The sequence below is a fragment of the Flavobacterium limnosediminis JC2902 genome (assembly GCF_000498535.1).
GTDB classification, from domain to species: Bacteria; Bacteroidota; Bacteroidia; order Flavobacteriales; family Flavobacteriaceae; genus Flavobacterium; species Flavobacterium limnosediminis.
In genome coordinates, this window is sequence record NZ_AVGG01000002.1 from 346,029 (window position 1) to 400,921 (window position 54,893).

A 54,893-nucleotide genomic window follows, 5' to 3' on the forward strand; every position below is an offset into this window, starting at 1 on the left:
CATGTTTGAACTTTTGAACAACTCAAAGGTAAGGCTTTGTTTTTCAATTACAAGTTTTACTCCCACATTACTCCCACATTTCTACTATTTCATTCCATTTCATTAGTTTTCATTCTATCATTAAAGGCAATAAAAAAACTTTAAACAATAGCATTTACAAGAGTTCAAGGTTCATTTATACGATTTTTAAAGACATTACAAAAAACACAAAACAGACAGGTTTCAAGTCCCGCCTTGAGTACAAAAGCTTCAAATTAACGTTTGAAGCTTTTTTTATTTCCAGCCATCATCAGTTTTGTTCCGAATAAAGTTTTACTCAGTTAAGCACAATCCATGCACCTGAAACCGCAAAACGAGACATATAAAATCGGGCGCTGCACAAAAAAACTAAACACACGGCGTTTCCCAAATAAAAACCCTTGAATATATCGAGACTTTTATATTTTTGCAGCCTTTAAAAACAAACACTCCAATGGGAACTTTCGCCATCAGCAAAAAAGAGAACGGACTAATTAAATTCGAATTCAATTCCCGAAAAGGAAAAACCCTTTTAACGAGTCAGAGCTACAAAAGCAAGGAAGAGTGCGAAAAGGATATTTTGTACCTAAAAGAACGTGTCGAGAACGTTTCGTTTTTAAAATTCAAAACACCCGCAGGTAAATTTTTCTTTAAATTGATTCATGACGGACACATTCACGGCATCAGCAGAAAATTCACCACCGAATTACTTTTAGCCAAAGGACTGGACGAGATGAAGAACAACTTTTCAGAATCAGAAATACTCGACTTCTCCGAGGATATCTTTTTCGATTAAGACATAAAAAAATCCCGAACAATCGGGATTTTTTATATTTAAGAAGCTGCCTGTAAACGTTGCAGTAAATTTTTACTCAGCGAATGTTCCGCATACTCTCTATCGATAAACAATGATGTTTCATCAGAACTTGGCAAATCGTACATCGCATCGGTTAAAATCGCTTCACAAAGCGATCGCAATCCTCGTGCCCCTAATTTGTATTCCAAGGCCTTATCAACTATAAAATCCAAAGCATCGTCCGAAATAGTAAATTCCACATCGTCCATTGCGAATAACTTCTTGTATTGCTTCACCAAAGCGTTTTTAGGTTCGGTTAAAATCGCACGCAAGGTTTCTTTATCCAAAGGATCCATGTGTGTCAATACCGGAAGACGTCCAATAATCTCAGGAATCAACCCGAAGTCCTTAATATCTTTCGGAATAATATACTGTAACAGATTGTCCTTGTCGATGGCATCGGAGTTTTTAGACGTACCGTATCCCACCGCCTGACGGTTCAATCGTTTGGAGATGATTCGCTCAACCCCATCAAAAGCCCCACCGGCAATAAACAGAATATTCTGCGTATTTACCTCAACGAATTTCTGATCCGGGTGCTTACGACCTCCTTTTGGCGGCACATTCACAACCGTCCCTTCCAATAACTTCAACAAAGCCTGCTGCACACCTTCTCCCGAAACATCTCGTGTAATAGAAGGATTATCACTCTTACGAGCAATTTTATCAATCTCATCGATAAAAACGATTCCTCTTTCGGCTTTAGCCACATCATAATCGGCGGCCTGCAATAATCGGGTTAAAATACTTTCTACATCTTCCCCTACATATCCTGCTTCAGTTAACACTGTCGCATCTACGATAGCCAAAGGAACGTTCAGCATTTTGGCAATTGTTTTGGCCACCAGAGTTTTTCCGGTTCCGGTTTGCCCTACCATTATGATATTACTTTTTTCGATTTCCACCTCATCGTCGAATTGCTTTTGCAGCAAACGCTTATAGTGGTTATACACCGCTACGGACATCACTTTTTTGGTCTGATCCTGTCCGATAACATACTGATCTAAAAAGGCGCGTATTTCCTTCGGCTTACTTAACACTAAATCAGCAAGCAATCCTGAACTTCCGTTTTGTTTTAATTCTTCCAATACGATGCCGTGTGCCTGCTCAATACACTTATCACAAATGTGCGCGTTGATGCCGGCAATCAGCAGATTGGTTTCTGGCTTTTTCCTTCCACAAAAAGAACACTCTAAAACTTCTTTAGCCATATTTTTATTTTTGTTGCAAAGTTACAAAGTATAAAGCTGACTTTACCACCTTTAACTTTTGACTCTCATTAATTTAACTTCTTCTCAATACTTCATCAATCATACCGTATTCTTTCGCCTCATCGGCTTTCATCCAGTAATCTCTTTCACTGTCCTTAAACACTTTATCGTACGGCTGTTTCGAATGTTTCGAAATGATCTCATACAATTCCTCTTTCAGCTTCAACATCTCTCTCAGATTGATTTCCATATCCGTTGCAACACCCTGAGCCCCTCCTGAAGGCTGATGAATCATCACACGGGAATGCGGTAACGCCGAACGTTTTCCTTCAGCCCCAGCGCACAATAAAACCGCACCCATCGAAGCCGCCATTCCTGTACAGATGGTCGCCACATCCGGTTTCACAAACTGCATGGTATCGTAAATTCCCAAACCGGCATACACGCTTCCGCCCGGGGAATTGATATAAATGCTGATATCTTTTGAAGCATCCACACTTTCAAGGAATAACAACTGTGCCTGAATAATATTAGCCACATAATCATCCACACCGGTTCCCATAAAAATGATCCTGTCCATCATCAAACGTGAGAACACATCCATGGAGGCCACATTTAACTGACGTTCTTCAATAATATACGGAGTCATGCTTCCTACGATTTTATCGTAATACATACTGTTTACTCCGTGATGCTTCGTGGCATATTTTTTAAATTCTTTTCCGTAGTTCATAGGGGTATATTTAGTTTGTAAGATTAAAAAAAGCGTCAAACAAAATGTCTGACGCTCAAATATACTTATTTTTTTAAGAAAAATTATTCTCCGTACATTTCTTTAATAAAGTCTTGATAAGAAACTTCTTTTGCCTTAGCCGAAACTTTTTCTTTAAACAGATTCACCATCTTCTCACTCATGATTTGTTCCGAAAGACGTTTAACCTCTTCTTGGTTTGACAATACTCTTGCCACGATACCATCAACATCAGCATCTGTAGGGTTCATTTGACCGAACTGTGCCATTTGTTTTTTGATCAGTTCCGCAGTATATCCTTTTAATTCTTCAAAAGTTGTCTGCAAATTGTTTTCCACAATCACTTTTCCTTCGATTAACTGATAACGCAATCCGTTTTCTGATTTTGCGTATTCTTCTTCAGCCTGCTCCGGAGTTAATGGGTTTTCGCCAACCGTTTGAATCCATTTTTTAAGGAACGTTGCCGGTAATTCGAATTTTGTGCTTTCGATTAAGAACTCGGTAACATCGTTTAAGAATTTCTGATCGGCTTGTGTAGCGAATTGCTGCTCTGCATCTTCTTTGATTTTCGCTTTCACTTCTTCAACAGAAGTTACATTTCCTTCTCCGAATAATTTATCGAACAACTCTTGATTTAATTCTGCTTTTTCAGAAGTGTTAATTTCTTCGATAGTGAAGTTTACTTCGATATCCAAACCGTGAACAGCATCATGATCTACTTTCAGATAGTCCATTAATTTGTGATCGTCATCAAAAAGACCTTTTGTTCCCAAAGTCACTACATCACCAACTTTTTTACCAATGAATTTCTTAACATCCGTTTTTCTTTTGAAAATATCAAGGTTGATAGTAACCGGGTTGTTGATTCCGTTTTCTTCATTAGAGAATGTTCCGCTGATATCGTCACCTTCTTCAACTTTCTCTTTAGAAATCATTTTCCCGTATTGTTTTTGAATACGCTCCACTTGCTCGTCCAACATTTTATCGTCGGCAACAATGGTATATTTCGTGATTTTATTTTTTGCAGCTAAATCCACTTTGAATTCCGGAGCCAAACCTAATTCGAATTCGAATTTATAGTTATCGGTATCCCAATTGAAATCTTCTGTCATTTTAGGAAGCGGATTCCCAAGAATATCCAATTTCTCTTCTACAAGATAGTTATTCAATGAATTTTGCAACAATTTGTTAACTTCATCCAAAAGAACCGCTTTACCGTATTGTTTCTGAATTAAACTCATTGGCACAGCTCCTTTTCTAAACCCAGGAATACTGGCATTTTTACGGTAACCTGCTAAAACTTTTTCAACCTGACCTGCATAATCTTCTTTAGTAACCTCAACAGTTACAATCGCATTTAATGCATCTACATTGCTTCTTGTAATATTCATTATTTTGATTTTTTACATACTAAAATTGGGTTGCAAAATTATATATTTTTTACAACCCAACCAAGTTTTTAACCTATTGTATTTCATTCGATTATAATTATTTGCTTTTCCGCAGTCCGAAGACACTCAAAAACCGACAAATATCTGCACTGTTTTCACAAAACATGGACCAGTTCTTAACAACCGGAAAAGCAATTCCTCCGAACTTAATCCTTCACAAACAGATTCAAAACCCACTGACTTACTGACAATACCACACTGAATACTAGCGCATTCAAAAACGTATCCACTGTAAATTCATCAATCAGGTAATCCGCCAGCAATACCATTCCGGCATTGATAATCAAAAGAAACAGACCCAATGTAAATAGTGTAATCGGCAAGGTAAAGAAAACCAAAACGGGTTTTAAAAACGTATTGAGCAATCCCAATACCACCGCAACTATCAATGCGGCTTTTATGGTCGCCAAGTGAATTCCCGGAAGAAAATACGACAAAACCACAATCAGAACAGTTGTCAGCAAAAGCCGGACAAGTAAATTTTTCATGATAACATTTTTTTTGCAAAAGTAAAAAAGCGCTGAAAAATCAGCGCTTTTTTTAAAACTATATTTTTTTTAGTTGGAACCCAATACGGTTACACCAGGGAAACCGCCCACTTCGTAAATTGGCAATTTCGCTTTATAATGCGAATTAATCACCTTGATGATTTCATTAGCAATCACCGCATATCCTCTTGGATTTGGATGCACTCCATCCAATGAGAACAATACTGTACTAAGATTAGAGGCACCTGCAAAATAATCCGCCGTGTAAATCTGACCGTCTTCCAATCGCAATCCGTTTACTAAGCGATTCATAATTGCATTCATATCCGCAACAGCTAAATTTTGGGCAGCCGCGATAGATTTAATTGTATTATTGTAAGACGCCGTAGCATTCGCAATGGCTGTTTTCTCCGTTGGAATTAAGATGTGTTTATCTTCTAACGGATAAGTGATACCGTATTTATCCAATGGAGCAGGAACCCCTACAGGAGCTGTTCCGATAGCCAATCTCGTAGTCAAAAGAACTAAATCCTGAGAAGTAGCCTGTCTTGCCTGACCGAATACCTGACCGTAAAATGCAGCTGTAGCCGCACCAAGTGTTGGTGTAAATGCCGCTGTTAATTGGGCTGATAAATTCGTTAACGATTCGTCTTTAATCAACAACGGATTACTGGCTGTTGTAGACAATAAGTTAATTCTGTTTCCGGCTCCAAAAACAGTTAAAGCCTGTTTTAACGGACCGTACAACTGGGCATTTAAAGCATTGATAGTCGCCTCACCCACAGCATCATTCCCTTGTCCAAGTACTGATTTAGTCAATGGATTATATGGAACTGTTGTAAAGAAAGGTATAGAAGTAACACTTGGAATTGTAGCAACAACTCCTTTAGCTCCATTTGATGTTAATCCTGTAATCGGGCCCAACACCGGGTGTGTACCTCCGTTAACAATTAGATTATAAGTTCCTGCAAAAACCTGAGGATCCGTAATATCATTTCCGCCATAAGTCGACGGATCAAAATTTCCGGTTTGGTCTACCCCGATCCCACCGGAAGTCGCATAAGACAACACATCGTTGGATCCAATCCAGTTGGTGAAGAACGTCGGATTTTTAGACATCGCATCCCCCAAAACAGTCGCATTGGCACTTGTAGCATGTCTTACAAAATAAGGATTTGCCGTCCCTAAAGCCACACCGCCAAGATTACCGTAACCCGGTGTTAGCAAATGAAATGATTTTGCCCCAGGAACTCCCATATTATTATAAGCAGTAGCCTGAAGATTTGAAACTTCAACAGTTGGCGTTCCAACTATAGGTTCAGGCCCTCCGGCAGCAAAATCGATAACCAATCGTGTTCCTCCTATCTGGACTCCGCCCAACATCAAACCTCCCAGATTATTAACATCATCAGCAAAGGAAGGTTGTGTAAACGCACCCCCTCCAACAATTGCAAATTTTTGCGCTAAAAGGTTAGGATAAGAATATGCCTGACCTCCGCGGAAAACCGTTCCATCCATGTAACCGGCAGTTAAGGAATTCCCGACTGCCACATACGAAGAGAAATCAGCCTCTCCGGCTGAGTAGGACGCATCATTAACTTCTGTCTCAAATTCAGGCTCACAAGAAGCAAGACCCAAAGCTGCTATTACAGCAATATATATATATTTATTTTTCATCTCGATTTTATTTTAAATTAGAAGCTATACGTTAAACCAACACCTGGAGAAAAAACAGTCGATTTGTAAGTACCTCCAAACGGAATTGTCTGACCATTTTCCTGATAATGATCGTAAGACGCGTCAACCTCATCAAAATGCAAGTATAAGAAAGATGCATCAACTCCTAATTTCTTATTGATCTGGTATGTTAAACCTCCCGTATACCCCATAGAATCGTTACGAGGTGTTTCCGGAGCAAAATAACCCGAAGAAATTGGGCTTTCGTCTTTATACCAACCTGCTCTGAATGTAAATTTATCAGTGGCTTTGTACTGGGTTCCTACACGGTATGTATTTGTATCGTGGTAGTTTCTCGGGTTTACCGAAGTTGGCACGCTGTTATCGAAATCAACATTCAAAGACTCATAAGCACGCCACATGGTTCTGTTGTAATCGAAAGCGATCATCCACTTATCGGTCACATTAAATGATAATCCTGCCGTTAATTCAGCCGGCAATGGCAAATCGGCATTGAAAGTGGTAGTTGAATATGTCCCTTGAGCAAAAGCCGGAACATCATTAAAAGTAGCATCACCACCTCGGGCTTCCATAATGATTTCGGAACGGTAGTTCACCCCTAAGCGAATTTCTTTACATGGATTAAACATGAATCCGGCCGTATATCCCCAAGCCGTGATTCCTTTGGCTTCCAAATTCACATCGGTTCGGTTTTCGGCCTCATTTGCCAAGCTTCTGTTTAAATTTCTGTCAAACGATACGGAACCAGTTACGTAAATCGGCCCACCACCAATAGCAAACTCATCGCTTACTTTCAATGAAATGGTTGGCTGAATGTAAATTGCCTGCAAATCAATATTATTCACAAGATGAGAGCCCTGCCAGTCGCGATCCCACTCCACTTCACTTCCATACGGGGTGTAGACTGCAATACCGGCTGACAACCAATTATTTATCTTATAAGAAGCGTACACATTAAAAGGCGTCCCCATGTTGTCAGTTGAATTCTGCCAGTTATACGTTTCATTCTGGAATTTTGTTTTTGCAAAAAGAGCGTTTGCTCCCACTGAAGCATTGAACTTATCTTCCAGGAAAGACATTCCAGCAGGATTGAAAAACATAACTTCAGCACTGTTTACAACGGCCACACCCGTGTGACCCATCGCAAGCTGTTTTTGCCCCTGTAAACTCACACGGTATCCACCTGCAAACGCAGATGTACCCGCCAGAGCCAATAATGTCATAGATAATAGTTTTCTCATAGTGTTAAAAAGTGTTAGTTTTTATCATTTTTTTTCAAATGATGAATCCAAATTTATAACAAAATATGGATTTTACAATTTTTTTAAGAAAAATGTTATGCACTCATACTACTTTAACAACCCTATTACCAAAAATCATTCGGATTTCAACAGAAAATCCAAAACCGCATCATAAAAATCCTTTGGATTCTCCGCATGCAGCCAGTGGCCGGCATTTTTAATCGTTACTATTTCTGCATCTGAAAAATGATGTCTTATGGTCTCAAAATCGGCATCTAAAATATAATCGGATTTATCTCCGCGAAGAAACAAAGTGGGTTTTTCATAATGATTTTCGAACGGCAAGGCATTACCGATGGTTTCAATCTTCCTATTGAAGACATCGAGATTAAACCTGAAACCCAACTGGCCCGGCGTAACCCAATACAGGCTTTTCAGGAGAAACTGGCGCGTTCCGGAGTCTTTTATAAATTGCGAAACCGTTTCTTCCACTTCTGCCCGGCTTGGCTGTGCTGAGAAATCCACGGCATTCAAACCAGCTAATATTGTCTGATGATGTGGCGCGTAGTATTTCGGACCAATATCGGCCACTATGAGTTTCTCGACTTTCTCAGGATAGCTTGTCGCGAAAAGCATCGCAATCTTCCCTCCCATCGAATGTCCCAAAAGACATATCTTGTCCAATTGATGCAGTTTGCAGTAGTCGCACACATCCTGCGCCATTATTTCATAGGTGAAATCTTCAGAATGCTGACTTTTCCCGTGGTTGCGCATATCAAGCATATGCACCTGAAATCCTTGTTGCGCAAACTGGCTACCCAAGGTTTTCCAGTTGTCGGACATTCCTAAAAAACCATGAATAATCAATAGTGGCTTTCCTTCGCCTTCAATTCGTGAGTGTAATTCCATTATTTTAAGCGTTGCAGATACATATTAACAACATTTTCCAATCCAAGATAAAGCGATTCCGAAATTAAGGCGTGCCCAATCGAAACTTCCAAAAGTCCCGGAATGTTCTCTTTAAAGAATTTAATATTATCCAGACTCAAATCGTGCCCGGCATTGATCCCTAAGCCCAATTCATTTGCTAGAACAGCGGATGCCGTGTACGGTTCAATTCCTTTCTTATTCCCCAAGCCGTACTGATGCGCGAAAGCCTCGGTATACAATTCGATGCGATCCGTTCCGGTTTCCTTCGCCCCTTCAATCATTTCCAAAACCGGATCGACAAAAATGGAAGTACGGATGCCGTTGCTTTTAAATTCGGTGATGACCTCTTTTAAATAAGCTTGGTTTTTTACCGTATCCCAACCCGCATTGGAAGTCAATGCCCCAATCGCATCGGGAACCAATGTTACCTGCGTAGGCTTGCATTCCAAAACCAGATCAATAAAATTATGCTGCGGATTTCCTTCAATATTATATTCCGTATAAACTACAGAAACCAAATCCCTGGCATCCTGATACCGAATATGTCTTTCGTCCGGTCGCGGATGTACGGTTATACCTTCAGCCCCGAAACGCTGAATATCGGTTGCAACCTGAAGTAGATTAGGCACATTGCCCCCGCGGGAATTTCGCAATGTGGCTATTTTATTTATGTTTACGGATAATTTTGTCATGCTAAAACGATTTTCCCACAAAAATACAAAGTAAAATTAAGGTAGAATGTCCTAATTTTTGATTATTTTGCAGTCGATTTCGATATTTACACTATGACTGAAATTAGCGAATACATCAACAAAGAGGTCGATCCGATCCATATTGAGGATTCGATCGAATCGGTTCAGGACTTATTCCTTGAATTTCCTTACAGCCATTTTCCGGTTTTGGAGGACGGTGTATATATTGGTTGCGCGAGTGCGGATGATGTGGAACTTCTGGATAGTGACCGAAAGATTGGCGAGTTCCGCTATACTTTTGAGCGCTTTTTCGCCAGAGACACGATGATTTGGCTGGATGTTTTGGAAATTTTCGCCAAGAACGAAACCAATGTGGTTCCCATTCTCGACAAGACCAACGCTTACATTGGCTACTATGAAATTGCCGATGTGATAAAATGCTTTCACGAAACCCCTTTTCTAAAAGAAGACGGCGGTATTCTTGTTGTGGAGAAAGGCATCAAGGATTACAGCATGGCTGAGATTGCGCAAATCGTGGAAAACAACAACGCCAGACTGCTGGGTCTTTTCATTTCTCATTCCGATTTGGAAAAAATACAGGTCACTTTAAAGTTAAGCCTTGGAGGAATGAACGAAATCATCCAGACGTTTCGACGTTACAATTATGAAATCATCAGCGAACATCAGGAAGACGCTTATCTGAACAACCTGAAGGACAGATCGGATTATCTTGACAAATATTTAAACATCTAATCAGCATACCATTCCATGAAGTTAGCGATTTACGGACAAACTTACCAGCAAAACACCAAAGACATCATCGACAGAATTTTGGCGGTTACCCAAAAAAACAACGCTGAAGTGGTTTTCGAAGCTAATTATCATGCCATCTTATCCGAGAACAACGTTTTCGAAAAAGAAATGCTGACTTTTTCAAGCCATACGGAACTTAACGACGGTTATGATTTTTTTATCAGCATCGGCGGTGACGGCACCATGCTTCGCGCGACTACTTTCGTAAAAAGCAAAAACATCCCCATTGTAGGAATTAATGCCGGACGTCTGGGTTTTCTGGCGAATGTTCAGCAGGAATCAATAGAAAAACTACTCCCCTTTTTATTTGAAGGCAACTACAAAGTTTCGGAAAGAACATTGCTGAGCCTGGAATGCTATCCCGATCCCTGCGACATTTATGATCTGAATTTTGCCCTAAACGAAATAACCGTTTCCCGTAAAAACACCACTTCGATGATTACCATCGAAACCTGTCTGAACGGTGAATACCTCACTTCCTTTTGGGCGGACGGACTGATTATTTCAACACCAACAGGTTCAACCGGATACAATTTAAGCTGCGGAGGCCCGGTCATCACACCCGAATCGAAATGCCTTGTAATTACCCCCATAGCGCCACACAATCTGAATGTTCGACCATTAGTAATTTGCGACGAAACCGAGATAAAACTCAAAGTTTCAGGCCGTGAACCTCAATTTCTGGTTTCATTGGATTCTGGAACAAAAGCGATTGACAACGAAAATGAAATTCACATAAAAAAAGCGCCATTTACCATCAATATGGTAGATTTTCCCGAAGAAGGTTTCTTAAAAACACTCCGAAACAAACTTCTTTGGGGAGAAGACAAACGCAATTAAGAGAATTTCAACCTGGCATTTATACTACAAAGCCCACAAATCCCGTTAGGTAAAGATTAATTTAAGTTTTATTACTTTTAACTTCGTGAAAATGCTGCAATAAGGATGGTTTAGAAATCAATATTGTTATATTTGCACACTATTTTAACAAAATGAAGAGAATCTTTACAGCAATATTCTTTCTTCTGCTCTGCACACAAACCAAGGCACAAATCAATGAATTGGGTGTCTTTCTGGGCGGAAGCAACTACATTGGAGATGTAGGTCCGACGACATATATTGCTCCAAAGGATTTCAGCTTCGGAATTTTGTACAAATGGAACCGAAGTGTGCGACATGCTTATCGCTTTTCGTACACTCAGGGAAAAATATCATCCAACGACTCGGATTCGGATGTACCGGCAAGAATGAAACGCGGCTACAGTTTTGAAAATGAGATTAAGGAACTTTCGGCGGGACTGGAATTTAATTTTTTCGATTTCGATTTACACGACAGCGGCTTTTTGATTACGCCTTACGTACATACGGGACTGACTGTTTTTCGCTATGATGAACTCTATGTGCTGAACGGGGAGACAAAAATCGACGAAAGCAAATATTCCTTTGCCATTCCGATGACTTTGGGGATAAAAACACGGATTACGGATAACTTTATAATAGGATTGGAAAGCAGCGTAAAATATAGTTTCACGGATAATTTGGATGGAAGCAATCCTGAAAATCCGGAATACACCGCTTTACAATTTGGAAATTTAAACAGCAATGACTGGTACGTTTTCACAGGAGTAACACTAACGTATACTTTTGGACAAAACCCTTGTTTTTGCGCAGAATAAGATGAGTTTACAGGAGAATATCAATAAGGACAATTTACCCAAACACCTGGCCATAATCATGGACGGCAACGGTCGTTGGGCAAAACAAAAAGGAATGCTTCGTGCTTTTGGTCACGAAAGCGGAACAAAATCGGTTCGCGTAGTGGTTGAAACCTGCGCAAAACTGGGCATAGAAAACCTGACCCTTTATGCCTTTTCGACTGAAAACTGGAACCGTCCGAAACTTGAGGTGGACACCCTGATGAAACTTTTGATTTCTTCCCTGAAAGGAGAATTGAAAACCCTTGTAAAAAACGACATCCGCTTAAATTCCATCGGAAATCTGGAAAACCTTCCTGCTTCGGTAAAAAAGGAATTACTCGAAGTAATCGAAAAAACAAAAAACAACAAAAGAATGACTTTAACGCTGGCGTTAAGCTACGGCTCCCGTGAGGAAATACTAACGGCTGTCCGAAAAATAAGCGATAAAGTTAAAAATAATATAATTTCAGCGACTGATATTGATGAATCGATTATTAATCAGCATCTTTACACGCATAATCTACCCGACGTGGATTTAGTAATCAGAACCAGTGGTGAGCACCGTATCAGCAACTTTTTGCTGTGGCAGATCGCTTACGCCGAGTTCTATTTTACTGATGTGTTATGGCCTGACTTTAGAGAAAAAGATTTATATGACGCGATTATCAGTTATCAAAAAAGAGAACGAAGATTTGGAAAAACAAGTGAACAAATTAAATAACTCAAAAATGTTTCAGAAAACTATAAAATTAGTTTTTTCAATTATATTTTTAGGAAGTATTTCCACCGTAAACGCCCAAGAAAGCAACATCCCGGAAGCAGGAAAAAAATACGTTCTTGCCAACGTTGATGTTACCGGTAAGATAACTTACAATCAGCAAACCGTTGTTACCTTTTCCGGTCTGGAAAAAGGACAAATAATCACCGTTCCCGGAGACGAAATCAGCAGTGCCATCAAGAAATTGTGGAAACTGGGGCTTTTCAATGACATTAACTTTTATGTGAATAAAATCCAAAACGACAGTATCTTCCTTGAACTGAACATCAATGAATTACCAAAACTTAACGAGGTTAAATTTAAAGGTGTAAAAAAAGGAAAAGTAGAGGAATTAACTAAAGACACCGATCTTAAAAAAGACAAGGTAGTTAACGAAAACCTACTGACAACGACTAAAAATTACATCGAAAACAAATACAAAAAAGACGGTTTTTACAACACGAAAGTTTCCATCAACACCATCCCTGATTCTACCGAAAACAGGGTAAACATGGTCGTTAATATTGATCGCGGAAAAAAAGTAAAAATCAGAACTATTGACTTCTCAGGAAACTCTCAGCTAAAAACAGGAGAACTTAAAAGCGCATTATCCAATACTAAAGAAAAGAGCCTGATCAATCCTTTCCGTATTTTCAAATCCTCCAAGTTCATCAAAGACAAATACAATGAAGACCTTATTGCGGTTGTGGACAAATACAAAGAAAACGGATATCGTGACGCAAGAATTACCAGTGAAACGGTTACTTACAACGACAAAAAAAACACCGTAGACATTAAAATCAACCTCGAAGAGGGTAAAAAATATTATTTCGGTGACATCCGCTATTTGGGGAATACCGTATACAACACCCAATACTTAGAACAAATCTTAGGCATCAAAAAGGGTGATGTGTATAACGGTAAATTGCTTCAGGAACGAATCGCCGACAAATCAAAACCTGATGGTAATGACCTTACCAATGAATACCAGAACAACGGTTATCTGTTCTCCAACATAAATGCAGTAGAGGTAAAAACAGCAAACGACACCATCGATTTCGAAATTCGTATTACAGAAGGACCAATCGCTTACTTCAACAAAGTAACCGTTACAGGAAACGACAAAACAAACGACCACGTAATTTACCGCGAACTACGCACCAAACCGGGCGACAAATGGAGCAAAGAGAACCTTATGCGAAGTCTTCGCGAATTAGGACAATTAGGCTACTTTGACCCCGAAGCTCTTAAACCGGATATCAAACCAAACGGTGCAGACGGAACTGTAGACATCAATTACAACGTGGTTGAAAAAGGATCCAGCCAGGTAGAATTACAAGGTGGGTATGGCGGAGGAGGTTTCATAGGAACGTTGGGACTTTCCTTTAACAACTTCTCTATAAGAAACATATTTAACAAAGAAGCCTACAATCCACTTCCAATGGGAGATGGCCAGAAAATGGCATTGCGCTTACAGGGGAGCAGCTATTTCCAGACATACAGTTTATCATTCACCGAACCGTGGTTTGGAGGTAAAAAACCAGTGAGTTTTTCAACCTCATTATCACATAGTAAACAATACTTATACAATTACTCTACCCGTGATGTAACCAGAGAACAAAGTTTTACAATTTCTTCCATTTCAGTAGGAATGGCAAAAAGGCTGAAAGTTCCGGATGATTATTTTATTTTATCGCAATCCGTAGCTTACCAGTACTATAATCTGAATAATTATTTCACCGGTCTTTTTACTTTTGGTAATGGTGATTCACGAAACTTGACTTATACTATCGGACTTACAAGAAGCAGTAAAGGACTTAACCCGATTTACCCAACCTATGGTTCAGAATTTTCCCTTACCGGCAAATTCACCCTTCCATATTCACTATTTAATGGTGTAGATTACGGAAATTTAGGTAATTTAGAGGAAAACAAAATGGTTAGCCAACCAGGCGACGGACTTCCTCCGGGAACCTATTTGGATGAAGATGGAAATCCGATTTATGAAAGTGATGGAATGACCCCTTCAACTGATTACACGCAAGCTGCAGCAGATCCGGCTAAAGTCGATCAGGTACGTTTTAACTGGCTGGAATATTATAAAATTAAATTTAAGGCAGATTGGTATACCAAAGTATATGATAAATTTGTTTTACGCACCTTAGGAGAATTCGGATTTCTTGGTGCATACAATCAGGAAAGAGGCTTAGTACCTTTCGAACGATTTTATCTGGGTGGTGATGGACTGGCAAACTTCTCTATGGACGGCCGCGAGGTAATTCAGTTGAGAGGTTATCCGAATCAGTCATTAGCCCCTATCATTGAAGAAGGCCCGAAAAAAGGACAACAGATTGGAGCGACGGTATACAATAAATTCTCATTGGAATTGCGTTATCCGATAACGTTGGCTCAGTCGGCCTCAATTTACGCCCTCACCTTTGCGGAAGCAGGTGCATCCTTCGATTCGTTTAAGAACTACAGTCCGTTCTCATTAAAACGATCCGCAGGATTTGGTTTAAGAGTATTTATGCCTGCCTTTGGTTTATTGGGTATTGATTTTGCTCACGGATTCGACGCCGTTCCGGGAGAAACCCAAAAAAGCGGATGGCAAACCCATTTCATCATTGGCCAACAATTCTAAAGTTTGGCATGATAGTTGGAATTAACTTAATCAACATTATGAGAAAACATTTTTTAATTGTACTTGTAAGCTTGGCTTTTTTAACTGCAAACGCCCAGGGAAAAGGTGTTAAGGTAGGGTATATTGATATGGATTATATTCTGGAGAAAGCCCCAGACTATGCCGAAGCAAAAAACCAACTGGAACAAAAAGCACAACTCTGGAAACAGGAGATTGAGGTTAAGAAGAACGAAATTAACAAACTAAAAGAAAGTTTAAAAACCGAAAAAGTACTTTTAACCAAAGAGCTTATTGCAGAAAGAGAAGATGCAATAGCGTTCCTTGAAAAAGAACTATTGGAATACCAACAAAAAAGATTCGGCCCTAACGGTGACTTAATGATTCAGAAAGCCACACTAATAAAGCCGATACAGGACCAGGTGTTCACAGCGGTTCAGGATATTGCCGCGGCACAGAAATATGATTTCATTTTCGACAAGTCATCCGACTTAACCATGCTTTTTGCAGCTCAGCGTTTCGATTTGAGCGACAGGGTGTTGCGGGTTTTAATGCGCGCTCAAAAGAAAGAGCAGATGACAAAGAAACAAATTAAAGAGCAGGAAAAACAGGACGCTTTAGACGCTATGGCTGCTGAGAATCCGGATCAGATAGAAAGACAGAAAAAAATAGACGCGAAAAAAGCCGAAAGAGAAAAGCTTATTGAAGAGAGAAAACAGGCCATTGAAGAAAAGAAAAAAGCGGCAGAAGAGCGAAGAAAGCAACTCTTAGAAGAACGAAAAAAGAAACAGGGAAAAACAACTGAAGAAAGTAAAACGGAAAAAACTTCCGATTTGTTTCCCGAAAAAAATACTGACGGCAAAACCGAAGACGGCAAAGCGACAGATGGTAAAACAGCAGAAGACAAACCTACAGAAAAAACAGCCGCCGAAATAAACGCCGATAAAAAAGCGGAAGCCGAAGCAAAGAAAAAAACAGCTGCCGAAGAACGTCAGAAACTATTGGAAGAAAGAAAAAAAATCCTGGAGGAAAAGCGTAAAAAAATTATCGAAGACAGGGAAAAAGCCAAAAAAGAAAAAGAAGAGGCTCTGAAAAAGAAAACAGAGGAAAATAAAACCGGAGAAAACAAAAATTAAAATCATTAACAACTATTTCAACCATGAAACAATTAAAAACTTTACTTATCGCTGCTGCACTTTTCATCGGTGCTAACCAAACCATTTCCGCTCAGGCAAAAGTAGCCCACATTGATGTTCAAGAACTAATGACTACCATGCCGGAAATGAAAACAGCTCAGGCTCAGGTTAAAAAAATAAGTGAGACTTATGACAACGAATACAAAACCATGGTAACTGAGTACCAAAACAAAATGAAAAAGTACGAATCCGAGGCTACAACTGTGACTGAGGTAGTTAACGAAACCCGTGCTAAAGAAATGCAGGACATGGGACAGCGTATCCAACAGTACAGAGACACGGCGCAAAAAGAATTGCAGCAAAAAGAAATGGATCTTGTAAAACCAATCATGGATAAAGCAAAAACTGCGATTCAAAAAGTAGCGAAAGCAAAAGGATACCAATACGTACTTGACGCTACCAGCGGAAGCGGAGTTATCGTTGCAGACGGTCCGAACTTATTAGCAGATGTTAAGAAAGAATTGGGTTTCTAATAAATTCCCTCTAAATACAAAAAACTGTCTCGTTCTGAAAAACGAGACAGTTTTTTTTTAAATTTGTTTTTATGAGCAGCAACAACCCCATAGGCATCTTCGACTCAGGCATAGGCGGAACTTCGATTTGGAAAGAAATTCATCAACTTTTACCGGGTGAAAACACCATTTACCTCGCTGACAGTAAAAATGCTCCTTACGGACAAAAATCTAAGGAGGAAATAATTGCCTTAAGTTGTAAAAACACGGAGCTACTATTAGCTCAAAACTGCAAGCTGATTGTGGTGGCCTGCAATACTGCCACAACAAATGCCATAAAAGAACTGCGTGCCAAATACGACGTGCCCTTCATCGGAATTGAACCGGCCATCAAACCGGCTGCAAACCAATCCAAAACCGCAACCATTGGCATATTAGCCACAAAAGGGACTCTCAACAGCGAACTCTTCAGCCGCGCCGTGCAAACACATCACTATGTCAAAATAATTGAACAGATCGGCCACGGACTTGTGCCACTAATCGAAGAAGGCAAAATAGTATCTGCTGAGATGACAGCACTATTAGAAGAATATCTCAAGCCTATGGTAGATGCGAATATCGATTACCTTGTTTTGGGCTGTACTCATTACCCTTATCTAATCCCACAAATCAAAAAAATTATTCCGGATCACATACAAATCATCGATTCTGGGCAAGCAGTAGCCAAACAAACCCAAAACGTCCTTAAAAAAAATAATCTGCTCAATAGTTCCGATGAAACTAAAAAGCAGATTTTCTATACAAACAGCGATTCCAAAGTCCTGAAAGATATTCTAGGATTCACTGAAAACGTTTATGAAAAGGAATTCTAATCCTCTTTAAACCAACTCGAATACATAACGTAATTATTCGATATACGCTCGATTTCGCCGGCAAAATCCGAAGCATTGATATCTTTAACCTTCTTAGCAGGAATCCCCGCATAAATAGCCCCGGATTCAACCACGGTATTTTGCGTAACCACCGAACCGGCTCCAATGATGGAATTACTGTTAATAATACAATTATCCATCACAATAGCCCCCATCCCGATTAAAACATTGTCGTGTACAGTACAACCGTGAACAATGGCATTGTGACCTATGGAAACGTTATTTCCGATAACCGTCGGATGTTTTTGATAGGTACAGTGGATTACCGCACCATCCTGAATATTTACTTTGTTTCCGATAGTAATGGAATGTACATCGCCACGAACCACGGCGTTAAACCAAACACTACAGGATGTTCCGAAAGTAACATCCCCCACAATAGTAGCATTTTCAGCTACATAACAATCCTCCGGAATCTGAGGATATTTCCCTTTTACTTCTTTAATTAGCGCCATAAATATCAAAAAAAAGTCCCGATAAATCGGGACATATTAAATCTTAATTAGTTAACTGCAGGACAGTTACAGTGGTAAGGCTCACGTTTACAGTTGAAGTTGATACCTAATGTAATTTGATGAAAACCACTATTATCGAATTTAACAGCCTGTGACAAATAAGTATAAGTATAAGCAAACATAAAGTTCTTATAGTTAAGACCTACAATAGGTGTCCAATATTGCAAACTTTGCTCGTCAACAGTACCACCACTATAATACTGGGTTGCATCAAAACTTCTTCTGTAAGACAGTCCACCCCAAATTTTACCGAAATCTTCCATGTTCTTGTAAAGTTTCAGGTTGATATCAATCGTTTTCTCTTTGGTTTGTTCAACCGATTGGAACATCACAGAAGGTTCCCATAAAATCCCTTCATCATTACCAAATGTATATCCGGCAGAAAAAATGTATTTTCTCAAATTGTCTATCTCAATATCAGTATAGATTTCACGTTTCGTTTCAATTGCGTTTTTCACCGTGAAATGGGTGTAAAAATCAACAAAATGATATGACATCCCCAAATCAACATTGAAATAACCGTATTGTGGCTTCCCGTCTCCAACAGCAGGGTCAAAACCTTCGAATTCTGTTTGATCCAATACACTTTGAATAAGCCCTATGTTTGCTCCGAAAGACAACATGTTCAAATCATCATTACCTTGTGAAAAACGGATATGGTGCGCGTAAGTCACTTTAATTCCTTTTTGTGAATGGTATCCATTGCGGTCATTGAATGCAATGGCTCCAACTGCAGAAGTCCCCTCATCACCTAAAGACGTATTAAAACTAAGGGTTTGCAGTGCCGGAGCATCCGTCTCACCAAACCATTGCTGACGCGCAGTCAATCTGACTTTTGCACAGTTTGCTGCTCCGGCCATAGACGGGTGAATTAAATAGTAGTTATCCGATAAATAATCAGAATAAACGGCAATACCTTCTTGTGAGAATGATAGTTGGGTCAAAAAGAAAGCTAGAATTAAAAGTCGCTTTTTCAGTATGTTCATATTTCTTTATTATTGAAAATAAGGGTCGTTTTTATTAAAAAATAGCGGTATTTTTCAAAGCCTCCAAATATATAAATTTTTAGATAAGAAAAACAACCAAAATTTTAATTTACACAATTTTAATGTAAAAAAATAAGCACCGATGTGTTAATTTTTTCATTAAAAAGCCAAATATACTTATTCGTAGCATATAACTTCGTTAAATTTGCAGAAAATCACAAATCGCATGCAAAAAGTAACCATAAGAGAAACTCAGAATCCGAGCATATTAAAGTTTGAATTCCAGGATTTCATCACCAAAAATCAGAATTTTGAGTTTAAAAACATAGATGAAACTGCCGCATCTCCACTGGCAAAACAATTGTTCTTCCTTCCTTTCGTTAAAACTGTCTACATTTCCGGAAATTTTATCGCCATCGAGAAATTTTCCATTGTGGAATGGTCCGAAGTAAAAGAACTGGTAGCCGAACAGATAGAGACTTTCGTGGATAAAGGCGGTAAAATCCTGAACATAGAAGAATCGGAAAACAAAAAAGTTCCGGTAACCGTTTACAGCGAAACCACCCCGAACCCGTCGGTTATGAAATTTGTGGCCAGCAAAATGTTAACCAAGACAGCGGTGGAGTGCAAAAATATTGATGAAACAGCAGCATCGCCTTTAGCCAAGGAATTGTTCAAATTCCCATTCGTTAAAGAAGTGTTTATCGACGAAAATTACGTTTCCATTTCTAAATACGAAATTGCAGATTGGATGGAAATCACACAGGAAATCCGCTCCTTCATCAAAATCTATATCGAAGAAGGAAAAACGGTTATCGACGAAACACAAATCGTAAAAACGGCCAACCACGAAAAACAACAGGAAGCCTATTTCGACAAACTGGACGCTACTTCACAGCAAATCATTAATATATTGGAAGAATATGTAAAACCGGCGGTACAGTCAGACGGCGGAAACATCGCTTTCCAGTCGTATGACGAAAAAGAAAAACGCGTAAAAGTAATTCTTCAGGGAGCCTGCAGCGGTTGTCCGTCTTCCACTTTCACCTTGAAAAGCGGAATCGAAAACATGCTGAAAGAGATGTTACACGATCAGGAAATCAAAGTAGAAGCCGTTAACGGATAATTCTGCCTTTTGCTCTAAAACTTCGCATCTAAATTGTTTTTAAAAAAAATACCTTCTAATTTTAATAGGTAAAACACTTAAAAACAACACATTATGGGAGTACTGAAAGTAATCGAGATTTTATCCAGTTCGGATGTGAGCTGGGAAGAAGCAACCCGAAAAGGAGTGGCCGAGGCAGCAAAAACACTAAAACACATTCGTTCGGCTTACGTTCAGGAGCAAAGCGCTGTGGTAAATGACGAAGGCAAGGTCACCCTCTACAGAGTCAATCTGAAACTGTCTTTTGAAATCAAATAATTTTAAGAAATCACCGTATCTTTAAGCGTTCAATTTTGGACGCTTTTTTTATCTAGTATCATGAACGAATTACAGCACGAAACCAGTCCGTATTTATTACAACACGCCAACAATCCCATCCACTGGAAAGCGTGGAGTGACCATTCCTTAGCTACGGCCAAAAACGAAAACAAACTCATTATTGTAAGTATCGGATATTCCGCCTGCCACTGGTGCCACGTTATGGAACACGAAAGTTTCGAAGACGAGACGGTTGCACAAGTCATGAATTCCGATTTCATCTCCATAAAAGTTGACCGAGAAGAACGTCCCGATGTTGATGCCGTATACATGAAAGCCGTTCAGCTGATGACAAAACAAGGCGGCTGGCCCTTAAATGTGGTTTGTCTTCCCGACGGGCGTCCAGTATGGGGTGGAACTTATTTCAAAAAAGACAATTGGATGGATACACTGCAACAACTTCAAACACTGTATTCCGAAAATCCGGAAAAGATGGTCGACTATGCCGAAAAATTACATCAGGGTATTCAACTATTGGGACTCGTGGAAAAAAATCCGACAGAAGAAAAAATCGATCCAAACAATATAAAGGCGCTGGTTGAAAAATGGTCCAAAAGTTTCGATTGGGAATTTGGCGGTTATGCCAGAGCGCCTAAATTCATGATGCCCAACAACTATTTATTTTTACAACGATACGGCTATCAGAGCAAATCAAAAGACCTATTGGATTTTGTGGATTTAACGCTTACGCGGATGGCTTACGGCGGTTTGTTCGACACCGTTGACGGAGGTTTTTCAAGATATTCGGTAGACATGCGCTGGCACGTGCCGCATTTCGAGAAGATGTTGTACGATAACGGGCAATTGATTTCACTATATTCCGAAGCTTATAAAAGAACACAAAATCCCCTGTACAAAGAAGTGATTGAAAAAACACTCACATTCATTGAACGCGAACTGCTGAATTCCGACAACGCTTTTTATTCGGCACTGGACGCGGACAGCATCAACGAAATCGGCGAATTGGAAGAAGGCGCTTTTTATGTATGGAAAAAAGAGGAACTACAAAAACTCCTGAAAGACGATTTCGAGATTTTTTCCGAGCTTTTCAATGTCACTGATTTCGGTTTTTGGGAACACGACAATTATGTTTTAATTCAAAGCCAGACAGTTGAAAATATCGCATCACAATTCGGCCTGACCGAAAACGATTTGCTTAAAAAAAAGAAAAACTGGGAGCGACTGCTTTTCACCGAAAGGAAAAAACGTCCGAAACCGCGGTTGGATGACAAATCACTGACTTCCTGGAACACCATTATGCTGAAAGGCTACACCGATGCTTATAAAGCATTGGGTAACGAACATTATTTGGCTGTAGCCGAGAAAAATGCAGCGTTTATTATTCAGAAACAGTGGACTGCCGATGGATTTCTTTGGCATTCCTATAAAAACGGAAAAAGCACCATCCCTGGTTTTCTAGAAGATTACGCTTTCGTAATTGATGCTTTTATCGGATTGTACCAGGTCACTTTCGAAGAAAAATACCTGATGCAGGCAAAACAACTGACGGATTATTGTCTGGAACATTTCTACGACGAAACCCAACAGTTTTTCGCTTTTACCGCCCGCACCGAAAAACAACTGATTGCGTCTCATTTTGAAACCGAAGACAATGTTATTCCGGCCTCCAATTCGGTAATGGCAAACAATTTATATACTTTATCGCTGTTGTATCACAATCCGTTTTATGAAAAAATTGCGTTACAGATGTTGCACCATATGATTCCACACATGGATTATGCTTCTGCCTATTCGAATTGGATGAACCTGTGGCTGAATCAGTCTGAAGACAATAAGGAACTGGCCATTTGCGGTAAAGCGGCATTGGAAAGCCTGAAAAAAATCAATTTTGAATATTTGCCAAACGTAATAATCGCCGGAACCACAAAGCCATCCGACTTGCCTTTTTTAGCCAACCGGTTTGACGAAGAAAATCTTCTGTTCTATATTTGCCAAAATAAAAACTGCCTGTTACCCAACACTTCTTTAGAGGCAACGGTATCCGGATTAAAAATCAGCTAAAAGCCATGAGAGTAGAACAAATGAACAACTTTTTCGTGCATTATTTTAATGTATTAATCGATTTTTCACCAAGAGTAATTTCAGCGGTACTGGTGTTGCTTGCTGGTATCTGGGGAATTAAGATTTTCCGAAAAGTGGCGGAACGAATCATGATCAAACGTGAATTGGAGCCTACAGTAATCCAATTCATCTCCGACATTTTAATATGGGGTGGCCGAATATTGCTTTTCGTAACGGTTATTTCACGCCTCGGAATCGAAACCACGTCGTTCGTAGCCATCTTTGGAGCCATTGGTTTGGCAGTGGGGATGTCGCTACAAGGATCTTTGTCCAATTTTGCAGGCGGAATGCTGATTATCATGTTCAAACCCTTTAAAGTGGGCGACACTATCGAAGCGCAGGGAGAAACCGGAAAAGTAATGGAAATTCAGATTTTCACCACGAAAGTCCTGACCGCACAAAACCACATAATTTATATTCCGAACGGTGTTTTATCCAATGGAAAAATCAAAAACCTTTCACAAAAAAGCACACGCCGCAGTGACCTGATCGTTCGTACAAGTTATGATTCGGATATTAAAACTGTGAAAAGTGAACTGGAATCCATCGTGAAAAATCATCCGAAAGTATTAAAATCGCCCGCTCCGGAAGTTACCGTAAACGAATTGACCGATGCTACCGTGAATTTCGCTGTTCGTATATGGGTAAAAAATGCCGATTTACAAATGGTAAATTCAGACATTTTACAACTGAGTAAAACCGTAGTTAGGATTTAGCTTTGGTAGTCATCACAAAGTCTTTCAGATAAAAAGGTTCGAAATAAGCGACATCCACAAAGTCGCTTTTTTTGTACTTTTCAAAAGACATCGCGCTCATTTCGTTTGAGGACGGATAAATGATTTCGTCGTGATAAATAAAACGTTCAGAACTCAGCACTTCTTTGCATTTTGACGCTCCGTCACCAACCAGATGAATTGTCCCCAAACTTTCGGAATAGCTGTTTTCATCGATAATCTCCGCCTTGGTTTCACGTACTTTCGTGTAGTCGTTATCAAAAAAAGCGGCAAAAACCTCCATGCGACGCGCATCAATCATCGGAACAATCCTTCCGCTTTCGATGGTGATTTTACGAGCTAAAGCTTCTAAGGTGTCAGTGGCAATCAACGGAATATTCAGAGAATAACACAATCCCTTCGCTGCGGAAACTCCGATACGCAATCCGGTATAGGAACCGGGGCCCTGACTCACGGCAATCGCTTTTAAATCCTGAAACGTTATTCCGGCCTGACGCAAAGCTTCTTCGAAAAAAAGATGCAGTTTTTCCGCGTGGGAATACCCTTCATCCGCTACTTCCAGACAAACGACAGTCTTCCCTTCGCTGGCAATGGTTACCGAACAGTTTTTTGTTGCCGTTTCAATATTTAAAATGTAAGCCATGAATTTGAAATTATTGGCAAAGATACATATTAGAATTAAAAAAGGCTTTCAGTTAAACCGAAAGCCATCTCTTTATGCTTTTTTATCCTTATCCTTATCCTTTTCCTCTTCAGCCTCTTTTTTCTTAATGGTGACTTTATCGCCCGGGTTCAATTCTTTGGTCACGGTAGTATAAGGTCCGACGATGATCACGTCTCCCTTTTTCAGTCCGCTGATCACTTCGATATTGGTATCGTCCTGGATTCCGGTTTTTATAACTCGTAATTTTGCCTTATCCCCTTCTTTCACAAATACGCATTCGTATTTTTTATCGGTAGAACCTTTAATTTTCTCTTCCTGCTCTTTTTCCAGTTCTTCCACAATGTCTTTTTTGACAGCTGTTGTATCGGTTTTCATCACAACCGCACTGATCGGCACTGCTAGGATATTTTCTTTTCGGGTGGTAATGATATCAACCGTAGCGGTCATGCCCGGACGGAAAGGCGAAAAATTAGCCGGTTTCCCTTCGGTTAAATCTGCATACGATTCTTTTAAAATACGCACTTTCACTTTAAAATTGGTCACCTGATCCGCCGAGGTGGTTGCCACGGATGAGTTGGAAATACTGGTCACAATTCCTTTGAATTCTTTTTTCAGATAGGCATCCACTTCAATTTTAGCCTCATCACCAATGCTGATTTTCACGATGTCGTTTTCGTTCACATCGACTTCCACTTCCATATTGTTCAGGTTGGCTACGCGAAGCAATTCGGTTCCGGCCATTTGTTGGGTACCTAAAACACGTTCGCCTAATTCCACATCCAGTTTTGAAATGGTTCCGTCTGCCGGAGCGTAAATGGTAGTTCTTCCCAAGTTATCCTGCGCTTCGGTTACGGTAGCCGAGGCACTTTTCACATTATAATACGCCGATTGTTTGTTAGCCTGAGCCACTTCATACGCCGAAACCACTTTGTCCCATTCCGATTTTGAAATCACGCCTTTTTCGAACAATCGCTTGTTTCTGTCGTAATTTGATTTTGCTTCCTTCAACTGCGCATCGGCCTGATTTAAACCTGCTTTTGTTGTAGACAACGATGCTACGGTACGGTTCACACCCGACTCATAAATATCCGGATTGATTTTCACCAGCAAATCGCCTTTTTTAACGGTTTGACCTTCCTTAACCGGTAAGGAAATAATCTCGCCGGATACTTCCGAAGAGATCTTAACTTCCACTTCGGGTTGTATTTTTCCGGTAGCCGAAACCGTTTCCACAATTGTGATTGCATCTGTTTTGGCGATTTCGACTTCTTTTCCTTCGTCTTTACTTCCGATAACGCCTTTTTGTTTTAGTACAACTAATATCGCCACTAAAGCAACAACACCTCCTAATAATAAAAATTTCGTTCTTTTTGTCATGATCTATTTTGTTTGTACAATCGGGATTCCGAAGTAAAATTCTAATATTTTGGTTCTGAAAATATAATCGTATTTGGTTCGTAACACTTCTGATTGCGCGTTCACGTATAAGGTTTGTGCCTGATTAAAATCAAAAACATTCATCAGCCCTACTTCATAGCGTTCTTTGGCATAATTAAACGCCTGCTCTCTCGCCTCTAAAGTGGAAGCAGCCGCTTCATACGATTTCAAAGCCCCTTTTGTATCGGTATAGGCCGTATAAACCGTTCGTTCTAAATCCAAGCCGTTTTGTTCCAGATTAATTTTGGAACGCTCCAAAGCTACTTTTGAGCGAGCCACGTTATTTCTGGCAGACAATCCGTTTAAAATTGGGATATTAAGCGACAAGCCAATATTTTGCCCTTTATTTTCATCGAACTGATCTAAAACCGGTTTCGGACCTGCTATTATAGGCGTGTTATCCTCTTCTACCCCCACTAACCTGTCAGAATACGAAGCACGGGTTGCGAAACTGTAAAATCCTCTTAATGTAGGTTGATAGCCTCCACGTGCAATTTTCAGATCTTTTTCGGCAATATCAACGTTTGTTTCAGCCAACTTGATGTCGGTTCTTATTTCCTTCGCTTTATCAAAAATCGTTTTGGGTTCCTGCAATAATATACTGCTTTCCTGAACCGGTATTGATGTGTCTGCAATGTCAAATTCCTGAAAATTATCCAACTGAAGCAATTGTGCCAGACTCAGTTTTGAAATCAGTAAAGCATTTTCGGCAGCAATCATTCTTTGGGTTGTCGTGGCTACTGTTGCTTTCACATCCATCAGATCGCCTTTCGGCACTACACCGGCATCCACAAGATCCTGTGTGCGTTCCATTTGCTTGTTCTCATATTTCAACTGCTCCTGCTGTACTTTTAAATTTTCCTTGTTAAAAATAATCTGCAGATAGGCATTGACGACATTCAGTGAAACATCTTCTTGCATTTTGGTAAGCTGGTACTGTGTCGCAATAATGGAAAGATTGGCTTTTCGCAACTGATTTTGATTCTGCAGCCCTTTATAAATATCAATTCCTACATCAACCCCGACATTGGTGTACTGCGTGGTTTGGTTTCGCAACAAACCCGTGGTGATATCCTGATTTAAACCAACATTCCAGGAATGGGAGGCCTGACCAATCATCGAGGGCAGGAAATTACCGTAAGCATCTTTTTTGGAAATATCCGAAAGCTCCTTATCCAAGGTGGTATTCCTGATGGATATGTTTTTTTCCATTGCATAATTTACACATTCTTCCAACGTCCATTTTTTAGATTGGGCTTTGGACTGAAAGGAAATTAACAGCAATCCGAAAAACAATGTTTTAACTGTACTTGTTCTTTTCATATACTTATTTTGAAAAGAGAGCATAAAACTTTATCAGAAAGCACTCTCTTATTCATGAAAACATAAGACGCATTTCTTTACAAAAAGTTACAGCATGCAATGAATAAAAATTTTACTTTTACCGAGATTTATTAAAATTCTCATGAAGCTATTTTTCTCTTTTTTAGTTGTTTTTGCATTGTGTGCCCTTTTCATCGGCTGTTCTTCCACAAAAAAAATAGAAGCGATGAAACCGATGCCGAGCGACAACACGCCGACTGTTTACAAAACCACTACCTCCTTCATCAATATGCCTGTAGAAATCCCGCTTAAGGAAATTGAGATCCAACTCAACAAAGCCTTAACAGGATTAATCTACAACGACAGTATCCTAAACGACGATAAAACCGAAATGAAAATCTGGAAACAGGCCCCGATAAAACTAACCGAAAAAAACGGCAAAATACAATCAGTTATTCCGATGAAAATCTGGGCGAAGGTAAAATACGGAACGGATTATTTAGGATTGAATGATACCCGGGAAATCAACCTGAACGGAACGGTTACCCTTTTAAGCGACGCTAAACTTTCAAACTGGAAACTAACAACTTCTTCCGAGATAGAAGATTTTGAATGGAGCGAAAGCCCATCGATAGTCGTTGCAGGAAGAAATGTGCCGATTACCTATCTTGTGAATCCGACCCTACGCATTTTTAAATCGAAAATTGCCAGAAAAATCGACGACGCCATTAACAAATCGGTGGATTTTAAGCCGATGGTTTTATCGGTTCTTGAGAAATTGAGCACTCCGTTTCAAACCAGCGAGCAATACGAAACCTGGTTTAAACTGATACCGTCCGAATTGTACGTAACCGATGCCGTCTTATCAAAAAGCAAAATCACCATGGACATGGGATTGAAATGCAGCATGCAAACCATCGTGGGACAGCAACCGGCCAACACGTTTAAAAAGGAAACCATCGTTTTGAAACCTGTCAGCAAAATGCCGAACAAAATTGAGGCTACAGTCGCCGCCGTTTCCACTTACGAAAGTGCATCACGGATTTTAACGAAAAACTTCCAGGGGCAAACCTTCGCTTCCGGAAGCCGTAAAATAACGGTACAGAAAGTAGATTTATGGCACAAAGACGGGAAAATGATCATTGCCCTGGATATGACCGGAAGCGTAAACGGAACCATTTATTTGTCGGGCTACCCGAATTACAACGCCGTAACCAAAGAAATTTATTTTGACCAACTGGATTATGTTTTGAATACCAAAGGCGTACTGACCAAAACGGCGAATTGGCTTTTAAGCGGAATGATTCTGAACAAAATTCAGGAAAGTTGCCGTTATTCGATTAAAGGAAATTTAGACGAAGGAAAGAAAAACCTTTTACCTTACCTGAGTAATTATTCACCTATGAAAGGTGTTTTCGTAAACGGAACATTAAACGATTTTGAATTTGACAAAGTCGAACTGACCGACAAAGCAATTATTGCTTTCATTAAAACTTCGGGACAAATGAGTGTGAAGATTGACGGGATGGAATAACAGAGATCCGTATTCAGTCGCTATAATCAGTGATCAGATAACGAACAGCAGTGGCCAGTTACCAGTTGTGCACAAGGCATAATAAAAAAAGCAGCTTCAAATGAAGCTGCTTTTTTTATTACTTATTTTCCTGTTTTTTCTTTCCGTATTTTAAACGGTAAATTGCAAAACCTATAGCGCCAACCAATATATACGGAATGGCCATTAAGTAAACTATTCCGTCGTTAACCGCACCTGCCTGCACACCGGATTCTTCACTTTCCAAAGCGGCGCGACACATGGCACATTGCGCATTTGTTTCCAGAGAAAAGAAACAAGAAACAAGAAACAAGAAGAACAATACGGTCCTTCTATCAATTCCTTTTCCTTTTCCTTTTCCTATTCTTTGCTTATTGAACATAGTACGGAGAAATCATCAGATAAACAATTACACCCGTAACCGCTACATACAACCATAATGGAAATGTAATTTTAGCAATCTTTTTATGGCGTTCAAAACTTTTTGATATCGCTCTTACATACGTAATCAACACAAAAGGAATAATCACTATAGAAAGCAAAATATGCGTCACCAAAATGAAATAGTACACGTATCTAATCACTCCCTCTCCTCCGAATTTGGTGGAGTCGGATGTCATGTGATATGCCACATACATTCCCAAAAAAGCAACCGAACATGCTATTGCAGTTTTAATAAGATACTCATGAAGGCTGCGCTTGCCGTTTTTAATAGCCAAAACAGCCGCAACCAACAATACAGCTGTTATACCGTTAATCGTGGCGTAAATTGGCGGCAAAAACGATAACGGTTGTACGTCATAACCTAATTTCCTGAGATTAACTCCGAACAACAATGCCACTACCGAAGGGATTGCCACCGACAAAACCACGATCCATTTGTTGTATTTCTTTTCAATTGAATTACCTATTGCATTTTCCATTATTCTTCTAATAATTTTTTAATATCTTCTTTCAACATATCAATACCCGGTTGTTCCAGCCCGTCATAATACAAAATCGGATTATCGAACTCGTCTCTTCGACAACGTATATTTCCTTTTTTATCTATCAATGCAAACATTCCCGAATGCTCGAAACCACCGTTTACGTTTTTATTTTCGGCCGCATACAGGTTAAAACCGGTTTGTGCCAACTTATGAATATACTCCTTTTGTCCGGTCAGAAAATGCCAGTTGTAATGCTTTACACCCAAGTCCGCAGCATGCTTTTTTAAGTGTTCCGGGGTATCTGTGGCGGGATCGATGGTTATGGAAGCAATTCCGAAATCGGGTTTACCGTAGAACTCCTTTTGCAATTGCAGCATGTTCTGATTCATTTTCGGGCAGATGGTTGGGCAGGTCGAAAAGAAAAATTCCACCACATACACTTTTCCCAAATAATCTTTATCGGAAATCTTTTTATTGTTCTGATCCATTAATTCAAAAGCCGGAACCGGTCCGATGGTATGCAAATCTGATTTCTGAAATTTGGCCACAATTTTAGGCACTGCCCAAATCCCGAACAGCAAAACGATGAATGAAATACCTATGTATGATTTGTTTTTCATTTCTTACTATATTTTTCTTTTGTTATTTCTTTTAAGTGCCAAGCGGTATTCGGCTAAAATAATCTTTACGTCATCGGCCATTTCATTGTGTAGATCGGCCGCAGAAATTGTATTATAGCCTTCTTTATATTCGTGTTCCCCTTTTTTATTTTTACCTTTTCTTCCGCGAAGGTTTAAATCTTTGTCGACAATATAAACATTGGGAGTAGCCAGGTTTTCATTCAACTGTCCTACCAGTTTCAGTTTGGCATAATATGCTTTTATTTCTTCAGGTTTAGCAAAAACAAAATGCCAGTTGGACAAATCGGAGATTCTACCCAATTCAGCCATCATTTCTTTTGCCTGATTCTGATTACCGTCCGGAGCCACCATTACCACCTGAAAATCTTTAAACTCTCTGTTTTTATTGTAAATCTTCTGATCCAGATTGAAGGCATTCCCCTTCTCTTTCAGAATTTCCGAACCGGGAAAACCAAGAATAGTGATTTGATCCTTGAGCTGTACCGGTTTGCCGTCTAAAGAAGTCCATTGTGACAACTCCGGAACATTAGGAGTAAGCGTGGGTAATTTAGCGAAATTATTCACGCCGGATGAGAAGAAAAGATAGGCACAAATGGGCAAAGCGAACAAAACCGTGAGAACAATATATTTTTTCATGTTAGAATACTGATTACTTGGGTGCAAAAATAAAAAAAGGTACGCAATTGCGTACCCTTTTTATAAGTTAATATGTTCTTAAAAAATCCATTTATAATGAGATGTTTTAAACACATCAAAAACATAATTACCTTCTACTAGTAAGATGAACACTAAATAGAGAATTAGAAATACTAATGGCCCAACTATCGACCATCTTAAATTACTTTTTTCACCTTCAAGGTGCATGAAAGCCCACATGATGTAGTAAGCTTTAACAACTGTCAATATGATGAATATCCAGTTTAATAAATTCATTGACAAAAGATTTGTCATGTATAAGGAATGTGGTTTTTCAATACCTAAGTAAACCTCTACAATTGTTACAAGAGATAGAAGTCCGAAAACCATCCAGATTCTTTTCGTATTTGATTCGTGTGCGTGTCCCATGATACTTTCTTAATTATATAAATTACACTAAATAGAAGAATGTAAATACAAACACCCAAACTAAATCTACAAAGTGCCAGTACAATCCAACTTTTTCAACCATCTCATAGCTTCTTCTCTTCTCGTAAGTTCCAAGAATCACATTGAAGAAAATCAAAATATTGATCACTACCCCTGAGAATACGTGGAATCCGTGGAATCCAGTAATGAAGAAAAAGAAGTTAGCAAACAACTTGTGTCCGTATTCGTTATGTTTCAGGTTTGCCCCTTCCACAACCATTTTCGCTTCTTTTAAACGCTCTAAAGATTCTTCTCTGGACAAAACAGTTTTCTTTTTGTCTTTGGTTAAATATTCGGAACGGATTAATATATCCGGATTAGCTTTGAAACCTTCCACCACTTCTTCAACAGAATAAGTTGGAAGCGTCTCTCCACCTTCGAACCAGATTCCTAAATTGGCTTCTTTCTGAACTCTGTCTTTTGGCAAATGAGCCGCAAAATCAGCCAAAGCCACTCTTTCTCCGCTTTTGTTTACAAACTGAAGAATTGATCCACCTTTAGTTTCGATGGCTCCGTGAGAACCCTGAATGAAGTTTTTCCACTCCCATGCCTGAGAACCCAAGAAGATAAGACCTCCAACCACGGTTAAAAGCATGTAAACCGCAACTTTTGTTTTTTGCAATTTGTGTCCTGCATCTACAGCCAATACCATAGTCACAGAAGAGAAGATTAATATAAACGTCATTAAGGCCACATAGTACATTGGCGCTTCCACACCATGTAAGAACGGAAAGTGCGTAAACACTTCGTCGGCAATTGGCCAGGTTTCTATAAATTTAAATCTTGAAAAACCGTAAGCAGCAAGGAATCCGGAGAATGTTAAAGCATCTGATACGATAAAAAACCACATCATCATTTTGCCATAACTTGCTCCCATAGGCTCGTTTCCGCCTTCCCAAGTTTTTCCGTTAGTAGCTGTTGTAGTAACTGTCGCTCCCATTGTAAAGTTATTAGTTAAAAAGTTCCCAAATTTACATTTTTTTTCTATTTGTAGAAATAGAAAAATAAAAACAAGTACAACCACAAGAAATCAAGAAAGTGCCAAAACATCGCACCTAGCTCAATACCAAGGGTTTGAGTAGAATTGTATTTTTGTTTAAAATGATTATAAATTATAACCAAAAGCGCCATCAGGCCTCCGAAAAGGTGCGCTAAGTGTACGATCACCACAACATAAAGAAACGAAGTAGTAATTGTGCTTTCACTTCCCGTAAAAAAATAGCCCGAAGCCACAACCTGACTGAAACCTTCAAATTGCAGATAAACAAAAGCAAGTCCCAATACCAACGTAGCCAAAAGACACATTGTGGTAGCTTTCCTGTCGTCCTTCTGAATTGCTTTTTTGGCCAGATGAAAAGAAAGACTGCTTAACAACATCACAACCGTGCTGGCGATGAATGCAGAAGGCAATGTAAAATCGTTCAACCAGTCCGGTCGCGATTTACTGATTACATAAGCACTGGTTAATCCGGCAAAAACCATCACAATACTTATCATAGCGAACCAAAGCAGCATCTTATACGATTTTGCTTTTCTGTCATTGTGTTCCTGAATCGACATTTTCATTTCCATACTATCGTAAAAATTTATCTATAACATAAACCACTTGTAACAAAGAAATATAGGAAACACTCACCAACATAAGCTTTCTGGCGGCTTTCTCATCCATTTCCTTATATAATTTCACTGCAAAGTAGAGCATCCATACTCCCAGAAGCAATACTATTCCCGCAGCAATATAACTCAATTTCAATTCCCCTGTAAAACCGGACACCGGAAGCAATGACGCTATAATCAGCCAGACGGTATACAGAATGGTCTGTAAAGCGGTCTTCTTATCCTGTTTCCCCGTAGGCAACATAAAGAAACCGGCTTTTTCATAATCCTTGTACAAAAACCAGCCGATAGCCCAAAAATGAGGAAACTGCCAGAAAAACTGAATCAGAAACAAAGTTCCGGCTTCGATTCCGAAATTATTGGTTGCCGCAACCCAGCCCAACATAAAAGGAATGGCTCCGGGAAAAGCCCCAACAAACACAGAAAGTGGCGTTATGGTTTTTAAAGGTGTATAAACACTGGTGTAAAGAAAAATCGAGATTGCACCAAACATGGCCGTTTTCGGGTTGATGCTGTACAAAATCGCCAATCCGGCAATCGTTAAGACAGATCCAAGTATAAACGCATTTTGTTTGGAAGTCCTTCCCGAAGGCAATGGTCGGTTTTTAGTTCTGTCCATCAACGCGTCCAGATCTTTTTCGATGATCTGATTGAACACATTGGAAGCGCCCACCATACAATAACCTCCAATTCCAAGCAGAATGAAAGTCAGCCAGGAAAACGGAAAATCGTCAGAAACCCCTAGAAGGTATCCCACAATAGATGAAAAAACCACACTGACAGCCAATCCGGCTTTTGTGATTTCTTTAAAATCAGTAAGCAATGAGGTTAGTGTTAACGGTTTTCTCGAAGTATCCAATGCAGTTTTCATTTAAGCCCCTTAAAAGGTGCGCAAATATACTTCAAAATTTATATTTCTCAATAGCAATACCTTAAAATCAGGTTTCAAAACAAGTTTTAACAAAAAAGGCAAACTTTACAGCCTGCCTTTTGTTTTATTTTTCCATAATGGTTTTCAAATCCTTCAACCCTGTATCCATAGCTCCTCCTATTTCCTTATCCATATCAACAGTCAGCAGGAATAAATTCATCGGAAAATCCATATGTCCGCTGAAACCCCATTTTACTTTTGTTTGGGTTGGAGATATGGCTTCAGTAACAAAATAAGCATCATCCTCGGCTTCAAAAGGTTCTTTGAAACGCAATTTCAAATCGATTCGTTCCCCTTCCGTAATCTTTATGATTTCCTGTTCTCCCTTACCTACCTCTTTATTATCACTGTCCCAAGCATAAACGAATCCTACTTCACCATCATTCCCTTTGTATTCTTTTTTGGAGTTCGGATCTTTTTTATTCCAAACACTGAAATTGTCCTGATTTTTGACCATTTTCACATACTCAAAAACTTCCGCTTCCGGCTTGTTGATGACAATTTCCCGCTCAATCGCGTAGTCTTTTTTCGCAAACAGCCCTACGATGAGCAAAATCGCAATGATTGCAACAACAAATAACAGTACTTTTTTCAAGATTCCCATACACTTATTTTTAACAGTTAATCATTAAATGTACGAAAAAAAATACTAATAATCATAATACCAGTTAAACAGATCGGAACGAAGCCCTATCGAAAACCAGGTTGTACTTGAACGGGTTATGTTTAAAGTTTCAGATTTAACTTCTGTCGTCGGGTCAAAATTTCTATAAATCAGATTACCAAAAATTTTCAGGTTCATCGACGGATTGACCACATAGCCCGCCTGCAAATCGGCAATCAGAATATTGGTTTTATTTCCCTGACCTACTTTTACGCCCGTATCTGCATAACGCTCCTCTTCATAATCGCGATAGATATCCCCTCCGTAATTGGAATGATCAATTTTAGCTGCACCCGGAGCCGGTTTTTCAAAATCAAAGCCTTTCACTCCGTAAGTCAGTTTCGTATTAGCAAACCATCTTCCTTTATAATATCGTCCGATAAGCGCAAATTCATAGAAATTAGCTCCCCACGCATGCCCCATACTTTGGTTGTTGTGTGCGTAATTAGTGATAATCCGGCTATGAGAATACACATAAGGACGCACATGATTGTATTCCGCCTGAAGCAATAAATTCTTAATCTTGAAAGCATCGTAATATTTCGCTCCCAACTGATAGGCATATTTATTCTTCCAACTCTGTTCGCCACCAAACATATCGCCTGTTGAAAATTCGTCCACCAAAAACTGTCCGTACAGATTCACCTGACTGTTCCATTTATACTTTGAAGCAAATCCTAAGGCAGCATTCCCACTCTTTGAAGAAGATGAAAATTCAACGGAACGGAAGAAGACAATCGGATTAATGAAACTCATATCATAACCACGGTTGTTAGTATTGGTCCAAACCACCGATTCAAAGAAACCGATATTCAAACGCTTGGACACGTTCCAACTCAGATAGTGATTTGCCATATACTTGGTCGCGTACGTTCCATCGACGGTAACATCTTCACCTGTAGAAGCATCTTTACCTCTAACATCTTTCAACCACATATAGGTATTCGTATATTTAATTTTCCAAAATGTGGTATTGAGTTTAAAATATGGATATGGACTTGCCGCATCACTGGTAAAAAGAGAACGGTATCCGTCACCGATGAAATTTCTGCCGTACCCTAACTGAAGATTAATGAATTTGGCAGGCGCAAACATCAGATTAGCATCTGCGGAAGGAAAATCATAAGCATCTTCCTTAAATCTTTTTGCGATACCGATTCCCGGAACGATTGCCGGATTTCCTCCCGAAGGCTTTATCGATTCGGCATACTGATTATAGTAATCCGCGAATCGTCCCTGACTTTCGTAAATGGATGTGGTAAAAAACAATTGTTCACCAAGACCTCCCTGAATATGTATTCCTCGCGTATTCACAAAGGTATGGTCAATGGTTTCACTGCTGAAATCTTTCCCTAAACGAAAATCAAATATCGGGTTCACGGTAAACCAGTAGTACTCCCCCTGAAGGGCCACCAAATGCTCGTTCCATAATTTCCGACCGAACCATGTGTCCCTTTTCTGCATGCTTTGCTTATAAATTCCGTCCAGGTCCTTATATTTTGAAACTTCCGCATAGGTATAAGGTTTTGAAGCCGTGTGATTATTGGTGCCGACCTGATTCAGAGGAGCGTCAAATTCACCGTAATTGGCATGCGAAAACGGGATATTTAAAGCACTTTTAAACTGAGGATTATCGAATTTCTTATAAGTATGAGCAACACTTGCATATTCCTTAGATTCCGATTTCGGATCGATAACAGTCTTTCTCTTATCCTGCTCCAGAATCGCCTGAGTCCCATACACAGCAGGCTTTACCAAAGGGATGGCGATTTTCATCGAATATTTTGAATAAATCGGTTTTCCCGCATATTTGGAAGGCTCAACTTTAGGCAATTGCGAAAAAACACGCTTAGTTTCCTCAACCAATTCCGGAAAAGCGGCATCCGTATAAAGCACTTTGAAGGTTCCCGTAGTATCCACTTCAAAAAGTGCAATCACATTGCCTTTGAAATTTTGATCCGTAACAACTTGCGGCACTTTGAAATTGGCGTACACAAAATTCTGCAACTGATTATAAAAACACGCTTCCTGTTGGCTGACGATAGTTGCTTTACATTCCGGAAAAACAGGAAATTGTTCCTTGGAATTGATTTGGGCGGTAATAAATTGACTGAAGCCGAAGAAAAAAAGTAACGGTATTAAATATTTCATTTGTTTTTTTAATTGCATTTTATCAGATAATGTAACGCTTATTGCCGCAAAACAATTTAAGGGCAGGTCACTCGAATTCAGTAATCACTTTCGGATTTTTGTCCTGAAACTATGGCTTTCGCCGAAGAAGTCCCGATTCGTTTCACGCCAAGGGAAATCATTTCCAAAGCTTCTTCGTAAGTACGGACACCTCCTGCGGCTTTCACCGATAATGGAAACGCATTCTCAATCATTAATTTTACTTTCGGTACCGTTGCTCCATTGGGCAGTCCCTTTTTGGCTTCAAAAAAACCAGTGGAAGATTTTACGAATACCTGAGCGTACTGTTCTTCTTTAAAATTGGCAATGACAACATTTTTTATCAACGCCGTTAACTGCACAATCTCATGATCGTTCAATGCAGCCACTTCAATTATCCACTTCACAACTTTGTTATGAGAAAGGCCCAATCGCGTACCTTCCAGTACTTGCTTCTTTACCACATCGGTTTCACCTCTTTTGAATGCCTCATAATCCACGACGTAATCCAGGTCATCCGCACCATTCTTTATGGCAATGACTGCTTCCTTAAGCTTTTCATCCAGCAAACCGTTTCCTTTCGGGAAATCAATAACGGTTCCGACAGCAACTTTTGAATTTGCCGCCGACACCATTTCATTTGCAAGGGCGACCATTTCAGGACGCACCATTATCAGTTTAAATTTTTCATCGATGGCTTCCTGAATAAAACCCTTCACCACTTCAAGATTTTGAGCTTTTGTCAAACCAGCCTGAGAGGCTGTTTTCAAGTAGGTTGAATCCAAATAGTGTCTTATATCCATGCGATAAAAATAAAAAAATCCCACCGAAGTGGGAGATTTATTCTGTACTATTTTTTTGAAGCACTGTTCTTTGCGGATTTCGTCATAAAAAGCAAAACCAGAATCCCGACTAAACTGCCGGAGACATTGGCAATAACATCATAAACATCCGCTTTTCTGGAAGCAGTAAAGAGTTCCTGACCAATTTCAATGATTCCGCCATACAAAAAGGAAGAACCAAGAATGAAAAAAGCCTTTTGTCCGAAGGACCATTTAGGCAGTTCTTTCGTGAGAAACAAAAACCACAACAGGGTGAAGACAAAATAAAAAAAGAAATGTATCGTTTTGTCTTTACCAAAAACCGTCACTTTGGGAACTTCGTTCACACTGACAAGACAGGCCACGGCAATCGCCAACGTCCAGAGAACCGCTAAGAAAAATCTTCGCTTATGCTCCAATTAGCTCTTTGTATTCTTCGCTGGATAACAATGAATCGATTTCAGAAGCATCTGAAAGTTTCACTTTCACCATCCATCCTGCTCCGTAAGCATCTGAATTTACAGCCTCCGGAGTAGTTTCCAGCTCTTCATTGAACTCGATAATTTCACCTGAAAGAGGTAAAAACAAATCAGAAACTGTTTTAACAGCTTCAACAGTTCCGAAAACTTCATCTTTTGCTAAAGTCTGGTCTAACGTTTCAACTTCAACATAAACAATGTCTCCAAGTTCTTTTTGTGCGAAATCTGTAATTCCCACAGTCGCGATATCGCCATCAATGCTTACCCATTCATGGTCTTTTGTGTACTTTAAATTAGCTGGTATGTTCATTGTGTTTATTTTTATTCGACAAATGTATATTTATTCGGGTTAACAATAAAATGTTTTTAGTTTAATTTCCAAAGTTATATCGAAGCGTGAATCCCGAACGGATGTTGGTAATCGGGAAAGTCGTGGATATAACGGCCTTGGAGAACGAATGATCGTAATAGAAAATGGCAGTCAGGTTTTTATTGAACGCATAATCCGCCGTGAATTTAATAGACCAGATGTTTTGCCCTCCTCCTAACTGATTGTTTTCATAATCCAGATAACGGACAATTGTTTTGTTGTTTCGGAAAGAAACGTCGGCTTTCAGGTTCAGGTCACTTTTAATAACCCCGGTAGGATCATCCGAAAGCATCGAAGTGAACATCAAATCCTTAACACGGTAACCTAAACCTACTATATATTCATTCCCTTTTACCTCAGTTAACAGATTATTATCAAAACTCAGCGACAGTGCACGGTCTCTTTTCATTTCCGCCAGGACTTTGAACGAATTTTTCATTTCAAAATCCACACGCACCAACGGATTAAACTGCTCCACAAGGTTAATATTGGCAATAATTTTGTTCGCATAGAAATTCCCGAAACCATTATTATCCTGACCTAACGGATTATCATCATAATCAAAATTGGAACGGAACGAGTTAATCGTATAAGACGATCTGTAACCATGCTGCAAGGAGAAACGCTTGAACGAATCTTTAAACCACTTGTATCGCATCAAACCGGTGTACTTCACATTCCAGTTAGGAATCGGTATATCCCTGAATGTTTCCAACGATATTTTCGAAGCATCATGCCCTTTTTCGTGACTGACAAATCCTGTATAAGCAGACAGGAAAGACGGAATCAATACCTGCTGACTGTTTTTTCCGTATCCGATAGGGTAACCCTGATTAGAAACATAAAAAGCATAATTAGGATCGGTAGGAGCAGGAATCGGGTTAGCCGCATCTCCGTAACGTGGAATATTTCCTCCGTAATGGGATTCCGCCAGACGATTTGCAATAATCAATCTGTTATTCACGAAATCAGTAAATGGCGAAGAAACGTTTTCATCACTTTGCTTGAATGCCGTTTTAATCATCACGGTCGTAATCGAAAAATTACCAAATTCATAAGGAGAACGAGGATTGTATCGCCCGTCGGAGGAAACATCGTATTGCTCCGAATGGTTTTCACTCATGATACGATCAGCCAAAATATCAATTTTGAAATCCGGGAACGGCTCCAACTGTCCTGTAATGTTCAGGATTTTATTAGCAACCTGAGTAAAATTCTGATTGAATTCCGGATAGTATGTCAACCACCCGTTTCTGGCCGCATCGTAACGCACATCAGCCTGACTGCCCAACACGAAACCGACTGTAGGTTTTGAAGTCCCTAGGAAACCGACATTCTGCAGGTACCCAGGCAACATTGTCCCTTCATTTTGTGTATAATTTACCTGAAGCGTTTTCAATGCCGTAACCAAACCTATCATCCTTTCGGCAAACAAACTTCTTTCATCAGACACGTTGGTTGGGGCAGCCGTAACTTTCTGACCCGGTTTAGGAGCGGCAGGTTTAGCTTGCGGCTTAACATTCTTACTCTTCTTGGCCGTCAAACCTATATATTTATAAAACAGATCCATGTTTAGCGTCGTATTCAGCTTATGTGATCCCGCATTCTGAATAGTATTCCCTAACGAGTAGCCGTCCACGGAAGAAAGTGCATCGGAAGAACGCTGCCAACTATAATCACCCGTATACGAATAAACCGACTTCACAAATCCCAACACCGGAATTTTATTGATCGGCAAATCGTAATTGACAATCAATTGCTGGGTATGCATATTTGCCTCACCCATATTAAAATAATCATCCCAAACAGTTAGTTCATCAATAGGCATTCTGTTTTCGTCAAAATAGTTACGAACGATATTGTTAGTGACCACATTATAACTGAAACGCAATCCTTTGGAGAAACTATAATTGAAACCGTAATTGTAATTGAAGAGATAATTCCTTCTATACAACGGATCCAAACCGATACCTTCCACTTCCACCTGCCTGAACACTTGTTTGTTGTATTGACGAAGGATATTAGATGAGAAAGAAACCGTTGTTGGCAAAAAGTTGAAATTAAAATCACTCAACAATTTCCAGTAACTGCTTTTCTTCATGAATTTAGTACTCTTGAACGGCTCTACCGAATTCGGCTTAAACGCGAAGGCATAATCCGCTGAAGATTTTGTTTGCTGATCCAGCAAATTCTCTATCTGGAAATCATGATGCGTCATTTCGTTGAAGGAATGCGACAATGTAAGATTTTCAGGATCGTAAAAATGTTGTTTTTGTTCCGGAGCTCTTTCCTTCTTAACACCGATGAAATTGATACTGGTTCGTTTGGTATAATCAATGGCGCGGTTTTCGATGTTCGATCTCTCGGCAGCATCCTGCGTCACATCCAACAACTGTTCCAGTTCGATATCCTGATAAAAAGGATCGTATTTCGGCGTTATGGTTTCTTCACCCACCGCGTAATTGAACGGAATGGTCAATCCCCATTTTTTCGGAAGCAATTTACCGGCATTAACATTAGTCACCACATTATACTGAATAACATCCTCACGACTGCGTTCATTCGGACCTTCTTCCAACCCACCGAAACCTATGGTTGTTCTTCTTCCGGCTGCAGAAAGGTTAGCAAAATCAGCAAAGTTGGTATCCATACTAGCTACGGCCGCCCAACCGCCCTTGTTATCCATGTCAGACATACGAAGTTCGTTAAACCAAACTTCTCCGCGTATTGTTTTACCCGGATTGGTTCTGTTTCTGACTCCAATCATTAACGTTCGCACCAAACCGAAATTCGGATTTCCTTTTACCCCGATGCGTAGCAGGTTTTCTTTACCGGCCAATGAGCCATCAAGATAATCCTCATTTACAAACTGGACCCCATCGGTTATATCATCATCAGGAGGAACATTCCCTTGTAATGCTAATATTTTCAGTTGAGTAAGTAACGATAACGACAAGTCTATTTCATTAGCCGTTGGCCACACTCTGGTCGGATCCGTTTCCCCGAAAGCGGTTGGTTTCAACGGAATCTGAACCTCATAGAAATTCTCACTGAAGTCATTTCCAAAACGAAGGAAGGCAACCATTTCGTCATTTTGCAGATCACTGCTCGTTTCAAGTGATTCCGCATGCACAAACATTCTCAGTTTCTTGAACTGACGCATGTCCACACTTACATTTTTAAAAACGGAACGGGCATCTTTTTCTTCCAATCCGCCAGTTGGCGAACCGTCTTTACTGTAAACGCGTAAAGAAAGTGACTGTTCGTTCTGATCAATAATCGAGTTATTGTTGTTTAACTGCTCGCGCTCCACACCCGGAGGCATCACGTAAGGAATCGGAGTTCTGTCTCCGTTCTCCTGTATATTCAGGGAAGTTACATCGAAAGCGGTATTATCGTCGGAGACATCCGGATCATTGTTGTCCATAGACGACAGATAGCGTCTCCATTCGCCACGCACTAAATCAAGTGAACCGAAACGAAGCGTTAACTCCTCCTGGAAATCTGTTAGGAACATTCGCATAAAACGAATCGAACGGAAATCGGATATCGAACCAATTGTATTAGCATCTGTAGCTTCTAAAATCGGAACTTTATACAATACCCATCGTACTTTGGTCGTTCCGTTTGTTATCGGCACAGCATCATTCACCCTTGTATCAACCACATAATTCTGACCAATTACAGGATTCGGCTGAATCGGAACTTCAAATTTATAATACGCATTTATGGTATTCATTGTGTTATCACGATTCACGTCTTCCACATCCGGTAATGTAGTGGAACCTCTGTCGGTATCCGACAAACTCACCGGTGAATTCCCTTCCACACCATTGTAGTTTCTGTAACGCTCAAGTACGCCACCGCCTGCGCTTAAATAATATTGATAATTATCGTATGAAGGATCGGGATTGACTCCAAATGCAGGATACTTAACCGCTTCTTCCGCATCCCCTAATCCGTTTAACCCGACATCCTGAACCGCACGGTTACCCTCATCGGAATCAAAAGCGTAAATTAAGGATTGCGCTGACGGGATTTTACCCCAGTTGGTACTGTAAGTTGGCAAAGTGGAACCTACTTCAGGCAAACCATTTTCGTATAATTTCCTGCCGTCGTTAAGAATATCTTCGGAAATCTCACCCAAGTTGATTGTCAGTTTTCCGGTATTGGTTAGCGGAGTAATATCTTCGGGATTTTGTCCGTAATAAGGGTCCATCATCCAAAACTGGATGTATTCCACATTGGATTGTTCAAAGTTGGTGGAATTAATCGAACGCATGATACCGCCCCAGTTGTTAGTCGGATTAGCCAAAGCATTTGTTGCAGGATCGGCTAACGGGCTATAATTGTACGGTCCTCTTTCATCTGGGTAATATGTCATATCCAAGGTACTGACAACAGTAGACTGCCCCTGAGCGATATCAACATTGGGATACAATTCGTCGCTGTAAATTCGTCGCACCCTATTGGAGCGCAAATCAGCTTCCGAGATTCCGGACGGTCGCTGCGACTCGACATAGAACACCGGATCAATAGTATACCATGACAATTTAGCTCTTTTGTACCCTACCGATAAGTCATCCGAAGGCGGACTCGTCGCTTCACCGGGAACACCGTCCAAATCGCCCTCCAAAGGAACACTTGCCAAAGACCAGGCTTGCGGAGAACGCATGTCTATGGTTGATTGCGAACCTTCAAAATCGTCAATATAAATTGTGGCTTCCCCGTTAAAACTGTCATTTTTGGGAGCATCCGGCATTAGATAAGCAAACTCACCACGGAATGAAAAATTGGAAGGCACATCGGTATCAAGATTCGGCAATTTATTTACCATACGGGTAAAGAACGGAACCTCGGTAGAGAAATTCCCGTTTACACCCACTATCGTATTGTTTACCGATTCCTGACCGTAGTTTGATTTTTGTGTGAATGGTTTTTCAGACATACGTAGGAATGATCCTCCCACCTGAAATTTATCACTGAATTTATGTTCCACATTCAATCCGTAAAAACGTCTGGTTTGTTGTCCGAAAACGGAGTTATTTTCAAGAGACACATCGATTGGCTGATTAGCTAAAGTCGGATCCAGAATCTGCACGCGGCCTCTCTGATAATCCACGGTATAATCCACTCCCTCCACCAAAACACGTCCGCCGGTGGAAACTACAACAGAACCCTGAGGCACATTGAATGCACCGATAGAAATTCCGTCGCCGCCTGTCGATTTGAACCTTCCTTTTAACTGGAACTTATTCTTGTCACTGTCCTGTAGTGCCAGAGCTTGTGTTTTCTTATATAAATTACGGAATACGTATTTCGTCTGGTTGGGATTGTAACCGGTTAGCGGATCATCATAATTTTCTAATGGACCAGTTCTTAATTTCTCGAATAACAATTTACCGAAAGGTTCCACCGTGGTAAAAATAAGGCGCCCGTTTTGCGTGTCGACGGTCATACCCTGAATAAAATCGAAGAAACCATCGCCCCCTTTCTGAAGGTCATTGGTGTAATTCAACTTATCTAAATTAAAAACTTTTAACAATGGTGTTTCGATTACATTGTTTTCTGGATTTACAGGGTCGTTTGGCGGAAATGATGTCCCTTCAACCGGAGTAATATAATTTAACGGTGACGGATCGGTATAAAGAATGTTGAATCTGAAATCCTCCTGCGACAACTGATAAGCGCCCGGAATCTGATAAATGTTTTTCATCATTAAATTCCAAACCGGCTGATCGATATTATTCAGATTGCTTTTCAGCATTTTCAATATCAAACTCTGTGACGTAGGAACTCCTGAATTTACCTGGGTAGCATCCACACCATCCGTTCCGAATTCACCTACCTGATAAATTTCATCCCCAATACTGTACTGAAAAGCGACAGCCAAAACTTCATCATTCGCCAATCGTTGGTTTAAGGAAATATATCCCAATTGCGGATGAAAAGTATAATCGCTCGGTGCCAATTTACGGGCATTCTCCAATTTCGCATAATCCCTGCCTTCCACAGTGGCTACAGGCGGATTGAACCCATTGGCTGAAGTGGCGATGTCCCTAATTGCCGAATTCAGCAAACCTGTAGGTGTCCCCACAAGCGCCGGATCAAAAAGGTTATTCGCATTATCGGAAGGCACATTGAAAGTCGTTCCGTTATAAAAGTTGGGAATGCTCTGGTTATGCACCCCTACGGTTGATGCAGAGATATCTGCACCGGTGGCCGGATCGGTTAACTGACCTTCTCCCAAATCCTGCAGGGCTAGAATATTTCTTAAGTTATTGTCGGTGGCATTAATACGGTTTTGTTTATTGGTAATCCAAACCTCGATACGTGTAATCTGAGCCCTGCTGCTGATAACCGGATAGGTTTTTAAGGCTTCGTCGTATTTATTGCGGAAATATTGTGAAAGGAAGTAGTGTCTGTCGGAATCATAATCCAAGGCGAACAATTCGAAATCCTGCAATGTTCCTCCGCCCTGTGCGGTGACCGATTTGGTTTGCGATTTTTGCTCTGAGAAAACCCCTGTTACCGTTGTTCTACCGAACTGCAATTCTGTTTTAACTCCAAACAAACTCTGAGCCCCTCGAATTAAAGAACTGTTCAGTGGAAAACTCACGTTACCGACTTCAATTTTTTTGATGATGTCGTCTTCCGTCGGAGTGTATTCCAATTTGATCAGGTTTTGGAAGGCGAAAGTGGACTGGGTGTCATAATTGACATTAACCATTAAACGCGTTCCAACTTTCCCCTGCATGCTCAAACTGATTCGCTGATCGAAATCAAAGGTAAGACTCTTTCTGTTTCTCGGGGAAAAGGAAGGATTGTCCTGTTTGGTAAACCGGATTCCCAAGTCCATTTCAACGGATCCTGTAGGTTTGACATCAATGGTATTGCCGCCGAAGATAGTTTCAAAGAAGCCTGAATTCACATAATATCTTGGCAAAAGGTCTTTTTTAGCTTCCTCCGAGCCGGCTTTCTTACCGTCGATAGCGTCAAGTTTCTTCTGATAATACTCCCGCATGGATTCACGGGTCAGAAGTTCTTCGTACTCCGCGGGCGTTAAAACAATCGGATAATTGATATTGAAACCATCGAAGGTTTTGGTATAAATATAGCGATCGGTCGCCGGGTCATACGTATATGCTTCAGTAATACTCTGCGGATTACCCAATTGCAATTGTCCCAAATCGACACCGGTTTTTACCGAATCCGTTTCTTCTTCATCAACTTGCGCGTGAACGGAAACACCGAAAAACAATACCAGTAGGACTACCTTAATTGTCTTTATTTTGAAAAAGTTTTTAATGTATTGCGTTTTCAAATGACTACAGGTTTTTTAAAGCTAGTTTAATAATAGTTTCCACAGAAGCATTCCCATCTTCCTTTACGATTTTATCGACTACTTTTTCAGCCGGTTTTCGGGCAAACCCTAAAACTTCCAAAGCAGATAACGCTTCATCTCTGTTTGTATTGCTTTGCGAAAAGGATGTTTCATCCAAATTGTAAATTTTCAGTGCCTTTTCTTTCAGATCCAGAATAATCCGTTGCGCCGTTTTGGCACCGATTCCTTTTATGGATTGCACGGTTGCCACATCTCCGGAGGCAATGGCCTGTATAATCTGCTGGGGAGTTATGGAGGACAACATGGTTCTTGCCGTACTCGCACCCACTCCGGAAACGGATAATAATAGTTTAAACAGCTCGCGTTCTGCTTTTTCAACAAAACCGAATAACGTATGCGCATCTTCTTTAACCTGCAGAAACGTAAACAGCTTCAGATGGTCGGAATCCGGCAGTAAGGAAAAGGTATGTAATGAAATATTAATATGATAACCCACTCCGTTGCAGTCAATTACAACTTCGGTAGGCGTTTTTTCCACTAATTTCCCCTGAATGTGTGCTATCATACGTATGTATTAATCGATCAAAAATAAGAAAAATCTTTTATCCTGATAATCAGAACCGCAGAAGTAACTGAGAATCGGATAAAAGATTCCTTTTAATTATTTTTTTGTGCTTGTTTAAGTCTTTTTTCTTTCTCTTGGGCATCCACTACGGCCACAGCTGCCATGTTAACCATTTCTTCCACACTGGCTCCCAATTGGAAAATATGAACCGGCTTGTCTAACCCCATCATGATCGGTCCGATAGACATCACCTTGTTCAGTTCTTTCAACATTTTATAGGTGATATTTGCCGCATCCAGGTTAGGAAACACCAACGTGTTCACCTTCTTATTTGCCAGTTTCGAGAATGGGAATTTACTGGCCAGCATTTCCTGATTCAGTGCGAAATCGGTTTGGATTTCTCCGTCTACAATTAAATCCGGGTGCTGTTCGTGCAAAATTGCCACCGCTTTTCTGATTTTAACGGCGCTTTCATCAGATGAAGAACCGAAATTAGAAAACGACACCATCGCGATAACCGGTTCCATACCGAACATTCGTACCGTTTTGGCAGCCATTAATGCTATTCTTGCCAAATCTTCGGATGACGGGTTCGGGTTAATGGCCGTGTCCGCTAAAAATACCGGACCTCTTTTGGTCATCATCATATTTGTTGTAGCAATTCGGCTTACTCCCTGTTGCTTTGGTATTAACTCCAGCATTGGTTTCACCACCGTCGGATAACTTCTGGAATACCCGGTAACCAAAGCATCCGCTTCACCTTCGTTCACCATCATGGCTGCGAAATAATTACGCTCCCGCATCCATTTTTGGGCATCCAGTAATGACGTTCCTCTTCTTCTTCTCGATTCCCAATACGCATTGGCAAAACGATTTCTTCTCTCTTCTTCTTCTTTGGTTTTCGGATCGATGATAACTACATCCTCATCAAAACCGATTTCTTCTTTCAGCTCTAAGATAGTTTCCTTATTCCCCAATAAAATGGGTGTTCCGATACCTTCTTCCATAACGATTTGAGCGGCTTTCAACACATCTAGGTGATCGGCCTCAGCAAAAATCACTCTTTTAGGTTCGGTTTTCGCACGGTTGATCAACAAACGAACCATTTTATTATCGGAGCCCATTCGTTCCAGCAATTCCTCACGGTATTTGTCCCAATCCGTAATCGGAGCTGTTGCTACTCCCGATTCCATGGCTGCTTTTGCAACCGCTGGCGGCACTTCGGCAATTAAACGCGGATCGAATGGTTTCGGAATAATATAATCACGGCCGAAAGTCAGTTTCGTTTCACCGTAAGCGATATTAACCTGCTCAGGAACCGAAGCTTTCGCCAGATTCGCCAAAGCAATTACCGCCGCTTTTTTCATTTCTTCGTTGATTTTCGTTGCGCGAACGTCAAGCGCTCCACGGAAAATGAACGGGAAACCAAGTACGTTGTTCACCTGATTAGGATGATCGGAACGACCGGTTGCCATAATAATATCTTTTCTCGTTGCGATGGCCAAATCGTATCGGATTTCCGGGGTTGGATTCGCCATGGCAAAAACTATAGGGTTATCCGCCATACTCAACAACATTTCAGGAGTTACGATATCACCCGAAGATAATCCGATGAACACATCGGCACCTTTCATGGCATCTCCCAAGCCATCGAATTGTTTATCGGTGGCATACGCTCGCTGCATTTCCGAAATTTTCGGATCGTCTTTGCGTAAGGCTCCCTTACTGTTAAACATCACAATATTTTCGCGTTTCACACCAAAAGAAACATACAGATTCGCACAAGCGATGGCTGCCGAACCTGCTCCGGACACTACCATTTTCACTTCACCCATTTTCTTTCCGGCCAATTCCACCGCATTCAGCAAGGCTGCCGAGGAAATGATGGCCGTTCCGTGTTGGTCGTCGTGCATTACCGGAATATTCAGTTCTTCCACCAAACGTCTTTCGATTTCGAAAGATTCCGGTGCTTTGATATCTTCTAAATTGATTCCACCGAAAGTCGGCGCAATATTTTTTACCGTTTCTATGAATTTTTCAACGTCTTTGGTATCCACTTCGATGTCAAAAACATCAATATCGGCGAAGATCTTAAACAAAAGTCCTTTTCCTTCCATCACGGGTTTTGAAGCTTCGGGACCAATATCCCCTAAACCTAAAACTGCGGTACCGTTTGAAATAACAGCTACTAAATTTCCTTTTGCGGTATATTTATAAACGTTGTTAACGTCTTTTTCGATTTCTAAACAAGGCTCGGCAACTCCCGGAGAATAGGCCAATGCCAAGTCTCTTTGTGTAGCATATTTTTTAGTAGGAACAACCTGGATTTTACCCGGGGTGGGTTTGGCGTGGTATAATAAAGCTTCTCTTCTTTTACTGTCTTTGTGCATGGTTTGTTTATTTACTAACTAACAAAGATAAAAGGATGAAGAGAATAATTGAAATTTTTAACCCTATTCTTTGAAAAAGTTTTCTTTCATTCTCATTTGCAATTAATTACGTTTATTTTTAAGTAATTTAGTTTTAACCAAATTCCGTTTTACACGATTAAAGACACTCAAAAAAAATAAGAAATAAAAAACAGTTGCCCATCTTATTAATTATTCTTACATTGTTAACACTCAAGCTTTTACCAAATAACATCAATTTTAAATGGGTAAAAATGGAAAAAAGCAGTCAACACAACCTTACCACAGAAACCATAACGCTTGTCTATAGCGGAGGGGATTATTTTGACCGCCTTGAAAAATTAATCAATGAAGCCAGTACCGAAATTCATTTCCAAACCTACATTCTGGAAGACGATGCTACCGGAAATAAAATAATCAACGCATTGAAAAAAGCAGTCCTAAGGAAGGTAAAGGTATTTCTTTTACTGGACGGATTGGGATCGCGGGCTTTATCAGAGAAATTTGTAAATGATTTAAGACTGAGCGGTATTCAGTTTCGTTTTTTTTCACCGTTATTTTCCTATCATACTTTTTACTTCGGAAGAAGACTGCACCATAAAATTGTGGTCGCTGATGCCAAAACCGTTTTAATCGGCGGTATTAATATTGCAAAAAAATACGAAGGCAATACAACCGAAGTTCCCTGGCTCGATTATGCCGTTATGATTAACGACACAACTGTCGGAAAGCAGGCGCAAGCAATCTGTCACTACTATTTTTTAAAGAAAAGAAATCGGATTTTTAAGAAAAAACAAACGGGATATCTGCAAAATCAGACTATAGCAAAACTGCTTCAAAATGATTGGCTTCGGCGAAAAAACGAAATCCAAAGTTCCTATCTTAAATCCATCCAAATGGCGCAAACAGAAATCATTATTGTATGCGGCTATTTTCTGCCCGGAAGAAAACTGACCCAGACACTTAAAAAAGCTGCGGAAAGAAAAGTCCGTATTCTTCTGATCCTTTCGGGTATATCCGATGTTCCTCTGGTAAAAAGCGCCATCAGTTTCTACTATGCTTTTTTACTTCGGAACAACATCGAACTGTATGAATGGAACCAATCCATTTTACACGGAAAGTCCGCTGTTGTTGACCGAAAATGGACCACCATCGGCTCTTTCAACCTAAACCATTTGAGTTCCCATGCCAGTATTGAAACGAATGTCGGAATCCATTCCGTTCCGTTTGCTGAAATGTATCAGAAGCATTTGGAAGATATCATTTCACAATGCAACCAAATCACTTCCGAATCTTTTCAGCCGCAAAATAAATTACTGCCACGATTCAAACAGTGGATTTCATATTACATCGTCAGGTTTTTCGAAACACTGCTCACCTTTTTGCCGTACAATCGATTTTTAAAAAATAGTTTGAAATGAAATGGAAAGCCGTAGTCGATTTCTTTTGGAAGATCGCCAAATCACACGACAGCACCGAGGAGATTGCCTGGGGCGCGGCGATTGGCACTTTCATAAGCGTATTTCCGACTTTTGGTTTTGGAACCCCGCTTGTCGTTGTGTTGAGCCGGGTGTTTAAATTCAATCTGGCAATTGCAGTGGCCACCAGCGTTATTTCTAATCCATTCACGAGTCCTTTTTTCATGCTTATGAATTATGAAGTCGGCGCGATACTTCTCAATCATTCGATTGCATTTGACATTGATAACTGGAAAGAAAATCTGAAAGATACCGGCCTGACCATTTTGATAGGATCAGTTATAGTCAGCGGATTCATGGCTGTATTGGCGTATTACTTTTCGAAATACATGGTTTTGCGATTCCGCAATAAAAAGAAATTATGATTGTTTAAGAAAATCGATATTTCGCTTCAGGCCGGATATTTTGGCTCGCTTCAAAGGAGAATTAGTAAACACTTTTTCGAAGGTTTCCTGAGTAATTTCTTCCCAGTCTTTCTTCGAATAGGAAAGTAATTCGGGATACGGTTTAAACAGTGGCTCGCTGTGTGCTTTTGAGAATTTGTTCCAAGGACACACATCCTGGCACACATCACAACCGAACATCCAATCGTCGAGCTTTCCTTTCATCTCTGCCGGAAGATTATCTTGCAACTCAATCGTATAATAGGAGATACACTTACTACCATCTACCACATAGGGTGCGACAATGGCTTCAGTCGGGCAGGCATCGAGACAAGCCGTGCACGAACCGCAATGGTCTGTTGTAGCGTGGTCGTATTCCAAATCCAAATCCACAATTAATTCGGCGATAAAATAAAAAGAACCGACTTTTTGCGTCAACAAATTACTGTTCTTACCTATCCACCCCAGACCGCTTTTAGCTGCCCAGGCTTTGTCCATTACCGGTGCAAAATCTACAAAAGCCCTACCGGAAACATCCCCGATCTCGGCTTTGATATAATTGAGCAGTTTTTTTACTTTCTTCTTAATTACATTATGATAATCTTTACCATAAGCATATTTTGAAATCTTATAACTTTCTTCGTTTTGCAGTTCCGGAGGATAGTAGTTCAGCAATAGGGAAATTACGCTTTTGGAATCATCAACAAGCAACGTAGGATCTAAGCGCTTGTCGAAATAATTTTCCATAAAACTCATTTCACCATGGTAGTTTTGCTTTAGCCAACGTTCCAAACGCGGGGCTTCTTCTTCGAGAAAACCCGCTTTGGAGATACCGCAAGACAAAAACCCGAGGCGCTTGGCTTCGGATTTGATCATTTGGGTGTATTTTGATTGCTGGCTTATCATTTGAGATGCTCTAAAAATATATTTTTAAAATCACGCTGACTTCGCAGATTGTTGCAGATTTTACTTTCGTGGAATGCATTTTGTCATTTGAAATGCGTTAAAAATTATTTTATGAAAATCACGCAGACTTCACGGATTTCCGCAGATTTTCTGTTATGCGTTTATTACCTGAAGTGCACTAAAAAATCACTTTATGAAAATCACGCGGATTTTACAGATTGGCAGATCTTAATGTTCTTGGCCCGCATTAGGGATAGAGCAATTGTCTGAGCTCTTTTTTAGTGGAGCTTGCGGAACTAAAAAAAGCGAGTGCGAAAGCCCGACCCAAAGGGGAATGCCCTAAAAAAGTCCGCCCTGGATATTCGTTTTAACTTTTCCAAGATGTTTATACGCTTTCTCGGTAGCTTCTCTTCCTCTTGGCGTACGCATGATGAACCCTTCCTGAATTAAGAACGGTTCGTATACTTCTTCGATGGTTTCACCGCTTTCGGAAACTGCGGTTGCCAGGGTTGTGAGACCAACAGGCCCACCTTTGAACTTATCGATGATGGTGGTCAGGATTTTGTTATCCATTTCGTCGAGACCGTTTGCATCCACGTGTAACGCTTTCAAAGCGTAGCGGGCAATTTCGATATCGATTTTTCCGTTGCCTTTAATTTGGGCGAAATCCCGAACACGACGCAACAAGGCATTGGCAATACGAGGAGTTCCACGGCTTCGACCTGCAATTTCGATGGCGGCTTCCATGGAAATCGGCACATTTAAAATTGACGAGCTTCGCTGAACGATCGTCGTTAGCAATTCGGTATTGTAATATTGCAAGCGGCTTTGGATTCCGAAACGCGCGCGCATGGGCGCTGTCAGTAAACCGGAACGTGTTGTGGCACCTACCAAGGTAAACGGATTCAGGTTGATCTGTACCGTTCGGGCATTGGGTCCGCTTTCAATCATGATGTCAATCTTGAAATCCTCCATGGCGGAATACAGGTATTCTTCCACAATCGGACTAAGGCGATGAATTTCGTCAATGAATAAAACGTCGCGTTCTTCCAGATTGGTCAGTAATCCGGCCAAATCACCCGGTTTGTCCAAAACAGGTCCGGAAGTGATTTTGATGCCCACGCCCAATTCGTTGGCCAAAATATTTGCCAAGGTGGTTTTTCCCAATCCGGGAGGTCCGTGAAAAAGGGTATGATCTAAAGCATCACCACGCTGATTGGCCGCTTCCACGAAAATTTTGAGATTTTCCAATACCTGATCCTGTCCTGTAAAATCATCAAAACTTAGCGGGCGCAATGCCTTTTCAATATCAACTTCCTGCGGGGTAAAACGGTCTTTATTGGGATTCAGATTTTCATTCATGGGACAAAGATAGAAAGAAAGTAATCAGATTGCAGCGTTCCGTTGGCAGATTCTGAAACCTGAAAATCAAACATTATAACCCGGCGCAAGAATTTCCTTCCATTCCGGATGCCTTTTGATGTACGCAGCCACAAAGGGACAAAGTGGCGCCAACGGATACCCTTTCTCTTTTATCCATTGCAAGGTTTTTAAGGCTAAGGCAGATCCGACACCTTTGCCTTCCAAAACCTTCGGCACTTCGGAATGCGTCAGAAAAATGATGTTTTGTTTGGTGATCTTGTACTCGGTAAAAGCGATATGCCCATCCACTTCGAGTTCGAAACATTCTTTTTCTTCGTTTATCCGGATTGACAACCCGTCCAGTTTATGCTCCATTTTTATCTTTATTATAATAGAATGATAAAGCGCCTGATGGGCATTTTTTCACCTGTTCCACAATTTCATCCGAACTGGCTCCACGGGCATTAATCCATGGTTGTACTTTGGCACGGAAAACCTCCGGCAAACCACGTACACAATTTCCGGAATGCTGACACAAATGTTGCTTCCAAACTATAGTAACCTCACCGTTTGAGTATTCTTTTTCACTTTCCATAATCGTAAGAATTTAGCTTTATGAAAGTTACAAAAAAAAGCTTCACAAAAAGTTATGTTTTCATATCTTTAGACCGATTTAACAAAAATTTTATGCAAGACGAAAACCAACATCTGAAACGCGAATTGGGATTACTGGACGGAACCATGCTGGTGGTGGGTTCCATGATAGGATCCGGAATTTTTATTGTGAGTGCTGACATTGCCCGACAGGTGGGATCCACGGCCTGGTTATTGATCATCTGGTTGTTCTCCGGACTGATCACTATTATTGCTGCGGTGAGTTATGGCGAATTGAGTGCCATGTTCCCGAAAGCGGGCGGACAATATGTGTATTTGAAAGAAGCTTACAATAAACTCATAGCCTTTTTGTACGGATGGAGCTTCTTCGGCGTGATTCAAACCGGAACCATTGCTGCCGTTGGGGTTGCTTTTTCGAAATTTGCCGCTTATCTGGTTCCTGCCGTAAGTGATGAAAATGTTCTATACGAAATAGGTTCCTTTAAGCTTAATGCGGCTCAGTTGGTTTCTATTTTCACCATCATATTACTGACCTTCATTAACAGCCGAGGGGTAAAAAACGGAAAAATACTCCAGACCGTTCTGACCATTATTAAAATAGCGTCGTTGTTAGGGTTGATCATTTTCGGATTAATGGCCGCCAAAGCCAATGTTTGGGATGCGAACTGGACGGATGTCTGGGCCACAAAATCATTTAATGCCGAAACAGGTTCCTGGCTTCCCATTTCCGGAACAGCCTTGATTACCGGAATTTCTGCTGCAATGGTGGGATCCTTGTTTTCGAGCGATGCCTGGAACGGGGTTACGTTTATTGCCGGTGAGATTAGAAATCCGCAGCGCAATGTAGGATTGAGTCTGTTTTTAGGAACGTTTATCGTGACCATTATTTATGTTATGGCCAATGTGATGTATGTTGCCGTAGTGCCTTTGGAGGAGATTGCCTTTGCGAAATCGGATCGTGTGGCCGTGGTGGCTGCCAATAATATTTTCGGAAATATCGGCACATTGATTATCGCCATCATGATTATGATTTCCACTTTTGCCTGCAACAACGGATTAATTATGGCTGGAGCGCGTGTGTATTATACGATGGCAAAAGACGGTTTGTTCTTTAAGAAGGCGGCGCATCTGAATGAATTCAGCGTACCGGCTTGGGCGCTTTGGGCACAATGTGTCTGGGCATCCGCCTTATGTCTGACCGGAAAATACGGCGACTTATTGGACTTCGTGGTGATCATCGTATTGATTTTCTATATCCTGACCATTTACGGCATCTTCATTCTGCGTAAAAAACAACCCGATGCAGAACGACCTTACAAAGCGTTTGGTTATCCGTTCTTACCGCTGTTTTATATAATAACGGCTTCGGCAATCAGTATTTCACTTTTGATTACCAAATTCTCGACCTGTGGTTGGGGTGTACTGATAATGCTGACTGGGATTCCTGTGTATTATTTGACTAAATCGAAAGAGTAATTTTTTTTATCC

The 54,893-nt window shown here is 40.3% G+C and carries 51 protein-coding genes (1 of these 51 only partly in view); 17 read left to right on the forward strand and 34 right to left on the reverse strand.

Going from position 1 to position 54,893, the window contains the following annotated elements; all coding sequences use genetic code 11:
- Positions 1-3 carry the 5' end (the start) of a tyrosine-type recombinase/integrase gene (locus tag FLJC2902T_RS04325; RefSeq protein ID WP_023578554.1) on the reverse strand. The gene continues 1,329 nt to the left of window position 1, outside the view, so the window shows 3 of its 1,332 coding nt (coding positions 1-3); it begins with the start codon at positions 1-3; its stop codon lies off the left edge, out of view.
- Between the two features lie 469 nt (positions 4-472).
- Between FLJC2902T_RS04325 and FLJC2902T_RS04330 the strand changes: the two genes are divergently transcribed.
- Positions 473-814: a YegP family protein gene (locus FLJC2902T_RS04330; protein ID WP_023578555.1), complete on the forward strand. Its 342-nt coding sequence runs from the start codon at positions 473-475 to the stop codon at positions 812-814.
- A gap of 38 nt (positions 815-852) precedes the next feature.
- On the opposite strand, the gene clpX is transcribed toward FLJC2902T_RS04330, so the two are convergent.
- The 8 genes from clpX to FLJC2902T_RS04370 form a co-directional block, all read right to left on the reverse strand.
- A complete protein-coding gene (gene clpX / locus FLJC2902T_RS04335) occupies positions 853-2,085 on the reverse strand; it encodes an ATP-dependent Clp protease ATP-binding subunit ClpX (protein ID WP_023578556.1) in 1,233 nt (410 codons plus the stop codon).
- Between the two features lie 73 nt (positions 2,086-2,158).
- On the reverse strand, positions 2,159-2,818 hold the full coding sequence (gene clpP / locus FLJC2902T_RS04340; protein WP_023575501.1) for an ATP-dependent Clp endopeptidase proteolytic subunit ClpP: 660 nt from the start codon (positions 2,816-2,818) through the stop codon (positions 2,159-2,161).
- A gap of 83 nt (positions 2,819-2,901) precedes the next feature.
- Positions 2,902-4,227 (reverse strand): trigger factor, encoded by a 1,326-nt coding sequence (gene tig / locus FLJC2902T_RS04345; RefSeq protein WP_023578557.1) that lies wholly within the window; start codon positions 4,225-4,227, stop codon positions 2,902-2,904.
- Positions 4,228-4,433: 206 nt separating this feature from the next.
- Complete coding sequence (locus tag FLJC2902T_RS04350; RefSeq protein WP_023578558.1) at positions 4,434-4,775, reverse strand: phage holin family protein; 342 nt, start codon at positions 4,773-4,775, stop codon at positions 4,434-4,436.
- Positions 4,776-4,844: 69 nt separating this feature from the next.
- Entirely contained in the window at positions 4,845-6,452 is a 1,608-nt protein-coding gene (locus FLJC2902T_RS04355) for an SGNH/GDSL hydrolase family protein (RefSeq protein WP_023578559.1), read from the reverse strand.
- Positions 6,453-6,469: 17 nt separating this feature from the next.
- Positions 6,470-7,714, reverse strand: coding sequence for an OmpP1/FadL family transporter (locus FLJC2902T_RS04360; RefSeq protein ID WP_035677123.1), 1,245 nt, complete (start codon positions 7,712-7,714; stop codon positions 6,470-6,472).
- A 135-nt stretch (positions 7,715-7,849) separates the two neighbouring features.
- The gene (locus FLJC2902T_RS04365; protein ID WP_035677126.1) at positions 7,850-8,623 is read right to left on the reverse strand and encodes an alpha/beta fold hydrolase; all 774 of its coding nucleotides are present in this window, start codon (positions 8,621-8,623) and stop codon (positions 7,850-7,852) included.
- A complete protein-coding gene (locus tag FLJC2902T_RS04370; RefSeq protein WP_023578562.1) occupies positions 8,623-9,336 on the reverse strand; it encodes a pyridoxine 5'-phosphate synthase in 714 nt (237 codons plus the stop codon). Before FLJC2902T_RS04370 ends, FLJC2902T_RS04365 begins: the two co-directional genes overlap by 1 nt.
- A 93-nt stretch (positions 9,337-9,429) precedes the next feature.
- Here FLJC2902T_RS04370 and FLJC2902T_RS04375 point away from each other — a divergent pair, with 93 nt between their 5' ends.
- The 8 genes from FLJC2902T_RS04375 to murI all read left to right on the forward strand — a co-directional run bounded on the left by FLJC2902T_RS04375 (position 9,430) and on the right by murI (position 17,761).
- Complete coding sequence (locus tag FLJC2902T_RS04375) at positions 9,430-10,089, forward strand: CBS domain-containing protein (RefSeq protein ID WP_023578563.1); 660 nt, start codon at positions 9,430-9,432, stop codon at positions 10,087-10,089.
- Between the two features lie 15 nt (positions 10,090-10,104).
- Positions 10,105-10,989, forward strand: a complete 885-nt coding sequence (locus FLJC2902T_RS04380; RefSeq protein ID WP_023578564.1) for an NAD kinase — start codon at positions 10,105-10,107, stop codon at positions 10,987-10,989.
- A 152-nt stretch (positions 10,990-11,141) separates the two neighbouring features.
- On the forward strand, positions 11,142-11,825 hold the full coding sequence (gene porG / locus FLJC2902T_RS04385) for a type IX secretion system protein PorG (RefSeq protein ID WP_023578565.1): 684 nt from the start codon (positions 11,142-11,144) through the stop codon (positions 11,823-11,825).
- Position 11,826: 1 nt separating this feature from the next.
- Complete coding sequence (locus tag FLJC2902T_RS04390; RefSeq protein WP_023578566.1) at positions 11,827-12,567, forward strand: isoprenyl transferase; 741 nt, start codon at positions 11,827-11,829, stop codon at positions 12,565-12,567.
- Positions 12,500-15,244: an outer membrane protein assembly factor BamA gene (gene bamA, locus FLJC2902T_RS04395; RefSeq protein ID WP_035677129.1), complete on the forward strand. Its 2,745-nt coding sequence runs from the start codon at positions 12,500-12,502 to the stop codon at positions 15,242-15,244. Before FLJC2902T_RS04390 ends, bamA begins: the two co-directional genes overlap by 68 nt.
- 38 nt (positions 15,245-15,282) lie before the next feature.
- A complete protein-coding gene (locus FLJC2902T_RS04400) occupies positions 15,283-16,377 on the forward strand; it encodes an OmpH family outer membrane protein (protein ID WP_035677131.1) in 1,095 nt (364 codons plus the stop codon).
- 23 nt (positions 16,378-16,400) lie between these two features.
- Complete coding sequence (locus FLJC2902T_RS04405; protein WP_023578569.1) at positions 16,401-16,910, forward strand: OmpH family outer membrane protein; 510 nt, start codon at positions 16,401-16,403, stop codon at positions 16,908-16,910.
- 71 nt (positions 16,911-16,981) lie between these two features.
- Positions 16,982-17,761, forward strand: a complete 780-nt coding sequence (murI, locus tag FLJC2902T_RS04410) for a glutamate racemase (RefSeq protein WP_023578570.1) — start codon at positions 16,982-16,984, stop codon at positions 17,759-17,761.
- Here the strand turns inward: murI and FLJC2902T_RS04415 are convergent.
- Positions 17,758-18,276, reverse strand: a complete 519-nt coding sequence (locus tag FLJC2902T_RS04415; protein WP_023578571.1) for a gamma carbonic anhydrase family protein — start codon at positions 18,274-18,276, stop codon at positions 17,758-17,760. The two genes, murI and FLJC2902T_RS04415, sit on opposite strands and share 4 nt — an antisense overlap.
- A 47-nt stretch (positions 18,277-18,323) precedes the next feature.
- On the reverse strand, positions 18,324-19,322 hold the full coding sequence (locus FLJC2902T_RS04420; RefSeq protein WP_023578572.1) for a PorP/SprF family type IX secretion system membrane protein: 999 nt from the start codon (positions 19,320-19,322) through the stop codon (positions 18,324-18,326).
- A 226-nt stretch (positions 19,323-19,548) separates the two neighbouring features.
- Here FLJC2902T_RS04420 and FLJC2902T_RS04425 point away from each other — a divergent pair, with 226 nt between their 5' ends.
- The 4 genes from FLJC2902T_RS04425 (at position 19,549) to FLJC2902T_RS04440 (ending at position 23,603) form a co-directional block, all read left to right on the forward strand.
- Complete coding sequence (locus FLJC2902T_RS04425) at positions 19,549-20,448, forward strand: NifU family protein (protein WP_023578573.1); 900 nt, start codon at positions 19,549-19,551, stop codon at positions 20,446-20,448.
- A gap of 93 nt (positions 20,449-20,541) precedes the next feature.
- Positions 20,542-20,745 carry a dodecin family protein gene (locus tag FLJC2902T_RS04430; RefSeq protein WP_023578574.1) on the forward strand — a complete coding sequence of 68 codons (204 nt, stop codon included), beginning with the start codon at positions 20,542-20,544 and terminating at the stop codon, positions 20,743-20,745.
- Positions 20,746-20,805: 60 nt separating this feature from the next.
- Positions 20,806-22,827, forward strand: a complete 2,022-nt coding sequence (locus tag FLJC2902T_RS04435; RefSeq protein WP_023578575.1) for a thioredoxin domain-containing protein — start codon at positions 20,806-20,808, stop codon at positions 22,825-22,827.
- Positions 22,828-22,832: 5 nt separating this feature from the next.
- Positions 22,833-23,603, forward strand: coding sequence for a mechanosensitive ion channel family protein (locus FLJC2902T_RS04440; RefSeq protein ID WP_035677135.1), 771 nt, complete (start codon positions 22,833-22,835; stop codon positions 23,601-23,603).
- Here the strand turns inward: FLJC2902T_RS04440 and tsaB are convergent.
- From tsaB to FLJC2902T_RS04455, 3 genes are all read right to left on the reverse strand, one after another.
- On the reverse strand, positions 23,593-24,264 hold the full coding sequence (gene tsaB, locus FLJC2902T_RS04445) for a tRNA (adenosine(37)-N6)-threonylcarbamoyltransferase complex dimerization subunit type 1 TsaB (protein ID WP_023578577.1): 672 nt from the start codon (positions 24,262-24,264) through the stop codon (positions 23,593-23,595). The genes FLJC2902T_RS04440 and tsaB overlap by 11 nt on opposite strands.
- 72 nt (positions 24,265-24,336) lie before the next feature.
- Positions 24,337-25,662 (reverse strand): efflux RND transporter periplasmic adaptor subunit, encoded by a 1,326-nt coding sequence (locus FLJC2902T_RS04450; protein ID WP_023578578.1) that lies wholly within the window; start codon positions 25,660-25,662, stop codon positions 24,337-24,339.
- Between the two features lie 3 nt (positions 25,663-25,665).
- Entirely contained in the window at positions 25,666-27,045 is a 1,380-nt protein-coding gene (locus tag FLJC2902T_RS04455) for a TolC family protein (RefSeq protein WP_023578579.1), read from the reverse strand.
- A gap of 142 nt (positions 27,046-27,187) precedes the next feature.
- Between FLJC2902T_RS04455 and FLJC2902T_RS04460 the strand changes: the two genes are divergently transcribed.
- The gene (locus tag FLJC2902T_RS04460; protein WP_023578580.1) at positions 27,188-28,579 is read left to right on the forward strand and encodes a DUF4403 family protein; all 1,392 of its coding nucleotides are present in this window, start codon (positions 27,188-27,190) and stop codon (positions 28,577-28,579) included.
- Between the two features lie 118 nt (positions 28,580-28,697).
- Here the strand turns inward: FLJC2902T_RS04460 and FLJC2902T_RS04465 are convergent, their stop codons facing one another.
- From FLJC2902T_RS04465 to FLJC2902T_RS04540, 16 genes are all read right to left on the reverse strand, one after another.
- Positions 28,698-28,979, reverse strand: a complete 282-nt coding sequence (locus FLJC2902T_RS04465; RefSeq protein WP_051364235.1) for a hypothetical protein — start codon at positions 28,977-28,979, stop codon at positions 28,698-28,700.
- Positions 28,969-29,520, reverse strand: a complete 552-nt coding sequence (locus tag FLJC2902T_RS04470) for a DUF420 domain-containing protein (RefSeq protein ID WP_035677139.1) — start codon at positions 29,518-29,520, stop codon at positions 28,969-28,971. The genes FLJC2902T_RS04465 and FLJC2902T_RS04470 overlap by 11 nt, the downstream gene beginning before the upstream one ends.
- Entirely contained in the window at positions 29,520-30,146 is a 627-nt protein-coding gene (locus FLJC2902T_RS04475) for an SCO family protein (protein ID WP_023578582.1), read from the reverse strand. Before FLJC2902T_RS04475 ends, FLJC2902T_RS04470 begins: the two co-directional genes overlap by 1 nt.
- A gap of 6 nt (positions 30,147-30,152) precedes the next feature.
- On the reverse strand, positions 30,153-30,803 hold the full coding sequence (locus FLJC2902T_RS04480) for a hypothetical protein (RefSeq protein ID WP_023578583.1): 651 nt from the start codon (positions 30,801-30,803) through the stop codon (positions 30,153-30,155).
- A 78-nt stretch (positions 30,804-30,881) separates the two neighbouring features.
- A complete protein-coding gene (locus tag FLJC2902T_RS04485) occupies positions 30,882-31,232 on the reverse strand; it encodes a cytochrome C oxidase subunit IV family protein (protein ID WP_035677142.1) in 351 nt (116 codons plus the stop codon).
- Positions 31,233-31,254: 22 nt separating this feature from the next.
- Positions 31,255-32,232 (reverse strand): cytochrome c oxidase subunit 3, encoded by a 978-nt coding sequence (locus FLJC2902T_RS04490; RefSeq protein ID WP_023578584.1) that lies wholly within the window; start codon positions 32,230-32,232, stop codon positions 31,255-31,257.
- Positions 32,233-32,276: 44 nt separating this feature from the next.
- Positions 32,277-32,864: a cytochrome c oxidase subunit 3 gene (locus FLJC2902T_RS04495; protein WP_023578585.1), complete on the reverse strand. Its 588-nt coding sequence runs from the start codon at positions 32,862-32,864 to the stop codon at positions 32,277-32,279.
- 1 nt (position 32,865) lies between these two features.
- On the reverse strand, positions 32,866-33,780 hold the full coding sequence (gene cyoE, locus FLJC2902T_RS04500; protein ID WP_035677145.1) for a heme o synthase: 915 nt from the start codon (positions 33,778-33,780) through the stop codon (positions 32,866-32,868).
- Positions 33,781-33,904: 124 nt separating this feature from the next.
- Positions 33,905-34,444, reverse strand: coding sequence for an SRPBCC family protein (locus FLJC2902T_RS04505; RefSeq protein ID WP_023578587.1), 540 nt, complete (start codon positions 34,442-34,444; stop codon positions 33,905-33,907).
- A 45-nt stretch (positions 34,445-34,489) separates the two neighbouring features.
- On the reverse strand, positions 34,490-36,655 hold the full coding sequence (locus tag FLJC2902T_RS04510; protein WP_023578588.1) for a hypothetical protein: 2,166 nt from the start codon (positions 36,653-36,655) through the stop codon (positions 34,490-34,492).
- A gap of 77 nt (positions 36,656-36,732) precedes the next feature.
- Positions 36,733-37,476, reverse strand: a complete 744-nt coding sequence (gene deoC / locus FLJC2902T_RS04515; RefSeq protein WP_035677148.1) for a deoxyribose-phosphate aldolase — start codon at positions 37,474-37,476, stop codon at positions 36,733-36,735.
- Between the two features lie 47 nt (positions 37,477-37,523).
- Positions 37,524-37,913 carry a VanZ family protein gene (locus FLJC2902T_RS04520; protein ID WP_035677151.1) on the reverse strand — a complete coding sequence of 130 codons (390 nt, stop codon included), beginning with the start codon at positions 37,911-37,913 and terminating at the stop codon, positions 37,524-37,526.
- A complete protein-coding gene (gene gcvH / locus FLJC2902T_RS04525) occupies positions 37,903-38,283 on the reverse strand; it encodes a glycine cleavage system protein GcvH (protein WP_023578591.1) in 381 nt (126 codons plus the stop codon). The genes FLJC2902T_RS04520 and gcvH overlap by 11 nt, the downstream gene beginning before the upstream one ends.
- Positions 38,284-38,344: 61 nt before the next feature.
- Positions 38,345-45,634 (reverse strand): T9SS outer membrane translocon Sov/SprA, encoded by a 7,290-nt coding sequence (gene sov / locus FLJC2902T_RS04530; RefSeq protein WP_035677249.1) that lies wholly within the window; start codon positions 45,632-45,634, stop codon positions 38,345-38,347.
- Between the two features lie 37 nt (positions 45,635-45,671).
- Complete coding sequence (gene ruvA / locus FLJC2902T_RS04535) at positions 45,672-46,253, reverse strand: Holliday junction branch migration protein RuvA (RefSeq protein WP_023578593.1); 582 nt, start codon at positions 46,251-46,253, stop codon at positions 45,672-45,674.
- A gap of 92 nt (positions 46,254-46,345) precedes the next feature.
- A complete protein-coding gene (locus tag FLJC2902T_RS04540; protein WP_023578594.1) occupies positions 46,346-48,643 on the reverse strand; it encodes an NADP-dependent malic enzyme in 2,298 nt (765 codons plus the stop codon).
- Positions 48,644-48,915: 272 nt separating this feature from the next.
- Between FLJC2902T_RS04540 and FLJC2902T_RS04545 the strand changes: the two genes are divergently transcribed.
- Both FLJC2902T_RS04545 and FLJC2902T_RS04550 read left to right on the forward strand, forming a co-directional pair.
- Positions 48,916-50,082, forward strand: a complete 1,167-nt coding sequence (locus tag FLJC2902T_RS04545; protein ID WP_051364236.1) for a phospholipase D-like domain-containing protein — start codon at positions 48,916-48,918, stop codon at positions 50,080-50,082.
- Positions 50,079-50,504 carry a DUF2062 domain-containing protein gene (locus FLJC2902T_RS04550; RefSeq protein ID WP_035677152.1) on the forward strand — a complete coding sequence of 142 codons (426 nt, stop codon included), beginning with the start codon at positions 50,079-50,081 and terminating at the stop codon, positions 50,502-50,504. Before FLJC2902T_RS04545 ends, FLJC2902T_RS04550 begins: the two co-directional genes overlap by 4 nt.
- Here FLJC2902T_RS04550 and queG read toward each other — a convergent pair.
- The 4 genes from queG to FLJC2902T_RS04570 all read right to left on the reverse strand — a co-directional run bounded on the left by queG (position 50,499) and on the right by FLJC2902T_RS04570 (position 53,385).
- The gene (gene queG / locus FLJC2902T_RS04555; RefSeq protein WP_035677153.1) at positions 50,499-51,428 is read right to left on the reverse strand and encodes a tRNA epoxyqueuosine(34) reductase QueG; all 930 of its coding nucleotides are present in this window, start codon (positions 51,426-51,428) and stop codon (positions 50,499-50,501) included. The genes FLJC2902T_RS04550 and queG overlap by 6 nt on opposite strands.
- Before the next feature lie 339 nt (positions 51,429-51,767).
- Positions 51,768-52,790 (reverse strand): Holliday junction branch migration DNA helicase RuvB, encoded by a 1,023-nt coding sequence (gene ruvB, locus FLJC2902T_RS04560; protein ID WP_023578598.1) that lies wholly within the window; start codon positions 52,788-52,790, stop codon positions 51,768-51,770.
- Positions 52,791-52,856: 66 nt separating this feature from the next.
- Positions 52,857-53,165, reverse strand: coding sequence for a GNAT family N-acetyltransferase (locus FLJC2902T_RS04565; protein WP_051364237.1), 309 nt, complete (start codon positions 53,163-53,165; stop codon positions 52,857-52,859).
- Positions 53,155-53,385, reverse strand: coding sequence for a (4Fe-4S)-binding protein (locus FLJC2902T_RS04570; protein WP_023578600.1), 231 nt, complete (start codon positions 53,383-53,385; stop codon positions 53,155-53,157). Before FLJC2902T_RS04570 ends, FLJC2902T_RS04565 begins: the two co-directional genes overlap by 11 nt.
- A 92-nt stretch (positions 53,386-53,477) precedes the next feature.
- Here FLJC2902T_RS04570 and FLJC2902T_RS04575 point away from each other — a divergent pair, with 92 nt between their 5' ends.
- Complete coding sequence (locus tag FLJC2902T_RS04575; RefSeq protein ID WP_023578601.1) at positions 53,478-54,881, forward strand: APC family permease; 1,404 nt, start codon at positions 53,478-53,480, stop codon at positions 54,879-54,881.
- The last annotated feature ends 12 nt before the right edge of the window (positions 54,882-54,893 follow it).

Excerpts from the sequence above, each read along its gene's own strand:
- FLJC2902T_RS04435 (WP_023578575.1), top strand. The coding sequence starts at position 20,806 with ATGAACGAATTACAGCACGAAACCAGTCCGTATTTATTACAACACGCC.
- porG (WP_023578565.1), top strand. The coding sequence starts at position 11,142 with ATGAAGAGAATCTTTACAGCAATATTCTTTCTTCTGCTCTGCACACAA.
- FLJC2902T_RS04365 (WP_035677126.1), bottom strand. The coding sequence starts at position 8,623 with ATGGAATTACACTCACGAATTGAAGGCGAAGGAAAGCCACTATTGATT.
- FLJC2902T_RS04475 (WP_023578582.1), bottom strand. The coding sequence starts at position 30,146 with ATGAAAAACAAATCATACATAGGTATTTCATTCATCGTTTTGCTGTTC.
- FLJC2902T_RS04575 (WP_023578601.1), top strand. The coding sequence starts at position 53,478 with ATGCAAGACGAAAACCAACATCTGAAACGCGAATTGGGATTACTGGAC.
- FLJC2902T_RS04350 (WP_023578558.1), bottom strand. The coding sequence starts at position 4,775 with ATGAAAAATTTACTTGTCCGGCTTTTGCTGACAACTGTTCTGATTGTG.
- cyoE (WP_035677145.1), bottom strand. The coding sequence starts at position 33,780 with ATGAAAACTGCATTGGATACTTCGAGAAAACCGTTAACACTAACCTCA.
- FLJC2902T_RS04400 (WP_035677131.1), top strand. The coding sequence starts at position 15,283 with ATGAGAAAACATTTTTTAATTGTACTTGTAAGCTTGGCTTTTTTAACT.
- FLJC2902T_RS04380 (WP_023578564.1), top strand. The coding sequence starts at position 10,105 with ATGAAGTTAGCGATTTACGGACAAACTTACCAGCAAAACACCAAAGAC.
- FLJC2902T_RS04415 (WP_023578571.1), bottom strand. The coding sequence starts at position 18,276 with ATGGCGCTAATTAAAGAAGTAAAAGGGAAATATCCTCAGATTCCGGAG.
- clpX (WP_023578556.1), bottom strand. The coding sequence starts at position 2,085 with ATGGCTAAAGAAGTTTTAGAGTGTTCTTTTTGTGGAAGGAAAAAGCCA.
- FLJC2902T_RS04470 (WP_035677139.1), bottom strand. The coding sequence starts at position 29,520 with ATGGAAAATGCAATAGGTAATTCAATTGAAAAGAAATACAACAAATGG.
- bamA (WP_035677129.1), top strand. The coding sequence starts at position 12,500 with ATGACGCGATTATCAGTTATCAAAAAAGAGAACGAAGATTTGGAAAAA.
- FLJC2902T_RS04455 (WP_023578579.1), bottom strand. The coding sequence starts at position 27,045 with ATGAAAAGAACAAGTACAGTTAAAACATTGTTTTTCGGATTGCTGTTA.
- FLJC2902T_RS04430 (WP_023578574.1), top strand. The coding sequence starts at position 20,542 with ATGGGAGTACTGAAAGTAATCGAGATTTTATCCAGTTCGGATGTGAGC.
- tsaB (WP_023578577.1), bottom strand. The coding sequence starts at position 24,264 with ATGGCTTACATTTTAAATATTGAAACGGCAACAAAAAACTGTTCGGTA.
- FLJC2902T_RS04450 (WP_023578578.1), bottom strand. The coding sequence starts at position 25,662 with ATGACAAAAAGAACGAAATTTTTATTATTAGGAGGTGTTGTTGCTTTA.
- FLJC2902T_RS04360 (WP_035677123.1), bottom strand. The coding sequence starts at position 7,714 with ATGAGAAAACTATTATCTATGACATTATTGGCTCTGGCGGGTACATCT.
- FLJC2902T_RS04505 (WP_023578587.1), bottom strand. The coding sequence starts at position 34,444 with ATGGGAATCTTGAAAAAAGTACTGTTATTTGTTGTTGCAATCATTGCG.
- FLJC2902T_RS04550 (WP_035677152.1), top strand. The coding sequence starts at position 50,079 with ATGAAATGGAAAGCCGTAGTCGATTTCTTTTGGAAGATCGCCAAATCA.
- FLJC2902T_RS04495 (WP_023578585.1), bottom strand. The coding sequence starts at position 32,864 with ATGGAAATGAAAATGTCGATTCAGGAACACAATGACAGAAAAGCAAAA.
- FLJC2902T_RS04465 (WP_051364235.1), bottom strand. The coding sequence starts at position 28,979 with ATGTTCAATAAGCAAAGAATAGGAAAAGGAAAAGGAAAAGGAATTGAT.
- FLJC2902T_RS04420 (WP_023578572.1), bottom strand. The coding sequence starts at position 19,322 with ATGAACATACTGAAAAAGCGACTTTTAATTCTAGCTTTCTTTTTGACC.
- ruvA (WP_023578593.1), bottom strand. The coding sequence starts at position 46,253 with ATGATAGCACACATTCAGGGGAAATTAGTGGAAAAAACGCCTACCGAA.
- FLJC2902T_RS04355 (WP_023578559.1), bottom strand. The coding sequence starts at position 6,452 with ATGAAAAATAAATATATATATATTGCTGTAATAGCAGCTTTGGGTCTT.
- FLJC2902T_RS04375 (WP_023578563.1), top strand. The coding sequence starts at position 9,430 with ATGACTGAAATTAGCGAATACATCAACAAAGAGGTCGATCCGATCCAT.
- clpP (WP_023575501.1), bottom strand. The coding sequence starts at position 2,818 with ATGAACTACGGAAAAGAATTTAAAAAATATGCCACGAAGCATCACGGA.
- FLJC2902T_RS04405 (WP_023578569.1), top strand. The coding sequence starts at position 16,401 with ATGAAACAATTAAAAACTTTACTTATCGCTGCTGCACTTTTCATCGGT.
- FLJC2902T_RS04570 (WP_023578600.1), bottom strand. The coding sequence starts at position 53,385 with ATGGAAAGTGAAAAAGAATACTCAAACGGTGAGGTTACTATAGTTTGG.
- FLJC2902T_RS04490 (WP_023578584.1), bottom strand. The coding sequence starts at position 32,232 with ATGGGAGCGACAGTTACTACAACAGCTACTAACGGAAAAACTTGGGAA.
- FLJC2902T_RS04510 (WP_023578588.1), bottom strand. The coding sequence starts at position 36,655 with ATGAAATATTTAATACCGTTACTTTTTTTCTTCGGCTTCAGTCAATTT.
- FLJC2902T_RS04370 (WP_023578562.1), bottom strand. The coding sequence starts at position 9,336 with ATGACAAAATTATCCGTAAACATAAATAAAATAGCCACATTGCGAAAT.
- tig (WP_023578557.1), bottom strand. The coding sequence starts at position 4,227 with ATGAATATTACAAGAAGCAATGTAGATGCATTAAATGCGATTGTAACT.
- deoC (WP_035677148.1), bottom strand. The coding sequence starts at position 37,476 with ATGGATATAAGACACTATTTGGATTCAACCTACTTGAAAACAGCCTCT.
- FLJC2902T_RS04540 (WP_023578594.1), bottom strand. The coding sequence starts at position 48,643 with ATGCACAAAGACAGTAAAAGAAGAGAAGCTTTATTATACCACGCCAAA.
- FLJC2902T_RS04480 (WP_023578583.1), bottom strand. The coding sequence starts at position 30,803 with ATGAAAAAATATATTGTTCTCACGGTTTTGTTCGCTTTGCCCATTTGT.
- FLJC2902T_RS04545 (WP_051364236.1), top strand. The coding sequence starts at position 48,916 with ATGGAAAAAAGCAGTCAACACAACCTTACCACAGAAACCATAACGCTT.
- ruvB (WP_023578598.1), bottom strand. The coding sequence starts at position 52,790 with ATGAATGAAAATCTGAATCCCAATAAAGACCGTTTTACCCCGCAGGAA.
- gcvH (WP_023578591.1), bottom strand. The coding sequence starts at position 38,283 with ATGAACATACCAGCTAATTTAAAGTACACAAAAGACCATGAATGGGTA.
- FLJC2902T_RS04390 (WP_023578566.1), top strand. The coding sequence starts at position 11,827 with ATGAGTTTACAGGAGAATATCAATAAGGACAATTTACCCAAACACCTG.
- FLJC2902T_RS04485 (WP_035677142.1), bottom strand. The coding sequence starts at position 31,232 with ATGGGACACGCACACGAATCAAATACGAAAAGAATCTGGATGGTTTTC.
- FLJC2902T_RS04440 (WP_035677135.1), top strand. The coding sequence starts at position 22,833 with ATGAGAGTAGAACAAATGAACAACTTTTTCGTGCATTATTTTAATGTA.
- murI (WP_023578570.1), top strand. The coding sequence starts at position 16,982 with ATGAGCAGCAACAACCCCATAGGCATCTTCGACTCAGGCATAGGCGGA.
- FLJC2902T_RS04565 (WP_051364237.1), bottom strand. The coding sequence starts at position 53,165 with ATGGAGCATAAACTGGACGGGTTGTCAATCCGGATAAACGAAGAAAAA.
- FLJC2902T_RS04460 (WP_023578580.1), top strand. The coding sequence starts at position 27,188 with ATGAAGCTATTTTTCTCTTTTTTAGTTGTTTTTGCATTGTGTGCCCTT.
- queG (WP_035677153.1), bottom strand. The coding sequence starts at position 51,428 with ATGATAAGCCAGCAATCAAAATACACCCAAATGATCAAATCCGAAGCC.
- FLJC2902T_RS04330 (WP_023578555.1), top strand. The coding sequence starts at position 473 with ATGGGAACTTTCGCCATCAGCAAAAAAGAGAACGGACTAATTAAATTC.
- FLJC2902T_RS04425 (WP_023578573.1), top strand. The coding sequence starts at position 19,549 with ATGCAAAAAGTAACCATAAGAGAAACTCAGAATCCGAGCATATTAAAG.